This window comes from Pseudoalteromonas sp. SG45-1, assembly GCF_014164135.1.
Taxonomy (GTDB): domain Bacteria; phylum Pseudomonadota; class Gammaproteobacteria; order Enterobacterales; family Alteromonadaceae; genus Pseudoalteromonas; species Pseudoalteromonas distincta.
The window spans coordinates 1-57671 of the sequence record NZ_JACJEP010000010.1; the positions used below are offsets into that span (position 1 = coordinate 1).

Annotated in this window: 53 protein-coding genes and 1 riboswitch (1 of these 54 running past the window's edge); of the genes, 19 read left to right on the forward strand and 34 right to left on the reverse strand. The window is 39.0% G+C overall.

Annotated elements, in window-relative coordinates:
• Window positions 1–41 precede the first annotated feature (41 nt).
• The 6 genes from H5117_RS10260 to apbC all read right to left on the reverse strand — a co-directional run bounded on the left by H5117_RS10260 (window position 42) and on the right by apbC (window position 4992).
• Window positions 42–794, reverse strand: coding sequence for an immunity 49 family protein (locus H5117_RS10260; protein ID WP_182737595.1), 753 nt, complete (start codon window positions 792–794; stop codon window positions 42–44).
• Between the two features lie 32 nt (window positions 795–826).
• Window positions 827–1579 (reverse strand): Imm49 family immunity protein, encoded by a 753-nt coding sequence (locus H5117_RS10265; protein WP_182737597.1) that lies wholly within the window; start codon window positions 1577–1579, stop codon window positions 827–829.
• Between the two features lie 32 nt (window positions 1580–1611).
• On the reverse strand, window positions 1612–2364 hold the full coding sequence (locus tag H5117_RS10270) for an Imm49 family immunity protein (RefSeq protein ID WP_182737599.1): 753 nt from the start codon (window positions 2362–2364) through the stop codon (window positions 1612–1614).
• A 32-nt stretch (window positions 2365–2396) separates the two neighbouring features.
• Window positions 2397–3149 (reverse strand): hypothetical protein, encoded by a 753-nt coding sequence (locus tag H5117_RS10275; protein WP_182737601.1) that lies wholly within the window; start codon window positions 3147–3149, stop codon window positions 2397–2399.
• 172 nt (window positions 3150–3321) lie between these two features.
• Complete coding sequence (dcd, locus tag H5117_RS10280; RefSeq protein ID WP_182737603.1) at window positions 3322–3909, reverse strand: dCTP deaminase; 588 nt, start codon at window positions 3907–3909, stop codon at window positions 3322–3324.
• Window positions 3910–3915: 6 nt separating this feature from the next.
• Window positions 3916–4992 carry an iron-sulfur cluster carrier protein ApbC gene (gene apbC, locus H5117_RS10285; protein WP_182737605.1) on the reverse strand — a complete coding sequence of 359 codons (1077 nt, stop codon included), beginning with the start codon at window positions 4990–4992 and terminating at the stop codon, window positions 3916–3918.
• Window positions 4993–5179: 187 nt separating this feature from the next.
• Between apbC and metG the strand changes: the two genes are divergently transcribed.
• Entirely contained in the window at window positions 5180–7201 is a 2022-nt protein-coding gene (gene metG, locus H5117_RS10290) for a methionine--tRNA ligase (RefSeq protein WP_024597613.1), read from the forward strand.
• Between the two features lie 183 nt (window positions 7202–7384).
• On the opposite strand, the gene lepB is transcribed toward metG, so the two are convergent.
• Window positions 7385–8035, reverse strand: a complete 651-nt coding sequence (gene lepB / locus H5117_RS10295) for a signal peptidase I (protein ID WP_182737608.1) — start codon at window positions 8033–8035, stop codon at window positions 7385–7387.
• Window positions 8036–8219: 184 nt separating this feature from the next.
• Here lepB and H5117_RS10300 point away from each other — a divergent pair, with 184 nt between their 5' ends.
• Window positions 8220–8720, forward strand: coding sequence for a fasciclin domain-containing protein (locus H5117_RS10300; protein WP_007582534.1), 501 nt, complete (start codon window positions 8220–8222; stop codon window positions 8718–8720).
• Between the two features lie 81 nt (window positions 8721–8801).
• Here H5117_RS10300 and H5117_RS10305 read toward each other — a convergent pair whose 3' ends face one another.
• From H5117_RS10305 to aceK, 3 genes are all read right to left on the reverse strand, one after another.
• Window positions 8802–9053: a DUF2999 family protein gene (locus H5117_RS10305; RefSeq protein ID WP_182737610.1), complete on the reverse strand. Its 252-nt coding sequence runs from the start codon at window positions 9051–9053 to the stop codon at window positions 8802–8804.
• 62 nt (window positions 9054–9115) lie between these two features.
• Window positions 9116–10078, reverse strand: coding sequence for a zinc-binding dehydrogenase (locus H5117_RS10310; RefSeq protein WP_182737612.1), 963 nt, complete (start codon window positions 10076–10078; stop codon window positions 9116–9118).
• A 64-nt stretch (window positions 10079–10142) separates the two neighbouring features.
• On the reverse strand, window positions 10143–11915 hold the full coding sequence (aceK, locus tag H5117_RS10315) for a bifunctional isocitrate dehydrogenase kinase/phosphatase (RefSeq protein WP_182737615.1): 1773 nt from the start codon (window positions 11913–11915) through the stop codon (window positions 10143–10145).
• Between the two features lie 380 nt (window positions 11916–12295).
• Between aceK and H5117_RS10320 the strand changes: the two genes are divergently transcribed.
• From H5117_RS10320 to H5117_RS10335, 4 genes are all read left to right on the forward strand, one after another.
• Window positions 12296–13243: a LysR family transcriptional regulator gene (locus H5117_RS10320; protein WP_182737617.1), complete on the forward strand. Its 948-nt coding sequence runs from the start codon at window positions 12296–12298 to the stop codon at window positions 13241–13243.
• Window positions 13244–13325: 82 nt separating this feature from the next.
• Window positions 13326–13775 (forward strand): N-acetyltransferase, encoded by a 450-nt coding sequence (locus tag H5117_RS10325; RefSeq protein WP_182720381.1) that lies wholly within the window; start codon window positions 13326–13328, stop codon window positions 13773–13775.
• A gap of 29 nt (window positions 13776–13804) precedes the next feature.
• On the forward strand, window positions 13805–14011 hold the full coding sequence (locus H5117_RS10330; protein WP_007375422.1) for a hypothetical protein: 207 nt from the start codon (window positions 13805–13807) through the stop codon (window positions 14009–14011).
• Window positions 14012–14436: 425 nt separating this feature from the next.
• Window positions 14437–14868 carry a hypothetical protein gene (locus H5117_RS10335; RefSeq protein WP_002961558.1) on the forward strand — a complete coding sequence of 144 codons (432 nt, stop codon included), beginning with the start codon at window positions 14437–14439 and terminating at the stop codon, window positions 14866–14868.
• A gap of 12 nt (window positions 14869–14880) precedes the next feature.
• On the opposite strand, the gene icd is transcribed toward H5117_RS10335, so the two are convergent.
• The gene (icd, locus tag H5117_RS10340) at window positions 14881–16149 is read right to left on the reverse strand and encodes an NADP-dependent isocitrate dehydrogenase (protein ID WP_138488944.1); all 1269 of its coding nucleotides are present in this window, start codon (window positions 16147–16149) and stop codon (window positions 14881–14883) included.
• Between the two features lie 188 nt (window positions 16150–16337).
• Here icd and H5117_RS10345 point away from each other — a divergent pair, with 188 nt between their 5' ends.
• The gene (locus tag H5117_RS10345) at window positions 16338–17141 is read left to right on the forward strand and encodes a hypothetical protein (protein WP_182737619.1); all 804 of its coding nucleotides are present in this window, start codon (window positions 16338–16340) and stop codon (window positions 17139–17141) included.
• Here H5117_RS10345 and H5117_RS10350 read toward each other — a convergent pair.
• Window positions 17138–17689 carry a hypothetical protein gene (locus H5117_RS10350; protein WP_182695149.1) on the reverse strand — a complete coding sequence of 184 codons (552 nt, stop codon included), beginning with the start codon at window positions 17687–17689 and terminating at the stop codon, window positions 17138–17140. The two genes, H5117_RS10345 and H5117_RS10350, sit on opposite strands and share 4 nt — an antisense overlap.
• A gap of 371 nt (window positions 17690–18060) precedes the next feature.
• Between H5117_RS10350 and H5117_RS10355 the strand changes: the two genes are divergently transcribed.
• Complete coding sequence (locus H5117_RS10355) at window positions 18061–18228, forward strand: hypothetical protein (RefSeq protein WP_002961566.1); 168 nt, start codon at window positions 18061–18063, stop codon at window positions 18226–18228.
• Window positions 18229–18367: 139 nt separating this feature from the next.
• Entirely contained in the window at window positions 18368–19210 is an 843-nt protein-coding gene (locus H5117_RS10360) for a transporter substrate-binding domain-containing protein (protein WP_154903278.1), read from the forward strand.
• An 84-nt stretch (window positions 19211–19294) separates the two neighbouring features.
• Here H5117_RS10360 and H5117_RS10365 read toward each other — a convergent pair whose 3' ends face one another.
• The 5 genes from H5117_RS10365 to H5117_RS10385 all read right to left on the reverse strand — a co-directional run bounded on the left by H5117_RS10365 (window position 19295) and on the right by H5117_RS10385 (window position 22889).
• Window positions 19295–19876, reverse strand: coding sequence for a YceI family protein (locus H5117_RS10365; RefSeq protein ID WP_039489966.1), 582 nt, complete (start codon window positions 19874–19876; stop codon window positions 19295–19297).
• Window position 19877: 1 nt separating this feature from the next.
• The gene (locus H5117_RS10370; RefSeq protein WP_182720384.1) at window positions 19878–20429 is read right to left on the reverse strand and encodes a cytochrome b; all 552 of its coding nucleotides are present in this window, start codon (window positions 20427–20429) and stop codon (window positions 19878–19880) included.
• A 145-nt stretch (window positions 20430–20574) separates the two neighbouring features.
• Window positions 20575–21411 (reverse strand): ScpA family protein, encoded by an 837-nt coding sequence (locus H5117_RS10375; protein ID WP_039489969.1) that lies wholly within the window; start codon window positions 21409–21411, stop codon window positions 20575–20577.
• Window positions 21412–21417: 6 nt separating this feature from the next.
• The gene (locus H5117_RS10380; RefSeq protein WP_002961576.1) at window positions 21418–22038 is read right to left on the reverse strand and encodes an L-threonylcarbamoyladenylate synthase; all 621 of its coding nucleotides are present in this window, start codon (window positions 22036–22038) and stop codon (window positions 21418–21420) included.
• Complete coding sequence (locus tag H5117_RS10385; RefSeq protein ID WP_138488940.1) at window positions 22035–22889, reverse strand: RNase RNM; 855 nt, start codon at window positions 22887–22889, stop codon at window positions 22035–22037. The genes H5117_RS10380 and H5117_RS10385 overlap by 4 nt, the downstream gene beginning before the upstream one ends.
• 464 nt (window positions 22890–23353) lie before the next feature.
• Here H5117_RS10385 and H5117_RS10390 point away from each other — a divergent pair, with 464 nt between their 5' ends.
• The 6 genes from H5117_RS10390 to trpA are packed head-to-tail and all read left to right on the forward strand — an operon-like array spanning window position 23354 to window position 29942.
• Window positions 23354–24922: an anthranilate synthase component 1 gene (locus H5117_RS10390; RefSeq protein ID WP_165724016.1), complete on the forward strand. Its 1569-nt coding sequence runs from the start codon at window positions 23354–23356 to the stop codon at window positions 24920–24922.
• 1 nt (window position 24923) lies between these two features.
• On the forward strand, window positions 24924–25526 hold the full coding sequence (locus H5117_RS10395) for an aminodeoxychorismate/anthranilate synthase component II (protein WP_149592564.1): 603 nt from the start codon (window positions 24924–24926) through the stop codon (window positions 25524–25526).
• A gap of 11 nt (window positions 25527–25537) precedes the next feature.
• A complete protein-coding gene (gene trpD / locus H5117_RS10400; protein WP_182737621.1) occupies window positions 25538–26575 on the forward strand; it encodes an anthranilate phosphoribosyltransferase in 1038 nt (345 codons plus the stop codon).
• Window positions 26568–27932 carry a bifunctional indole-3-glycerol-phosphate synthase TrpC/phosphoribosylanthranilate isomerase TrpF gene (gene trpCF / locus H5117_RS10405; RefSeq protein ID WP_182737623.1) on the forward strand — a complete coding sequence of 455 codons (1365 nt, stop codon included), beginning with the start codon at window positions 26568–26570 and terminating at the stop codon, window positions 27930–27932. The genes trpD and trpCF overlap by 8 nt, the downstream gene beginning before the upstream one ends.
• Before the next feature lie 7 nt (window positions 27933–27939).
• Window positions 27940–29124: a tryptophan synthase subunit beta gene (gene trpB, locus H5117_RS10410; RefSeq protein WP_182720385.1), complete on the forward strand. Its 1185-nt coding sequence runs from the start codon at window positions 27940–27942 to the stop codon at window positions 29122–29124.
• On the forward strand, window positions 29121–29942 hold the full coding sequence (trpA, locus tag H5117_RS10415) for a tryptophan synthase subunit alpha (RefSeq protein ID WP_024595006.1): 822 nt from the start codon (window positions 29121–29123) through the stop codon (window positions 29940–29942). Before trpB ends, trpA begins: the two co-directional genes overlap by 4 nt.
• Before the next feature lie 64 nt (window positions 29943–30006).
• Here the strand turns inward: trpA and H5117_RS10420 are convergent, their stop codons facing one another.
• Window positions 30007–30585, reverse strand: a complete 579-nt coding sequence (locus H5117_RS10420) for a type 1 glutamine amidotransferase domain-containing protein (RefSeq protein ID WP_024595007.1) — start codon at window positions 30583–30585, stop codon at window positions 30007–30009.
• 364 nt (window positions 30586–30949) lie between these two features.
• Window positions 30950–31219: an HU family DNA-binding protein gene (locus H5117_RS10425; protein ID WP_182737625.1), complete on the reverse strand. Its 270-nt coding sequence runs from the start codon at window positions 31217–31219 to the stop codon at window positions 30950–30952.
• Window positions 31220–31410: 191 nt separating this feature from the next.
• Between H5117_RS10425 and H5117_RS10430 the strand changes: the two genes are divergently transcribed.
• The gene (locus H5117_RS10430) at window positions 31411–31986 is read left to right on the forward strand and encodes an inner membrane-spanning protein YciB (protein WP_033028426.1); all 576 of its coding nucleotides are present in this window, start codon (window positions 31411–31413) and stop codon (window positions 31984–31986) included.
• Window positions 31987–32052: 66 nt separating this feature from the next.
• Window positions 32053–32694 carry a CPBP family intramembrane glutamic endopeptidase gene (locus H5117_RS10435; protein WP_002961594.1) on the forward strand — a complete coding sequence of 214 codons (642 nt, stop codon included), beginning with the start codon at window positions 32053–32055 and terminating at the stop codon, window positions 32692–32694.
• 134 nt (window positions 32695–32828) lie between these two features.
• On the opposite strand, the gene H5117_RS10440 is transcribed toward H5117_RS10435, so the two are convergent.
• The 8 genes from H5117_RS10440 to H5117_RS10475 form a co-directional block, all read right to left on the reverse strand.
• Window positions 32829–34709, reverse strand: a complete 1881-nt coding sequence (locus tag H5117_RS10440) for a hypothetical protein (protein WP_182737627.1) — start codon at window positions 34707–34709, stop codon at window positions 32829–32831.
• 9 nt (window positions 34710–34718) lie between these two features.
• Entirely contained in the window at window positions 34719–35810 is a 1092-nt protein-coding gene (locus H5117_RS10445) for a hypothetical protein (protein ID WP_182737629.1), read from the reverse strand.
• Window positions 35811–35872: 62 nt separating this feature from the next.
• Window positions 35873–38908, reverse strand: a complete 3036-nt coding sequence (locus tag H5117_RS10450) for a hypothetical protein (RefSeq protein ID WP_182737631.1) — start codon at window positions 38906–38908, stop codon at window positions 35873–35875.
• A gap of 501 nt (window positions 38909–39409) precedes the next feature.
• Complete coding sequence (prpF, locus tag H5117_RS10455) at window positions 39410–40576, reverse strand: 2-methylaconitate cis-trans isomerase PrpF (protein WP_182736539.1); 1167 nt, start codon at window positions 40574–40576, stop codon at window positions 39410–39412.
• 11 nt (window positions 40577–40587) lie between these two features.
• Entirely contained in the window at window positions 40588–43197 is a 2610-nt protein-coding gene (gene acnD, locus H5117_RS10460; RefSeq protein ID WP_182720390.1) for a Fe/S-dependent 2-methylisocitrate dehydratase AcnD, read from the reverse strand.
• Window positions 43198–43326: 129 nt separating this feature from the next.
• On the reverse strand, window positions 43327–44451 hold the full coding sequence (gene prpC, locus H5117_RS10465) for a 2-methylcitrate synthase (RefSeq protein ID WP_182720391.1): 1125 nt from the start codon (window positions 44449–44451) through the stop codon (window positions 43327–43329).
• Between the two features lie 49 nt (window positions 44452–44500).
• A complete protein-coding gene (gene prpB, locus H5117_RS10470; RefSeq protein WP_182720392.1) occupies window positions 44501–45379 on the reverse strand; it encodes a methylisocitrate lyase in 879 nt (292 codons plus the stop codon).
• Between the two features lie 273 nt (window positions 45380–45652).
• A complete protein-coding gene (locus tag H5117_RS10475) occupies window positions 45653–46339 on the reverse strand; it encodes a GntR family transcriptional regulator (RefSeq protein ID WP_182737634.1) in 687 nt (228 codons plus the stop codon).
• 265 nt (window positions 46340–46604) lie between these two features.
• On the opposite strand from H5117_RS10475, the gene rsmF reads away from it, so the two are divergent.
• Entirely contained in the window at window positions 46605–48083 is a 1479-nt protein-coding gene (rsmF, locus tag H5117_RS10480) for a 16S rRNA (cytosine(1407)-C(5))-methyltransferase RsmF (RefSeq protein WP_182737636.1), read from the forward strand.
• 384 nt (window positions 48084–48467) lie between these two features.
• On the opposite strand, the gene H5117_RS10485 is transcribed toward rsmF, so the two are convergent.
• The 7 genes from H5117_RS10485 to H5117_RS10515 all read right to left on the reverse strand — a co-directional run bounded on the left by H5117_RS10485 (window position 48468) and on the right by H5117_RS10515 (window position 55744).
• Window positions 48468–49169, reverse strand: a complete 702-nt coding sequence (locus H5117_RS10485; protein WP_182737639.1) for a VpsP family polysaccharide biosynthesis protein — start codon at window positions 49167–49169, stop codon at window positions 48468–48470.
• Window positions 49162–49890, reverse strand: coding sequence for a tyrosine-protein phosphatase (locus H5117_RS10490; RefSeq protein WP_182737641.1), 729 nt, complete (start codon window positions 49888–49890; stop codon window positions 49162–49164). Before H5117_RS10490 ends, H5117_RS10485 begins: the two co-directional genes overlap by 8 nt.
• A 5-nt stretch (window positions 49891–49895) precedes the next feature.
• Complete coding sequence (locus tag H5117_RS10495) at window positions 49896–52103, reverse strand: polysaccharide biosynthesis tyrosine autokinase (RefSeq protein WP_182737644.1); 2208 nt, start codon at window positions 52101–52103, stop codon at window positions 49896–49898.
• A gap of 19 nt (window positions 52104–52122) precedes the next feature.
• Window positions 52123–52641 (reverse strand): polysaccharide biosynthesis/export family protein, encoded by a 519-nt coding sequence (locus H5117_RS10500; protein WP_182737648.1) that lies wholly within the window; start codon window positions 52639–52641, stop codon window positions 52123–52125.
• Window positions 52641–53855 carry an outer membrane beta-barrel protein gene (locus tag H5117_RS10505; protein WP_182737652.1) on the reverse strand — a complete coding sequence of 405 codons (1215 nt, stop codon included), beginning with the start codon at window positions 53853–53855 and terminating at the stop codon, window positions 52641–52643. The genes H5117_RS10500 and H5117_RS10505 overlap by 1 nt, the downstream gene beginning before the upstream one ends.
• Entirely contained in the window at window positions 53839–55242 is a 1404-nt protein-coding gene (locus tag H5117_RS10510; RefSeq protein ID WP_182737665.1) for an undecaprenyl-phosphate glucose phosphotransferase, read from the reverse strand. The genes H5117_RS10505 and H5117_RS10510 overlap by 17 nt, the downstream gene beginning before the upstream one ends.
• A 151-nt stretch (window positions 55243–55393) precedes the next feature.
• Entirely contained in the window at window positions 55394–55744 is a 351-nt protein-coding gene (locus H5117_RS10515) for a 3-phosphoshikimate 1-carboxyvinyltransferase (RefSeq protein WP_182737810.1), read from the reverse strand.
• 1482 nt (window positions 55745–57226) lie between these two features.
• A riboswitch (cyclic di-GMP riboswitch) is annotated at window positions 57227–57318 on the forward strand.
• 90 nt (window positions 57319–57408) lie between these two features.
• On the opposite strand from H5117_RS10515, the gene H5117_RS10520 reads away from it, so the two are divergent.
• Window positions 57409–57671 carry the 5' portion of a hypothetical protein gene (locus H5117_RS10520; protein WP_182737668.1) on the forward strand. The gene runs 862 nt beyond the window's last position, so the window shows 263 of its 1125 coding nt (coding positions 1–263); the start codon lies at window positions 57409–57411; its stop codon lies off the right edge, out of view.

Genomic DNA, 57671 nt, shown 5'->3' on the forward strand with positions numbered 1-57671 from the left:
ACACTACTCATCATTACCTCTTAAAATTAGTGGTGATAGATTTAATCATTAATTAAATATAACGGTAAATAAAGTGAATCAGTTTTACACTGCCAGCCATGCATATCTTTGCCCAATTTAGCCATGCTAAGCGCATTTAATGACATAACCGCATTTCCATCTTCTTTGAAGTCACCGTATTTACACTCATCAGCGTGCCATGCAATTACTTTGTCAATGCTTGATTGCCATAATAAATCATCACCAATAGTAAGACCTTTAATCGCCTCAATAAGCGGAGCAATGCATTGTTGCACATCCTTATCTTTAGTTGATTTAGCCTCAGTAAGCGCATTTTCAATTTCTTCTTCCGGCAGTACTTTACCTGTGCCTATTTTAATTAGTAAGTGATCATATAAAAAAATAGCTTTTTTAGTCACGCTGCTGGTTGTAAAACCATCTGCATATTCACGTAATTTACTTATTATTGAGTCATCACCAAACAACAAAGCAACATTTAACTCACCTTGAATTGTCCATTCGTTGTTGTGTCCTTTTAATTCAGGATCAAAGCCTGTTAAATACGCGAATTGCGCTGCTTTTTTTAAATAACACTTAGCTTCTTCATAATCTTCTAAAACGTAGTGTGCATATGCCAACTCTTGGTACTCTTCAGAAAGTATTTGTGCTGCTTCTTCTTTATCTTCTTGAGAAGCTAACGGATCGTTAATATCAGCAAGCCTGACCTCAATTACCATAGGTGAATCTTCAAAAAGCTCTTCAAATTCGAAATCATAATTATTAAGTTTTAACATTCTTATTCCTTGAACGTAAATCTAAAATGCATTTAGCAGTCTATTAAATATAACGGTAAATAGAGTGAATCAGTTTTACATTGCCAGCCATGCATATCTTTACCCAATTTAGCCATGCTAAGCGCATTTAATGACATGACTGCATTTCCATCTTCTTTGAAGTCACCGTATTTACACTCATCAGCGTGCCACGCAATAACTTTGTCTATGCTTGATTGCCATAAATAATCATCGCCATTGGTAAGGCCTTTAATGGCCTCAATAAGAGGAACAATGCATTGTTGTACATCTTTATCTTTAGTTAATTTAGCCTCAGTAAGCGCATTTTCAATTTCTTCTTCCGGCAGTACTTTACCTGTGCCAATTTTAATTAATAGATGATCATATAAAAAGATAGCTTTCTTTGTCACGCTGCTGGTTGTAAAGCCATCAGCATGTTCACGTAATTTGTTTATTATTGATTCATCTCCAAACAACAAAGCGACATTTAACTCTCCTTGAATAGTCCACTCATTGTTATACTCTTTAATTTCCGGGTCAAAACCTGTTAAATAAGAAAATGGCGCTGCTTTTTTTAAGTAAAGTTTTGCCTCGGTGTAATTTTCTAAAACATAATGCGCATATGCTAGATCTTGATATTTATAAGAAAGGATCCATGCCGCATCCTGCTTTTCTTCAAGAGGAGTCTGCCTGTTGTCCATATCAGCTAATCTAATTTCAATAGTTATAGGTGCTTTTCTAAAAAGCTTTTCAAATTCAAAGTTATAATTATTAAGTTTTAACATTCTTATTCCTTGAACTTAAATATAAAACGTCTTTATTGGTCTATTAAAAATAACGGTAAATAGAGTGAATCAGTTTTACACTGCCAACCATGCATATCTTTACCTAATTTAGCCATACTAAGCGCATTTAATGACATGACCGCATTTCCATCTTCTTTGAAATCACCGTATTTACACTCATCAGCGTGCCACGCAATGACTTTGTCTATGCTTGATTGCCATAAATAATCATCGCCATTGGTAAGGCCTTTAATGGCCTCAATAAGCGGAACAATGCATTGCTGTACATCTTTATCTTTAGTTGCTTTAGCCTCAGTAAGCGCATTTTCAATTTCTTCTACCGGCAGTACTTTACCTGTGCCTATTTTTATCAGTAAATGATCATATAAATAACAAGCCTGATGTATAATATTATCAGTAGGTAAACTCCAACCAACCGTTTTCAGTTTTTGTTTTGTCGCCACATCACCAAATAATATCACTAAGTTAATTCGATGCTGGATATTCCAATCACCAAATACATTTTTAAGCTCAGGGTCAAAGCTGCTTAAGTAAGTAAATGGTGCTGCTTTTTTTAAGTATAGTTTTGCTTCCTTATAGTTTTCTAAAACGTAGTATGCGTATGCAAGCTCTTGATATTCTCCGGAAAGTATTCTCGCAGCGTCTTTTTTATCTTTTTGAGGAGCTAAAGTATCGTTAATATCAGCAAGCCTAACATCAATAAACATAGGTGCATCTTCAAAAAGTTCTTCAAATTCGAAATCATAATTATTAAGTTTTAACATTCTTATTCCTTGAACGTAAATCTAAAATGCATTTAGCAGTCAATTAAATATAACGGTAAATAGAGTGAATCAGTTTTACACTGCCAACCATGCATATCTTTACCCAATTTAGCCATACTAAGCGCATTTAATGACATAACCGCATTTCCATCTTCTTTGAAGTCACCGTATTTACACTCATCAATGTGCCACGCAATTACTTTGTCAATGCTTGATTGCCATAATAAATCATCGCCAATGGAAAGACCTTTAATCGCCTCAATAAGCGGAACAATGCATTGTTGTACATCTTTATCTTTAGTTGATTTAGCCTCATTAAGTGCATTTTCAATTTCTTCTTCCGGCGGTACTTTACCTGTGCCTATTTTTATTAGTAAGTGATCATATAAAAAAATAGCTTTTTTAGTCACGCTGCTGGTTGTAAAGTCATCAGCATGAGCTCGTAACTTGCTTATTATTGAGTCATCACCGAACAACAGAGCGACATTTAACTCACCTTGGATTGTCCACTCATTGTTGTGTCCTTTTAGTTCTGAGTCAAAGCCTGTTAAATAAGCAAACGGCGCTGCTTTTTTTAAGTAAAGCTTTGCCTCGGCGTAGTTTTCTAAAACGTAGTATGCGCATGCAAGCTCTTGATATTGCTCAGAAAGAACCCAACAAGCCCTCTTTTTGATATCAACCTCAACAGATTGCTCACTCATATGCCTCAGTCTTATCTCTATTGTAATAGGCGATTCTTCAAAAAGTTCTTCAAATTCGAAATCATAATTATTAAGTTTTAGCATTTTCATCCCTGAACATAATGATAATAAAGTTTATTAATACAACCTAAATGCAAGTATTTAATTTAAATAAAACAATAAGGGAGTTAATTTTAAGAGTAAGAGTAGGTGTGAGCAAAGTTAAAGCATGTTAACTTTGCAATTTGAAATACTAGCCGAAAGCGCTTAAATTTTTTTAGCTATTATCATCACTAATACGACTTGCTACCGCACTACTTTGATCTTTGTATTTTGCATCTTTACGAATATTGTATGGGTTTTCACACGGGCCCGATAACATTTCAAAGCTCATAGCACCAATTTTCATCAGTGGGCGTAGTGCCAGTGGTAATTTACCTGAGTTGTAAAACTCTAAAACAATATTGCCGCTCCAGCCTGGGTCTATTCGATGCGCGGTTACATGCACCATTAAACCCAAACGCGCAAGCGATGAGCGTCCATCTAACCAACCTACTATATCTGCTGGTAGAGTTACTTTTTCATGGGTAATAGCTAGTGCAAGTTCACCTGGGTGTAAAAAGAATGCTTCACCTTCATCAAGCACTATTTCTTCACTCATGATCGATTCCATGGCCTTATTTAACTGATCTTTTGGACCACTTAAATCGACGTATGCCGCGTTATGCGCATTAAACGTTCTAAATTTATTACCCAAGCGTAAATCGGCCGTTACACCTGAAATCATCTCGCTCGTTGGTGCAGGCTCAATAACTATGCGGCCATCGCTTAAGTATTCTTTAATATGTGTGTCTGAAAGTCTCATTATTTATTAATCTTCCGTAATCACAATTTCAATTGCATTGTGATGCTGTTGATAATAAAGCGTGCTGGCTATTAACCTTGCTGCTGCGCTGTATGTTTTGCTTATTGCGGCATCGTTATCGCTTGCAATAAGTTTACCTTGCTCAGAATACTCGCGTATATCTATTGCAAGTGGAATATGGCTAAGTACAGGCACGCCGTGCTTATGCGCCAGTTTTTGTGCACCGTCTTTACCAAAAACGTGGTTAGCTTCACCACAGTGAGTACAAATGTAGTGGCTCATATTTTCTATTAAGCCAAGCACCGGTACGTTTACTTTATTAAACATAGCAATGCCTTTTTGCGCATCGGCTAGCGCTAAATCTTGCGGTGTAGTGACAATAACGGTGCCGCTAGCGGGTACTTTTTGGCTCATTGTAAGCTGAATATCACCGGTGCCCGGTGGCATATCAACAATTAAGTAGTCAAGCTCGCCCCAATCGGTTTCGTTAAGTAACTGGCTCAGCGCGCCTGACGCCATTGGCCCGCGCCACACCGTGGCATCATCGCTTGGAACTAAAAAGCCAATTGACTGCGCTTTAATGCCATTTGCATCAAAAGGCTGTAGCTGTTTGTTATCTTTAGTGACGGGCTCTGCGCCCACTAATCCTAAAAGCATTGGGATAGATGGGCCATAAATGTCAGCATCTAAAATACCCACCTTTGCGCCTTCATTTTTAAGCGCGCCTGCCAAGTTAACAGCAGTAGTCGACTTACCTACCCCACCTTTGCCTGAGGCAATAAGTACAATATGTTTAATCGCTTTAAACTTAGCCGCCTCTTTAATGATAACCTTGGCGCTAATTGTTACAGGCACATTTAAGCTTTCACTTACGTGTTGCTCAACTAAAGGCATTTCTGATTGCCCAGCAAATGGCAGAGTTAATTTGATTTGTAGTGATTTATCGTCATTTTGAGTAATAGTATCAATGAAGCTTTCGTCAATACCGACGGCAAAAGCCGCACTACGATATGCCGCTAAGGCAGTTATAATCGGTTGTTTTTGCACCGATTTAGAAGAGAATAGTTTCGACAGTCCAAACATAGCAATTAAATAGCGTTTCTTTGATGAAAAGTGCCACGGAATTATGTAACATTCAGGGCATTAACACCAGTCAATTAATAAAAATCCATAAGCTGTGCGCACTCTAAGCAGATAGCTTGTAGATAAATTAATGATAATTGCCGTTTGTATAATAAAAACGGCGTTTTATCCTCAATTCGGAATGATTATGACGCAGCGAAAGATCCTGATTACCAGCGCATTACCTTATGCAAATGGCCCTACTCACCTAGGTCATTTATTGGAATATATTCAAACTGATATTTGGTCACGTTTTCAAAAACTACAAGGCCACGAAGCTTATTATGTTTGCGCAGACGATGCCCACGGCACGCCAATTATGCTTAATGCGCAAAAGCAAGGGATCACGCCTGAAGAAATGGTAAAACAAGTGAGCATAGAGCGCCAACGCGACTTTGCTGACTTTAATATCAAATTTGATAACTACCACAGCACCCACAGCCAAGAAAACAAAGAATTAAGCGAACTTATTTATAACCGCCTAAACGATGCCGGTCATATTAAAAAGCACACTATTTCGCAATTATTTGATCCAGAAAAAGGTATTTTCTTACCAGACCGCTTTGTAACAGGTACTTGCCCGACGTGTAAGTCTGAAAACCAAAACGGCGATAGCTGTGATTCGTGTGGTGCTACATACAGCCCTACCGAACTTATTAACCCGCGTTCTGTAATGTCAGGTGCTGAGCCTGTACTTAAAGATTCTGAGCATTACTTTTTTGACCTGCCAGCATTTGAAGGCATGCTAAAAGAGTGGTTACACTCGGGAACTATTCAACAAGAAATGGCTAACAAGCTAGACGAATGGTTTACCGATGGCTTGCAACAGTGGGATATTAGCCGTGACGCACCTTATTTTGGTTTTGAAATCCCAAATGCACCAGGCAAATATTTTTACGTTTGGTTAGATGCACCTATTGGTTACATGGCGAGTTTTAAAAACCTATGTGACGAAAAAGGCCTCGACTTTGATGCGTTTTGGGCTGAAGGTTCAGACGCAGAGCTTTATCACTTTATTGGTAAAGACATTATCTACTTCCACAGCTTATTTTGGCCAGCAATGCTAGAAGGCGCTAATTTTAGAAAGCCAACTAACGTATTCGCTCATGGTTTTGTAACTGTGAATGGCGAAAAAATGTCTAAATCAAAGGGTACGTTTATTAAAGCGCGTACTTATTTAGATAACTTAAACCCAGAATACTTACGTTACTACTACGCAGCAAAATTAAGCAGCGGTATTGTTGATCTGGATTTAAACCTAGAAGACTTTGCACAGCGCGTAAATTCAGACCTAGTAGGTAAAGTAGTCAACATAGCGAGCCGTTGTGCTGGCTTTATTACTAAAAAGTTTGATGGCAAGCTAAGCAACACTATTATGCAACCAGAGCTGTTAGCAGAGTTTCAAGCTGCTGCACCTAGCATTACAACACACTACGAGAACCGCGATTACAGCCGCGCAATTCGCGAAATAATGGCGCTTGCCGACAAAGCAAACCAATTTATTGATGGCGCAGCACCTTGGGTATTAATTAAAGACGAAACTAAGCAACAAGAAGCACACGAAGTGTGTTCTCTTGGTCTTAACTTGTTCCGCGTTTTAATTACTTACTTAAAACCCGTGCTACCAGGAATGGCAGACAACGTACAAGCGTTTTTAAATGACGACCTTGCATGGGACGGCGTTCAAAATGCACTAGTAAGCCACCCTATCAATAAATTTAAACCGTTAATGCAACGTGTTGAAATGGATAAAGTGAACAAAATGGTTGAAGAATCTAAAGAAAGCTTAGCACCAAAAGTAACAATTGACCCTAACAGCCCACTTGCAAAAGAGCCAATTAGCGACGAGATTGAGTTCGATGATTTTGCAAAAGTAGACCTACGCGTAGCTAAAATTGCTAAAGCAGAGCACGTAGAAGGCGCAGATAAACTACTTAAGCTAACACTTGATTTAGGCGGCGAAACTCGCCAAGTGTTTGCGGGTATTAAATCAGCTTATGCACCTGAGGATATCGAAGGCAAGCTAACCGTTATGGTTGCTAACCTTAAGCCTCGTAAAATGCGCTTTGGTATGTCTGAAGGCATGGTATTGGCAGCAGGCCCTGGCGGAAAAGAAATTTATATTCTTAACCCAGATGACGGCTCAGAGCCTGGTATGCGCGTAATGTAATATTATTCATACAATAAAAAAACCGCTGATATGTCAGCGGTTTTTTTATGGGCTAAAGTAATGTTTAGTCGTATATTAAATACCGAACAAGAGCGTAGTGTTCTTACCAAGCTTGTAAAAAAATATATAAGTAAACTGCCTAAATAGGCAGTTATATTTTAACTCTAAAATTAATTATCTTATTTAATTGAGCTTTTTCAATACGCGGTCTTTTCTTGGTAAGTAATAGTTATCGTAATCAAGAGGCACTATAACGCGCTCTGCTTTTCCTAATAACTCATTACGCGGAATTAAACCTATTACACGCGAGTCAGCGCTATTGTCGCGGTTATCGCCCATTGCTAAATAATAATCATCAGGAATTGTAATTGCGTCAAAGCCCGATAAACGTGAAGGAATATTTGCCACTCTTATCGAATGCGCTAACCCGTTTAAATCTTCGATTTTATCAAGCGAGTCTATGTTGCTTTGCTGATCTGCATAATTAAGTTTTTTACCATTAATAATGAGCTCATTATTTTCAAGCGCAACGGTGTCTCCTGGCACACCAATTACACGTTTAATTAAACGGTTATCGGCAGCTTGTGAGTCAAAAACAATAATATCACCGGTTTGTGGGTCCGCTAGTTTAAGTAGTTTTATATGCGTAAATGGGACACGAATATCGTAGGCCATTTTATCGGTAAGTATTCTGTCACCTTCTTGAATTGTTGGCTTCATAGAGCCTGTTGGCACTTCGTACCAATCGGCTACAGCGCTTCTAAATACGCTCATTAGTGCAATAAATACGATAAGAGAGCGGTTGTTTTTCCAAAACTTATAAACTAATTTCATGCCTATTCCCTTCAATTGAACAAGTCTTTAATTAAGTAACTGTTTATATGACTTTGCTATTTAGCTGCAGTTCAATCAATGATGTAACAAAACATGTTGACTACTAATTTTAATTGATCGATTAAATTTAGAGCGTCGTAACATTTAACGAAACCAACGGGTATTAACTTAAAGGAAAAATAAAATGTTTAAGAAAATTACTACTGCATTATTGTTTACAACTGCAAGCCTTGGATTTACTACAATGGCTTATGCCGATCATCATGGTATGAAAAAAGACGTTGTTGAAGTAGCCGTTGAAAATGGTTCGTTCACTACTCTTGTTGCTGCTGTTAAAGCCGCAGGTTTAGTTGAAACACTGCAAGGTAAAGGACCCTTTACTATTTTTGCACCAACAGATGCTGCATTTTCTAAATTACCTGAAGGCACTGTAGAAATGTTACTCAAGCCTGAAAACAAAGATAAGCTAACGGCGGTATTAACTTATCACGTAGTGTCTGGAAAAGTGATGGCAGCCGATGTAATGAAGGTAGATAGTGCGAAAACACTACAAGGCCAATCAGTTATGGTTAAAGCCGACAGCATGGGCGTAATGATAAATGACGCTAAAGTTGTAAAAGCTGATGTAAAAGCAAGCAACGGCGTAATTCATGTTATCGACACCGTACTACTTCCAAAAGAGTAGTCATAAAAGAATAAGCCAACTAAAAAAGCATAAGTAAATACTTATGCTTTTTTTTTTATTTTTGTTTCATGACATAACAAATTATTGATTTAGTTTTTCTTTCGCTTCTTTTACTTTTTCAAAATCTAAACCAAGTTCGTCAGTCGCTTCTTTAATAAGATGCGGTTGAGTCATCACGACTGCCATTAGTTGCTGTAGCTTTTTTGGCGGAATACCAAGCTCTTGAACAAGCGCCATTGCCATCATTGGGTTTTGAGTAAACGCTTCAAACAATGCTTTTACTTTTTCGTCGCTTACATTGTGCTCTTTAAGTATTGCTAGTATTGGATTCATTATTAAACCTTAAGTGTTTTTTATAGGGCTTAGTATATGGGCTAAACCCTAAAATTAAAGAGTTACTCTACAAGTAAAACCACTTTTCCTGCGTTTTCATTACGCTCTAAAATAGCATGGGCTTCGTTTGCGTCGCTCCAAGGCAATGTTTTATACAAGTTAAAGTCGTACTTTTTAGTGGCAATATCATTGTAAAAACGCGCTACAAAGTCGTCGCGCACCTGACGTTTAAACTCAATACTACGATTTCTAAGCGTTGAGGCATGAAACGAAATACGCTTTTGTAAAAGCGCCGCAAAATCAACCTCTGCAAAACGTCCATCTAAAAATGCAAGCATCACAATTTGGCAATCCATGGCTGCAATAGCGGCATTTTTATTTAAGTAACTACCCGAAACAGGATCTACAATTGCATTTGCTGTTAACTCATTTGCTTTCATATATTCTACAAAGTCAGTGGTTTTGTAGTTAATTGCATGATCGGCACCGAGTTCTTTTGCGTGTTGGCATTTATCATCCGTACCGGCAGTAATAACTACGGTAGCACCTGCGCTTTTAGCCATTTGAATTGCTGCACCGCCCACACCACTAGCACCTGCATGAATAAGCGCTGTTTGCCCTTTTTGTAATTTACCAAGCTCAAATAACGCGCCAAATGCCGTTAAATACACTTCGCTTATTGCAGCGCCTTCAGCCATTGTTACATCATCGGGTAATTCCATAAGCTGTTTTGCATCAACTGCTACATATTCGCTATAAGCACCACCAGAGCACAATGTAAAAATACGCTTGTTTAGCCAGCTTTTATCTACATCTTTTCCAAGCTCAGTAACTGTACCCGCACATTCTAAACCTAAAATAGGGCTATCTCCCGCAGGGGCCGGGTATTTACCTTGGCGCTGCATACTGTCTGCACGGTTTACACCTATTGCTGCAACTTTAACAAGTACTTCATGGCTCTTTAAAACCGGCTTTTCGGTTTCACTAAATGCAAGGTTGCCATCTTTATGAGAAATATATTTCATTGTTGCTCCAAGTTTAAAAACTGTAATAACATATAGATGGGGATGAACACAGATTCAAACAACCTCAAAAGCGCCAACTTTGTTTATAAGGATAAACATCGGGTAGATAACCATTATGTACTTGTTGCTGACAATCCTGCCAGAACGTCGCTAAAAACAAGTTACTGTGCTCATTATTAAAATAATTAAACGCAACCTCGTTGGCACTAAAAAACACCTTAAATTGGCTCGGAAATATATCGTTTTCAGCTATATCAAAATACGAGTTACTACTTAGCTCTTCAAGTGCATTTTGGGTTTGTGGAACCTCTCTAAAGTTGCAATCGGTAAGCGGGCAAATTTCGTCAAAATCGTAAAACACCACTCGTCCCCATCGCGTTACGCCAAAGTTTTTCATTAGCATGTCGCCCGGAAATATATTAGCGCCCGCTAACTCTTTAATTGCTTTACCGTAGTCATGCATCACGCTCTCTAAGGTTTTGTTATCGCATTGGTTAATATATAAATTAAGCGGGGTCATTTTACGCTCAACATAAACGTGCTTTAAAATGAGTGCCTTACCCGATATAACCATACTGCTACCAATTTGGTTTTTCATCTGCTCAAGCAATTCATCACTAAAACGGCTTAAATCGAACGCTAAATATCTAAACTCGTGCGTATCTACCAAACGACCAACCCTATCGGCTTGTTTTACAAAGTTATACTTGTCTATCACTTGTGCTTTGGTGGCTGTTTTTGGCGCACTAAATTTGTCTTTAATTACTTTATAAACGTAATCTAGCCCTTCAATAGTAAATACCAGCATTACCATACCTGGCGTCCCTGGCGCTTTAACATACTTGAAGTTGGCTGGGCTATTTTTAGTCGTATCGACCTTATACCGATAAAACTCAGTTTTGGCGTGCTTTATAAAACCAATGGCGTTAAATAACTCAAAGCGTTGTTTGTGTGGCATTAATACACTTAGGTAATCTACATAACGTGCGGGCTTATCGGTATCAACCATAAAATAGGTGCGTGCAAAGCCAAATAATAAACTTAATTGATCGGCGCCCATCATTACAGCATCAAGCTTTAGTCCCTCATCGGTATTTAAAATAGCGATAGCAAAAGGCATATTGTCGCCATTTTTAGCAATGCAGCGCCCAATTAAATAACAGGCTTTGTTTCTAAAAAATAATGAGTTGGCGTATTCAATATAACCGTCGTTTAAATTTATAAGTTCGTACACCTGTTTGCATTGCTGCTTAGCGCCTTGCATTAACGTACTTTGTAATGTGGCTACATCAAGTTCTAAATGACTAAACGGCACTCTAAATACTTGATTAGTGATAAGCGTTTTAACGGCGTTATTAAACCCATTATGTAGCGATACCCTGCTCACTAAGCTTTCATAAGAGCGCGGCTCACTACGATACTTTGCTTTTAATACAAACAAATGCACAGTACGAATTTTTTTATCGTCCCAAATTGCGCCAAACGTTGAATTAAAAAAAGTATGCGCAATAGGTTTGTTTTCGTGATTTTCTACCATATCGCCGTAAATATTTTTAGCTAACTGCCACGTTTGCGGGCAAGTAAGCTCAGCATAAGCAATAACTCTCACGGCTTCACTCACGTTTTTCACTTCGCGCTCATACACTTGTAAACGTTCACGCATAGCACTTTGCACACTATGGTACTGTCGTTGTTCAAAACGGCTTTGTGCACCCAGTGTAATATTTAAAAATTGCGAAAACATCGCCTCAAATCCAGCAAAAACAGATCGTGCAAGCTTACTGGCAATAACGTTTTGCAGCGTATTATTAGATTTATGTGTTAGCCTATTTTGCATAAATACAGCACTTATATTGATGCCAGTTATGGCGGTTATTTTTATTAATTGTTTACACCTTAGCAAGCAGGCTTTAATTTAGATAATTAATAAACCATATAAATAGAATTTATTGGGCGTATTGACCTTTCGAGGTTAATTTTGCAGCCGTGTATTTGGTTTATAAGCAAGGCAAAGTACATGTAGTGTGGTGGCTCCCCATAAATGTACTTTAACGCTGCATAAAGGCCAAATACACACTGCCCATAGGGTTCTTTCTAGGGACGATTAACTCTTTGTTGCTCGATTTTTACTTAGCCCACTAGGTGGCAAACCTCGCGCCGCGATTAAATCGCCCCTAGATTGAACAAATTTCAACCCTGAAAGGCCAACACGCCCATATGAATATAAGAAATGTCGATCTTAACCTTCTCGTTTATTTAAATGTGTTAATAGACGAAAAAAGTGTGTCGAAAGCTGCAAATAAACTCGCGCTTACGCAACCGGCTATGAGTAACGCATTAAAACGTTTGCGCGATTTATTTGACGACCCGCTACTTGTGCGTGCCGCAGGCTCTATGACGCCAACGGCAAAGGCACTTGCGTTAAAGCCTGAAGTTGAGGCGCTCTTAAAAATGGCCGAAGCTATTACGCAGCCTAGTGAGCAATTTAACCCTGCAACCGCTGAAGTTACCTTTAGAATAATGGCAAATGACTACATAGAGTCGACCTTAATAGCCCCTTTTATAACTGCGCAGCTTAATAAAAATCCCGGTATTAATTTTGATGTATTAAGTCCAAGCGACATAAACCTGCAAGACATGGAAAAAGGCACTATAGATTTAGCAATAAACCGCTTTAATGGCCTGCCACGCTCGTTTCATCAAGCCAGTGTTTGGCGCGATAATTACTGTTGTTTAACCCATCCTAAAAATACATTTTTACAACAATCAGGGTTAGACGACTACTTAAAAAAAGAGCATATTTGGGTAAATCGTGCCGGCTGGGGGCCTGAAGCCGCTGTTACTAATAAATCAGGAAAGCAAAAATTAGGCTGGGTAGATGAAGCGCTTTGGCAACTAGAACAAACCCGTAAAATACGAGTTTTCACTCGCCACTATATGGTTGCAAGCCTGCTTTGCCAATCAGAGCAACTTATTGCCACCCTACCGCGCAGGCAAGCTAAGTTATTAACCTCTCATACTGATTTGGTAATCAGCCCGGTGCCATTCCAAATAGTGCCTATTGAGGTAAAAATGATATGGAGCCCACTGCTACACCATGCGCCAGCGCACCAATGGTTAAGGCGTGAGTTATTAGCGTTTGCTAAAACGATTGTAGATAGATAAATTATTATTTTCATCACATCAAACACCAGGTATTTTACTATCGCGCATACTGTCCAAGCTTTACTTTCATTAGAAGAATATAATGATAAACAAACTTAATAATAAGAATAACGATACTGCAAATATAATTTTTGCTGTCTTTCAAAAGTCCTATGCTATAGAGGCTAAACTGATCGGCGCGCATAACTTTCCTCCTTTAGCGCGTAATATTAGAGGTATAAAAAAATCAGAAACAACCTTTTATGGCTACAGCGAAAATGAATGTTTAGCAGCCGTTATTGAAGTAGATACAAACAACGAGTGTTTAGATATTTGTAGTTTAACCGTTGATCCTAGTCATTTTAAAAAAGGTATCGCAAGTAAGCTAATAAGTTATGTTTTAGCGATGGATGATTTTTCTCATGCAATAGTGGAGACTGCGGTTGCTAATACTCCTGCAATAAATTTATATAAAAAGCATGGCTTCGTGGAATTTAAAAGATGGACTCCTTCACATGGTATTGAAAAGCTGGCTATGTCGGTCGTAATTTAAATCAGTATTTCAAAATAGGTAATTTACAAATGGATAGTGCATCAATAATTGCGTGGAGTGTTTTGTTTGGCGGCATTGGTATTGGCTACCTTACTTACGGGCGAAGAAAAAAAGCCGTAGTGCCACTTTGCATTGGTTTATCGCTATTGGTATTTCCGTATTTTATGAGCAGTGTGAGCATGCTGTTGATTGTAGGCGCTATTTTAGTGGCTATTCCCTACTTTATTAAAATTTAACATTACTATTGTTATTGCTACTGTAACGACTAAATAAAATAAATGCTCAAAATAAAAAAGCGCCGTGGTATTCAACTTTGGGAAAATACCATGGCGCTTTTGGAAATCGTCGATATAGGAGTCTACCTACAGTGTATGATTAGCAAGCTTAGTACCAACTTCATAAAACAATTAAAACTCAATAAAAACAATTAACTAAGCATCCACCTTAACTCATCAACTAATCCCCTTGTTCCAGTTTTGTGCACGTTTTTACCGCTCTGCACCAAATTAATTAGTATAATTTAGGTATGTTTTCTATTTTTTTATTTAGTTTTAAAACTTACTATTGATGAAATCAATGTCAGTTATTGAAAACAACAATTTCATTAATAATACACTTAGCGCTAGAGTGAAGTTAAGCCAACAAACTAAGAGTAATAATTATGACAACATCAAGCTTCACACAACAAGACGGGTTATTTATTGATGCTAACTTACATCAGTTTATTGAAGAGCAGTTATGCGCAAAAACTAACACCACTGAAACTTACCAAGCATTAGCTACTTTAGTTGATGAGTTTGGTTGTAAATGCCGTAAAACAAAGCACCAACCAAATGATGTATTAGAAGTGGATACATTGCTAAACGCATACCAACTTAAAAACCACCCACTTTGCCATGTTGATGCACAAACGACAGAAGCCGTTTTAGACGAATATTGCTGCCAGGTTCCTGCAATTATTGTTGTTGCGTTAATGGATACGCTTAGTGGTACGCAGTGCGATGAACCTCAAGCACATGAGATTTACCATCGTGCAGCGCAGTTAACCAACCGCCCTTGCATGCACAGAGTAAAAACTGCCTCAGCAGCTTAATAATGAATGTGTTTAAAAGTGCTCGATAACCTTCTTTGCAAAGCCAGTACAAGTTAAGGTTGTCGAGTTATGAATACTTGAGTTATCGCTCTGCTCTTGCGCTAAATCAAAGGTTACTTCACCGCTTTTAAATGTTTGCTCTAACGCATTTTCTATTAGTAATGCGGCCTCGTCCCATCCCATAAATTTAAGCATTAATACCGCACTTAAAATACTACTGCTGGGGTTTGCTTTATTTTGCCCTGCTATACGTTCAAACGTGCCGTGTGTAGGCTCAAAAAATGCGACATCGTTATTTAAATTTGCAGCAGGCATTATGCCAACACCGCCAACTTGTGCGCTCAGCATATCCGCTAAAAAGTCACCATTTTGATTAGTCGTCACCACTACATCAAATTGCTCTGGGTGCATTAAACATTGCTGCAGCATGTTGTCGGCTATAACTTCTTTAATAATTAGAGGTGCTTGATTTACTCGCTCTATTTGCAGCCAACGCCCATTTTCATGTGCAGTGGCATTAAATTCGCTTTGTGCAAGTGCATACCCCCAACGCTTAAATGCCCCATCGGTAAATTTAAGTACATTGCCTTTATGCACTAGCGTTAATGATTCACTATCGTTTTTAAGTGCATAGTTAATGGCAAAGCGCATTAGTCGCTCAGAGCCTTCTTTAGATATATTTTTAATACCAATACCGCATTCTTGTGAAAACCTTAAGCGGGTTACGCCCATTTCCTCACATAAAAAATCGAGCATTTTTTCACTTTCTACACTGCCTGCTTGCCACTCAATACCTGAGTACACGTCTTCGCTGCTATCACGAAGCACTGTTATGTTTGTTAAAAAAGGATTTTTTAAAGGAGAAGGAAGTGCGCTAAAGCCTTTTATAGTGCGCATATTTACAAACAAATCCATTTCTTGCCTGAGTGCAACATTAAGCGATCGAAAGCCACCACCCAGTGGTGTGGTTAACGGCCCTTTTATGGCAATTTTGCAGGCACGTACCGCGTTAATTGTTTCTTGCGGGAACCAGTCACCGTCATACAGCTTTGCGGCCTGCTCGCCATTATAAACTTGCATCCAATGAATTTTCCGTGCACTTTTATAACAATGCTCAATTGCACTATCAACAACGTGGCGCATCACCGGCATAACATCCAGCCCCACGCCATCGCCATCAATAAAAGCAATGATAGGTTCTAACGGTATTTGCCAATGTCCTTGTGCATCAATAGTGATATTTTGGCCGTGCTCAGGAACTTGAATATGCTGATACGTCATGGCTAAAACCTAACTTAAAATAACGATTAATTGATTAAACCATGCTTAGCTAGAGGTGTCTGTATTTGTACTTTTATAGTTACTATCATTTTAAAAAATAAAGAATTAGGCGTGATTATTTATCCATTTAGTTGGTCTTGTATATTAAGCCTGGCGTACCAGTTATTAAATTACAGTGGAGCATTTTAATGAAATACTTTTTTGTACTGCTACTATCAATCAGCTCTTTTAACGTATTAGCCGCTGAAGTAGTCATACATAACCTTAGCTCGCTCTCAAGTAATGCTCAAAATACGGTGTCTACATGGATTAATCAAAGTGTTGAAAAAACACAAAATACACTGGGGCCTTTAAAGCAAACCACTTTGCCTATTTATTTAAAACCGCAATACTTTGCTTTTGAGCCTGTACCTTGGGCTACAGTTAAGCGCAATAACCCCGATGGGATTGAACTACATATAGATCGCTACGCCAGTTTAAATGCATTCACTAAAGATTGGACGCTATACCATGAACTTTCGCATTTATATTTGCCGCTACTTCCCTACTCCGGTTTTTGGCTAAGCGAAGGTTTTGCCAGTTATATGCAAAACGTAATAATGCGTGACAGCGGTATAATCACCCAGCCACAGTTTGTACAACGTTTAAATGCAGGATTTGATCGTGCCCGCCTGCAAACCAAAACTAAAACACAGCCACTTAATAAGCTCTCTGCCGATATGTGGAAACAACGCGCCCAGCAACGTGTTTATTGGACGGGTGCGGCTTTTTTTGCACAGGCCGACCTTAAGCTACAAAAACAAGGTTTATCTGTCGCGGGTATAATAAAACAGTATCAAACATGCTGTAGACCCGCTCGTTCTAGTGCTAAAACCTTTATAAAAGAGTTAGATAAGTTATCCGGCAGCAGCATTTTTACAACGCTGTATGCAAAATATAATACCCGTACTGATTTTCCTGATATTAATAAAAAGCAGCTAAACACGCTTTAACGGCTGCTCTGTTTTATATAGCTACTATATTCAACCAGCCCTTGCGCATTAAAATTGGTTGAGTACTCGTTCATAAAACCATGCAAAAAATTGGTTTTATAGCACTTAACACCCGCTTTGGTGCTTAAAGCTTTAATAACTTCATCAACATTAAAGTGACTCTCACTTTCTGGGAATATGAATTCACAGGGTACATTTGCATCTAACGCTAAATAATTACGAATTTGCGACGGATAAAAGCCAATTAACTTTTTAAGGTGTGTATTGCCTGTTAATAACTGTGCCCGCCATGCTGCACTTGCCCCTGCGCTAAACGCAATACATGTGGTCGGCACTTTTAAACTCTCAAAGCATTCTAGAAGTTTGTCCGTGTATTTGTCATGGCCACACTGCTGTATAAAATTATTATAACTATCTTGTTCACTTTCAATAGCTTGAATCTTGTTATTGTATGGGTCAACAATCACTAAATTTGAACTAATTGCCTGTGATAACTTACTTAAAGCAGGGGTTAAACCATAAATATCACTCACTATTAGGTAATTCATACTTATCCTTTGGTAACTAAAAATGGGCTTTGTAAGCAGTTGATAAGATTTATTATAAATATTTTTATAATAAATAGCTTGCACACAATTTATATATAAGTTACCTTCCCTCTCTGGTTTAAAGAAACCGCCGCGGTTAACCATTTACCCTGATCCAGTAAGCCCCGCAAAACGTATATTTGAAAGCTAAGTTATTGTACGGCGAGAACCCCTTGAATAATACCGAGATGATTTTTTACTATCATCGCAAAAGTGTCATAAAGATCGTCAACACTGTAATGAAGCTAAACACAACATCGTTAATTTATTGACTGCAATTTGCTATACAAATATAGCGCAGAATAAATAACAAGAATAAAGTGAGTTTTATTATGTCTTATAAATATAACGGGTCTATGATCCAAATAGCACATCCAGTGCAATCAATTTCAGTAAACAAACATCGTGTAATCTTCAGTGATACACAAGGTTTAAAAAATGCATTATTTCAAAAAGCGAGTGATGCACGCCAGTTTGTTAAGTGGCTAAAAGCTAACTAAGCAACATATAACTTTAATTGCCATTCTATTATTGCAATTATTGATAAGATATTATGCCAGCCTTGTTGCTGGCATTTTACTTTTTAGCCCTTTATTGGTTACAATAGTTTTACAATAATAATTACTGGTAGCTGTTGTAATGCTCCGTATATTTTTAACTTTCTTACTTTTTTTCTGTCTGAGCTCAATAAGCAATGCTAGAACCATAAACTGGCTAGCGCACGATTTTGCACCCTATTATATTTTAAATGGTCAATATCAACACCAAGGCCGTGACGAAAGCATAATTTCTTTACTTGAAAAACAACTTCCTAATATTACCTTTAACCGCATGCTTATCCCCTCAGGTAAAGTAATTCAAGAGCTGTCTAATACTTCAAATAATGTTTGTGCGTTATCGCTTTATAAAAATGATTACAGAAAAGAGCATATTTATTTCACAGACGAAAGCTCAACAACGGGCCTCTCGCCTTCAATAGCAATGCATAAAAAGCTCGCCAAAGCGCTAAATATAGCGGAATCTAAAGAAGTATCACTACTCAATTTAATACAAGATAAAAAACTAACTCTTGGAGTTTCTATGAGCCGCTCTTACGGCCAAGAGATAGATACTTTAATAAACAGTACACCCAACATTGATTTAGTAATTAGACCCACTCGCGATAGCCTAGCGAGCCTTACATATATGCTTAACCTAAAACGAATTGATATTTTGTTGGGTTACCCAAGCGAGCATTACTATTTAGCTAAATCAATGCACTTTGAAGAAAACTTAACGCAGCGTCCATTAACCGAATCCCCAGCGCTCAGCTATGGCTTTATTGGTTGTACTAAAAACGAGCAAGGCGCAAAAGACATCGCTATTCTTAATGAGCAGCTTAAAGTTATTAAAAAAACGCAGGCTTATAACGATTTACTTATGCGCTGGTTGCCTGAGGATTTAAGGCCTCTATTAAAGTCACGTATTAATAGCACAAAATAAACAAATTCAAAGTCGCTTAATTTGAGTTTTTGTTAAGCAAAAAAAACGCCACAGTAAGTGGCGTTTTTATATTCAATAACTGTATTACTTACGAACGCCTTCTATTGATAAAATAATATCAACATGAGTAGATGCAGGCCCTAAGTTGTAATCAATACCATAATCTGTAAGTTTAAGGCTGGTTTCGCCTTCAAAACCTACGCGGTATCCACCCCACGGATCTTTACCTTCACCCACTTTATCTATTTCAAAGGTAATAGTTTTAGTTACGCCATGCAGCGTAAATTCGCCGGTTACGTCGGCCTCTTCACCATCTTCATCAAATTTAATGCTGGTGCTTTTAAATGTCGCTTTTGGGTATTTATCCACATTTAAAAAATCTTTACCATGTAGGTGCTTATCACGCTCTGCATGGTTAGAATCAAGGCTTGTGGTGTCAATATTTACCATAATTTTTGATGCATCAGGATTTTTAGCATCGTAACTAAATGTGCCGTCAAAAGTATTAAAACGACCATATAACCAGCTGTAACCTAAGTGTTTAATTTTAAAGTTAACAGATGCGTGCCCGCCTTTCGTATCAATTACATAATCAGCTGCATTAGCGGCTGTTGCCGATAACATCATTGCAGCCGAAACGGCTGTGCTTACTAATAATTTTTTCATTTTAATCATCCTTTAATGGTTTGATCATTCTGATTAAGGTTTTATCTTTATCGATAAAGTGATGTTTTAACGCCCCTAGTGCATGAAGTACTGCAAACCCTATTAATGTGCATGCACCATAATAATGTACTTTTCCTGCAATATCGGCTTGGTCATCAAAAGCAAAATCAAGGGCTGATACGTTAAATAAGGTAAACACTTCTATTGGACGTCCGTCTGCGGTTGATATCAAATACCCTGCAACAACAATAACGCCCAAAATAATATACATAACAATATGCGCCGTATGCGCTAATTGGTTCATGCCTTTACTTTCAGCTAATGGTTTAGGTTGTGTAGATAAAGCACGCCATAAAATTCTAAATAAAAATACGGCCACCAGCGTAATACCTATGCTTTTATGTAAATCGAGCGAGCCTTTATACCAGCTATCGTAATAAGTAAGCTCAACCATATATAAACCTAAACCAAACAGACCAAAAATAGTCAACGCCATGAGCCAATGTAAAATAATGGCGACAAGTCCGTAAGATGAAGGTGTATTTTTAAACATGTGTAAAGTCCTATAATGCTATGACGTTACAATATAGTGCATAGCCGTAAATGAAAATAACATTTACAAACACTTTACGTGCGTATACGCACAGAACTTTGATAATTAAAGTCAGTTTTAGAAGTTGAGGATTAAACAGATAAGTTTATAGGGTTGATTGCTCGCTCAAGCTGACATAAATTAAGCTCTCTGGGCTTACTTGCAAACAAGTAACAAGTCCTTCTTTAATGAGCTCTAGCATGGCTATAAAACTAACCACAACACCACTACGCCCTTCATCAGGCGTAAAAAGCGCATTAAATACCACTGCTGAATTTGCTTTCGATAGCTGTTGTAATATTTGGCTCATTCTCTCTCGGGTTGAGAGTACTTCAGCAGTAATTTGATGATGTTCAAACGTTTTTGCTCGCGCCATAACATCACTCAACGCCAGCATTAAGTCTTTAAGTTCAATATCAGGGAGGTTATGACTTGTGTCTTCATTTATTGGCATAGCGGCATGCGCTATAAAAATATCACGCCCAACACGGGGGATATCATCGAGGTTTTCGGCGGCTTTTTTAAATAACTCATATTCTTGCAGGCGTTTAATAAGCTCAGCGCGAGGGTCTTCTTCCTCTTCAAGTTCTTCGTGAACAGGGAGTAATAAGCGCGACTTAATTTGTGCAAGTAACGCAGCCATTACTAAATATTCACCGGCAAGTTCGAGTTGAAACTCGGTCATCATTTCAACATAACTTACATACTGCTCTGTAATACTAAAAATAGAAAGATCGAGCACATCAAGCTTATGCTTTTTAATTAAATAAAGCAGTAAATCGAGCGGGCCTTCAAAGGTTTCTAATATTATTTCGAGCGCATCGGGCGGGATATATAAGTCTTCTGGTTTATCTACAACCGCTTTACCATGCAAAAAAGCCAGTGGCAGCTTCTGCTGCACTGGCTTTTCACTACTTTTTGTATCAGCAGTACTTTCGCTCACTTGTTATTACTCAAACGGGCTTGTATCACCACAGCCAACACGCAATATTTTAACTTCATCTTCCGACAAGTCGATTACTGTGGTTGCTTGCTCGGCTAAATGGCCACCGTGAATAATTAAATCAACGTGTTTATCTAATCGCTCTAATATTTCATCCGGATCAGATTCAGTAAACTGCTGCCCGGGTAAAATTAAAGAACACGACATTAATGGCTCGCCAAGTTCGGCAAGTAACGCACAAGCAATTGGGTGTTCAATTACACGCATGCCAATGGTTTTTTTCTTGTCGTTTAATAAACGCTTAGGGACTTCTTTTGTGCCTTTAAAAATAAAGGTATAAGGCCCTGGCGTATTATTTTTAATTAATCTAAATAGCTGGTTATCTACACGTGCATAAGTAGATAGCTCCGATAAATCACGGCAAACTAGCGTAAAATTATCGTTTTTTTCAATACCACGAATACGCTCTATGCGCTCTTTGGCTTGCTTATTACCAATGTTACAGCCAATGGCATAGCCCGAATCTGTTGGGTAAACAACAACACCGCCTTGTTTAATAATATCAACGGCTTGACTAATCAGTCTTGGTTGCGGGTTATCAGGATGAATATGGAATAATTGACTCATGTTAATGCCCCTTCTTGTCCTTCCCAAACTTGCCAAACACCTTGGCAGTCTTTCGGTAAGTATAAATTTTTGCCAAGCTCTAAATAGCTTGTCGGAAAATGAAAATCAGACCCTTGCGAGCAAAGTAGTTCGTACTCACGGCTGAGTTCACCTAAAAATTGACGTTCGCTTGGCGCCTGTTGAGGTTGTGCAACTTCCATTGCGTCTCCTCCTACACTTTTAAATTCTACTAATAATTTGCGTAGCCACTTGTTTGACATTTGATAGCTACTTGGGTGAGCAAGCACAGCAACACCACCAGCGGCATGTATTGCCTCTACAGCGGTTTGCATGGTGCACCAGCAACTAGGTACGTAGCCTGTTTTGCCGCGCCCTAAGTACTTTTTAAAAACACCCGGGAAATTTTTAGCTACACCGCGCTCAATAAGGGCACGTGCAAAATGTGCGCGCGTAATTTGCGCGTCTTTTGCCAGCTCTTTAGCTTGCTCGTAAATGCCATCAAAACCATTTTTTGCAAGGCGTGCGCCAATTTCTAGTGCACGCTCTTCTCGCTTTTGCTGCTGAGCCGTTAATAAAGAAGTAAGGTCAATATTATTAATATCAATATTTAAACCTACAATATGAATTTCAAAGCTTTCCCATTTGGTAGACACTTCGGTACCCGTTATTAATGAAAGCGGTAAGTTTTCTGCTTCAATAAATTGCTGAGCAGGCTTAATAGCCGCCACAGTGTCATGATCGGTAATAGCAAACACATCAATATTTTTATCAACAGCGCGATGCAATAATTCTTCAACCGTCAAACGCCCGTCTGAATGTGTAGTATGGCTATGTAAATCGTATTTTATCAAAAGAAAACTGCTTAAAATTAAGGGTTACTGGTGTTTATGTAAGTATAACAACTTTTTTGACTAAATTGTTTTAAATAAACACTTGACACAAAAGCATAAGATACGTTTTACTGTAGCCACTTTCAGACACATTAAGAATTAACAATAATGATCAATTCAAACTTAAACACTATTTGGTGGTGGCACTCGTAATTTTCGGGTGATGAATTGTCGTGTCTAGCAAAAATTCAAAACCCGCAACTATGCGGGTTTTTTTATAACTAAATTTTACGAAACATATACGTTAACAATATTTAATAAATTTTGAGGCAGAAAAACATGAATAACGGTCTTACTCTTACACATCGTTGGTGGTGGCGCCTGATATAGCGGGACGGTAATGATCTGTTTGTAATTTAGATATCGTTATTCAAACCCCGCATTGCAAAAGCACTGCGGGGTTTAATTTTTTGAGGGAATGAGGTTTGATTTTTAGTCATATAACTACCACACCAGGCGAAGTAACAAGCATTACGCAAGTACGCGACTATATTAGTAGCCCTCTTGCATTATACGCGGCACTTGATAAGCCTAACTCACTACTGCTTGAATCGGCTGAGATTGATTCTAAAGACAGTGTAAAAAGCTTAATTTTAGTTGATAGCGCCCTGCGCATTGTATGTAAGGGTAAAACGGTAACTGTTAGCGCACAATCTAATAACGGCAAGCAATTATTAAGCTACTTACAAGCAAATGTTAAGAGCTGTGATTCACAATTAAACGACACAACGCTTACACTTAACTACCAAGACACCAGCAGCGATATAGACGAAGCAAGTAAGCTTGTTGCCGATAACGCTTTCAGCGCTCTTCGTACCTGTATTAACAGTATTCAAAGCACTACCGAAAATCCGTTTTCGGTATTTTTAGGCGGTGTGTTTGCCTACGACATGGTGGCAAACTTTGAGCAATTAAGTGATGTACCTGATGGCGAAAACACCTGCCCAGATTACGTATTTTATTTAGCTGAAACGTTAGTTGTTATTGATCATCAAAAGCAAACAACCGAACTCATTGGTAATGTATTTAACGGCCCAGACGTACACGCTAACTGTTTTGAAGTAGGTAAAGAGCTTGAGCGGTTAAATACGCTGTGCGATAACGCAGCAGAATTTAGTGCGGATATGCAAAGTGGCGAATGTGAAGTAAGCGTTGATATAAGCGACGAAACGTATTGCGAGCAAGTTGTTAAGCTTAAAAAGAACATTGTAGATGGTGATATTTTTCAGGTAGTGCCGTCGCGTACATTTTCACTACCTTGCCCTGATTCTTTACATGCGTATAGTCAGCTTAAAAAGCAAAACCCAAGCCCTTACATGTTTTATATGCGCGATGAAGACTTTGCATTATTTGGCGCGTCTCCTGAGTCGGCCCTTAAGTACGACGTAAGTAATCAGCAAGTAGAAGTTTACCCAATTGCTGGCACTCGCCCACGTGGCAAATTTGCTAATGGGCAAATAAACCCCGACTTAGACAGCCGCATTGAGCTGGAACTAAGAAACGATCAAAAAGAGCGCGCCGAGCATTTAATGCTTGTCGATTTAGCCCGTAACGACGTAGCCCGCATTAGTGTTGCAGGTACTCGTTTTGCCAAAGAGTTATTAAAAGTAGACCGCTATTCACAGGTAATGCATTTAGTTTCACGCGTTGTTGGCACACTAAAACCAGAACTTGATGCACTGCACGCTTACCAAGCGTGTATGAACATGGGCACCCTTGTTGGTGCACCAAAAGTACGTGCTGCTGAGCTTGTTCGTCAAACTGAAGGTAAGCGCCGTGGCAGTTATGGCGGCGCTGTAGGTTACTTAACCGGTGATGGCGCAATGGATAGTTGTATTGTTATTCGCTCTGCTTTTGTTAAAAATAACATAGCCTACGTGCAAGCAGGTGCAGGTGTAGTGTTTGACTCAGATCCTATTTCAGAAGCAAACGAAACTCGCGCTAAAGCACAAGCGGTTATCACCGCCATAAAATCTACGTATAAGGCGGTATAAAATGAGTAAAGCGAATCCTATTAAAATCTATTTTTTAGATAACTTTGACTCATTTACATATAACTTAGTTGATGAGCTTACGATGCTTGGCTGCGAACTTGTTGTTTACAGAAACAACATTAGCGCTGAGGTTATTTTTAATAAAATGCGCCAAGAGCAAGGCCAAGTACTATTAGTACTTTCCCCAGGCCCTGGAACACCAAGCGATGCAGGCTGTTTAATGGAGCTTATTGAGCTCTCTAAAGGCCACTTCCCAATGCTAGGCATTTGTTTAGGCCAACAAGCATTAACACAAAGCTATGGCGGAGTAATCGGTCACGCGGGTGAAACCGTACATGGTAAGTCTTCAATTATTAATTTAGGCGAACATCCTGTATTTGATGGTATGGGCAATACAATGCCTGTAGCACGTTACCATTCATTAATGGCAACAAAAGTGCCTGATAATATAAAGGTTATTGCCCAGTACGAAGATATCCCAATGGCTATTTATCATCATGATGACAACGCATTGGGTTATCAATTTCATCCAGAATCAATACTGACGCCAAACGGCGCAATGCTACTTCAGCAAAGTGTCGCTTACTTAACACGTGCCAAATAATAGAGGACATTATGAGTACACAACCAGAACAACCCATAAATGTTCAACACGCTATTGAACAACTAATTACAGGGCAATCATTAAGCTACGCAGACGCCAAAGCACTGTTTGATGAAATAATGCAAGGTAACATGAGCGAGATTGAGCTAACCGCCCTACTAATAAGCCTTAAAATTAAAGGCGAAGTAAGCGATGAAATAGCAGGTGCTGCAGCCTCAATGCGCGAAAACGCTGTTGCTTTTACTACCAGCAGTACACAACTTGCCGATAGCTGTGGCACTGGCGGCGATGGTTCAAACACAATAAATATAAGCACAACAGCAGCCATAGTTGCCGCTGCTGCCGACATTAACATGGTAAAACATGGTAATCGCAGTGTATCGAGTAATTCAGGCTCTGCCGACTTACTAAAAGCGCTGGGCATTAATATAGATATGAGCCCAGAGCAGGCAGCAAAATGCCTTGAGCAAACCAATTTTACCTTTTTGTTTGCACCGCACTATCACAGTGGCGTACGCCATGCGATGGGCGTGCGTACAGCGCTTAAAACACGCACTATTTTTAATATTTTAGGCCCGCTTGCTAACCCAGCAGCACCTGATGTGCAATTGTTAGGTGTGTACAACGAAGCGTTATGTATGCCAATGGCACAAACACTTAAAACCCTTGGCACAAAGCGCGCTATGATTGTTCACGGCTCGGGCACTGACGAAATAGCTCTACACGGTCCAACAACGGTAGTTGAGCTGAATAATGGCGAGCTTACACAGTACACGCTAAACCCAAGCGACTTTGACCTTGCAAACTATTCACTTGAACAACTCGCTGGTGAAGGCCCACAATACAACGCAAATGCTAGCCTTGCCATCTTACAAGGCAAAGGCACAGATGCACATAATGCTGCCATTGTGGTTAACGTAGCTGCCCTTTTATACCTAACAGGTAAAGCAGAAACGTTAAAAGAAGGGGCAAAGCAAGTACAAACATTATTAAGTTCAGGGCAAGCCATGAACACACTAAATGCAATTATTGAGGTAAGTAATGGCTAATGTATTAGACAAAATTGTTGCTGATAAAAAATTAGAACTAATTGAGCGTAAAGCCGCACGCCCGCTTGAAAGCTTTAAACACCTTGCAGTGCCTACAAGCCGTAGTTTTTACAAAGCATTAGCCGCCCCAGGCACACAGTTTATTTTAGAGTGTAAAAAAGCATCGCCTTCAAAAGGGCTAATTAGAGAGCCATTTGATTTAACCGAAATCACATCGGTTTATAAAAAATACGCTACCTGCATGAGCGTGTTAACTGATGCTAAATATTTTCAAGGCAGTTTTGACTATCTTGAATTTGTGCGCAGCCAAGTAGTACAACCGCTTATCTGTAAAGACTTTTTTATAGATGAGTACCAAGTGTATATGGCGCGTATTTATGGCGGTGACGCTATATTACTGATGCTTTCAGTACTCGATGACGAAAGCTATAAAGCACTGCACGCAGTTGCCGATTCTCTGAATATGTCGGTATTAACCGAAGTAAGTAATGAAGAAGAAGTACACCGTGCACTTGCGCTTGATGCACAAATTATTGGTATTAATAACCGTGATTTACGCGATTTAAGCACCGATTTAGCCACTACCGAAAAGCTACGCAAACTTATTCCGGCTGATAAAGTGGTTATTTCGGAATCGGGTATTTACACCCATCAAGACGTAAAACGTTTAGCTCCATTATGCGATGGTTTTTTAATTGGCAGCTCACTTATGGGCGAGCGTGATTTAGAGCAAGCATGTCGCCGCGTTATTTTAGGTGACAATAAGGTATGTGGTTTAACACGTACCAAAGATGCACAAGCGGCATATCAAAACGGTGCTATTTACGGGGGTTTAATTTTTCATCCTAAATCGCCACGCTATGTTGATTTAGATTGCGCAAAAGAGCTTAGCCAAAGTGCCCCGCTTAATTTTGTGGGTGTGTTTGTAGATGCCCCAATTGATCAAGTTGCTCAATACGCAAGTGTGCTAAAATTGGCGGCAGTTCAATTACATGGTCAAGAAAGTGACGATTACATCGCTCAGTTGCGTACACAGTTACCTACCGGCTGCGAGATTTGGAAAGCCCAAGCAATAAAAGATGCATTGCCAACGCCTGTAAATGGCGTTGACCGACACCTTTACGATACACACAGCGATACACAAGCTGGCGGTACTGGTAAAGCATTTGATTGGTCGGTGCTTCATGATGCAACCACTCCGTTTATGCTCGCTGGAGGCTTAAATCCAGACAATATTAAAGATGCGCTTTTTAAAGGTGCCTTAGGCCTTGATTTAAACTCAGGCGTTGAAGAATCCGCGGGTAAAAAGTGCCCTAACAAATTACATAATGCTTTTACAAGCATCAGAAATTATTGAGGTTAAAATGCAAAATCCAGCTTATTTTGGCGAGTTTGGCGGTATGTTTGTACCCGAGTTACTTGTCCCTGCGCTTAAGCAGTTAGAAAACGAATTTAACAAAGCACAAAAAGATCCTGAGTTTCAGGCTGAGCTAAGTAAATTATTAAACGAGTATGCGGGTCGTCCTACCCCACTTACTTTAACGCGCAATTTAGTTAAAAACCCAAAAGTAAAACTGTATCTAAAGCGTGAAGACTTATTACACGGCGGCGCACATAAAACCAACCAAGTACTTGGCCAAGCGTTACTTACTAAGCGCATGGGTAAAATACAAGTAATAGCTGAAACAGGTGCTGGTCAACACGGTGTTGCAACCGCGCTTGCATGTGCACTACTGGGTTTAAAATGTCGAATTTATATGGGCGCAAAAGACGTTGAACGTCAGCAACCAAACGTATTTAGAATGAAGTTAATGGGCGCAGAGGTTATTCCGGTAACAGCGGGTTCTGGCACATTAAAAGATGCAGTAAATGAAGCCCTGCGTGACTGGTCAGCTAATTATCAAGACGCGCACTACCTACTAGGCACAGCTGCTGGTCCTCACCCATTCCCAACAATTGTACGTGAGTATCAAAAAGTTATTGGTGAAGAAGCTAAACAACAAGTACTTAAAGCCGAAGGTCGTTTACCTGACGCTGTAATTGCCTGTGTTGGTGGTGGTTCAAACGCAATTGGTATGTTCACCGACTTTATTGACGAGCCAGGCGTTAAATTAATTGGTGTTGAGCCTGCTGGGAAAGGGCTTGATACAAATGAGCACGGTGCAACAATTTGTAAAGGCACTAAAGGTATATTACACGGTACTTACACGTACATTATGCAAAACGACGATGGCCAAATTGAAGAGTCTTACTCTGTATCAGCGGGTCTTGATTACCCTGCGGTTGGTCCTCAGCACGCATTTTTACACGAAACCGGTCGAGCGCAATACGTGGGTATCACAGATACAGAAGCGCTTGATGCGTTTCAATCACTTGCTAAAAACGAAGGGATCATTCCGGCGCTTGAATCAAGCCATGCGCTTGCTTATGCACTTAAGTATGCAGAAGAGCAAACCGAGGAAAGCGTTTTAGTTATTAATTTAAGTGGTCGTGGCGATAAAGATTTAGCACACGTTCACAATGTACTATCTGAAAGAGGTCAGCTATGAGCCAAGTAAAAACGGATCGTTACGGCAAAATGTTTGCAGCGCTTAACGAGAAAAAACAAGGTGCATTTGTACCATTTGTAACAATTGGCGACCCAGGTAAAGAGCAAAGTGTTGCGATTATAAAAAGCCTAATTGACGGCGGCGCTGATGCACTTGAGCTTGGTATTCCGTTTTCTGATCCGATTGCGGATGGTCCTGTAATTCAAAAAGCCAATATTCGCGCACTTGATGTGCACATTAACACGCAAGATTGCTTTGATGTTATTAAAGAGATACGCGAGTATAACGCCGATATTCCAATTGGATTATTGCTTTACTCAAACCTTGTTTTTAAGCGCGGCATAGAAGCATTTTATAAAGATGCAAAAGCGGTAGGTGTAGACTCTATTTTAGTGGCTGACGTGCCTCTGCATGAATCTAAAATATTTAGAAAGTCAGCAATGGATAACGGTGTAGACCCAATTTTTATTGCCACACCTAATGCAGATGACGACACTCTTCGCCAATGCGCCTCTTACGGTCGTGGTTATACGTATTTACTATCGCGCGCTGGTGTTACCGGTACCGATACAAAAGCACAAATGCCAGCGGGTAATATTGTTACTAAATTAAAAGAATACCATGCAGCTCCTGCTCTTTTAGGATTTGGTATTTCAACACCAGATGATGTAAAAGCGGCACTTAATGCAGGCGCAGCAGGTGCTATTTCAGGCTCTGCTGTAGTTAAAATTATTGAAGCTAACCTTAACGATTTAGACGCAATGACAACGCAGTTAAAAGCATTTGTTAGTGAAATGAAAGCGGCAACCGCATTATAAAAAGTGTAAATTTAGGCATTAAAAAAGGGCATTTAAATGCCCTTTTTTGTTTTTGAAAAGCAAATTAGTGAGCTTGGTGTTTACCCTCTAAAATCTCTTCAATAAACTTAGCATTAAATGCTTCTAAATCAGCTGGGCTTCGGCTTGTTACCAAACCTTGGTCTACACATACTTCTTGATCAACCCAATTAGCACCTGCATTAATTAAATCGCTTTTAATACTAGGAAAAGAAGTAATGGTACGGTCGCGCAATTTATTAATTTCAGCTAACAACCACGGTGCGTGGCAAATAGCAGCAACGGGTTTGTTTTTTTCTGCACCAAAAAATCCATCAATAAATGCTTTAGCATCTTTATCTTGGCGTAAACTGTCTGGATTAAATAAACCACCAGGAAGCATAAGCGCGTCGTAATCAGCAGGATCCGCGTTTGTAACTAGTTTATCTACTGTTACTTTATCGCCCCACTTGTCTTCATCCCAGCCAGTAATTTGGCCTTCTTTAATTGATACTATTTCGATGTTCGCACCAGCATCAAGTAATGCGCTGCGTGGAGATAAAAGCTCACTTTGCTCAAACCCATCAGTGGCTAAAATTGCGATTTTTTTGCCTTGTAAACGTGTGCTTGTTTGTAATGTACTCATTGAGATCTCCTTATTTTCTTAAAAGGTATATTTAAAATACACAATCAAAAAAGCACGATGCGTGCCGATAACAAGCAATTGAAAATAAAGGATTTAATTTAAGTAGGATTTATAATGCCATGTAAATTATTTAGAGATTATGAATAATGTACATAGAGGAGATATAAACACGGCTTTGATACTCGGTGATTTAAATACAGAAGCTTCGCTTCTCGCGTAAGCAAGCTCAACGCCTACAACTAACGCTCGGCATTATGTTTATTTTGTAGACGCACAACTTGTTGGCGTGATGGGCAAAGCCCATAATTTTATGTTTAATAACTCCACGCAAAGCTCAATCAACGACCAAGCTAAGTAATGCTATTTAAAGCAGATCTTTTAACGCCTTAGCTGGTTTAAAAACCGCTTTATTTGCGCCTTCTATTTCAATTGCATCCCCTGTTTGTGGGTTACGCCCAGTACGCGCTGGGTAATAACTTAGCGCAAAGGTACCAAAGCCATTAATTTGAACTTGATCGCCCTCAGAAAGCGATTTAGTAATGACTTTTTGCAAGCTTGAAAGTGCCGCTTGAGAATCTTTTTTTGTTAATTCACTTTTGTGTGCAATGGCAGCAACGAGTTCTGCTTTATTCATTTTAGGCTCCTAAATACACGCCAAATCAGTGTTGGTTAAGCGTGGGAATATGATGATATGAAAAATACCAAACCAAATTGGTAATAAAGCCACGCAGGCTAAGGGTTACAGGGCAACAAGTCAACCTTGTAGTTGCTAAGCTTTATGTGGTAAAAAGCCTTTGACTCTTTTTTGTATAATTTAGGTAGTATATGCACGCATTAATTGAATACATTCCACTCATACTGTTTTTTGCAGTGTTTAAACTCGTCGATATTTATTGGGCTACCGGTTTATTGATGGCCACTACGCTTATTCAGGTTGCTTATAGCTACTTTAAACATGGCAATGTACCTACTCGTCATTGGATATTTTTTGGCATTGCTGCCGTGTTTGGTACGCTAACGCTGGTACTTCATGATGAGCAATACATTAAATGGAAAGCAACACTGATATATGCAGGTTTAAGTTTAACGTTACTTGTTAGCCGTTATGTACTTAATAAAAATCTCGTTAAAAAAGCGCTTAGCTCAATCCTCGAAAACGCTAATGATACAAAGCAAGCCATTGTTGTCCCAGAACCATTATGGGATAAGCTTAACCTAATGTGGGTTGTTATAACTGCTGGTATAGCGGCACTAAACATTTATATTGCATACAATTTTTCGCTCGATTTTTGGGTTAACTTTAAAGTGTTTGGTTTAATGGGTATTACTTTTGTAAGCATTTTTGCCACCATTATTGCCTTGTACAAATACCTCCCTGATGAAGAGGAAACAGCAAAGTAAGCCCCCTCGTCATAAAAGTGTCGTCTTAGCTTGTTAGCTTATTAAAAAAAGCAAGTTGAGACGACCTTGAACGCTAACCAATACCGCTGGTTTGAATTTACCCTCATTTTTATATTACTGCCCTTGTTGGGTTTTGGATTACGCGAGCATTTAGCTAATTGGCTTATCCCTGCGCTTATTATACTTATGAGTGTGTGTTGTATGTTGCTACTAGGCGATCCCCATTTTAAACGGTTTAGACTCACAAGCCTTGGGCAATTTTCTGCTGTTAAAAGGCGTGTGTTTAGCTTCTTTTTTTTAGGTGCGCTGTTCTCAGGCATGTTTTACGGGATTATTCATCAAGGCAACTGGTTTACCCTTCCCCGTAACTCGTTTAATGATTGGCTTTTACTGTTGGTGCTGTATCCAATACTGTCGGTTATTCCTCAAGAATTAATATTCCGAACGTATTTTTTTCATCGTTATAAACGCATCATGCCAAAAAAAGCAGTGCGTATTGTAGTCAGTGCGAGTGTATTTGCGCTGGCGCATATTGTGTATGCAAATTGGATTGCAGTAGCCTTAGCCTTTTTGGGCGGTTTACTGTTTGCGTATACCTACGCACAAAGCCGCTCAACGGTCGTGTGTGTTATTGAACACAGCTTATGGGGGCTATGGATGTTTACACTTGGGATTGGCAGCTACCTCGATTCAGGCGCATTTAACTAATATAACAAACATTAAAAAATCCGATACTAGAAAACTAATACCGGATTTCGAATAGTTATAAAAACACTTCACTCATCGCAAAAAGCGCTGAGCTGTAAGGCATATGCTGAGTTTTTAATTATTTAATCTAATGGTTAAAATAACGACTCAAACTCACCATTTGGAAATAAAACACCAGGAATACCACGTACCGCAGTAACATCAGCTAGTTTAGTATCACCAAAATATAAACCGCCACTGTAATTACGGCCCTTTTGCTTTACATCTAACCAACGTCCATTTTCGCCTTTCGCTATTAGATTAATGTTGCCACTAACATCACGAATACGTAAATCTAACGCGCGATTTTGTATGCTAACAAATATATCTGTAGAGGTAAGTTCTGATAGGTTTTCCACATCGCCTACGTACGCAAATTTAAAATCGCTTGCACCACTCAATGGAAAATCTAATTCAAAAGTAAATGCTAAATCGTCATTATCTTCACCAACAAAAGGCGAAGCCTCTACTGCTGTGATATGAAATGCAGTGTTTTGAATGTCGCTTACGTAATCACCATTAAAATCAAAAGTAGATAACGTGGTTGACTCCTCACCTAGAGAATTAACAAAACGGTTTAAATTTACTGATAAATCACCTTCGAGTTTACCCGCTGCTTTATTGATAATTACGTTGGTGGTTACCTGTGTAATACCCGTATCGGCTTCTGGGTTTAATTCACTTTGAGCATCTATGCCATCAAACTCAATCAGCAACTCACTTACATCCACACTTAATACCGTAGTACCATTTGTGACCGTTGCGCTCATTACACCTTCGATTTTATTACCTAATACACCACTTACTCTGAAAGTTGGAATTGATAAATCAATGGTTATCGGTAACTCATCATATGTGCCAGTAATAGCCCAAGTATAAGGTGATTGGTTGTAATCAATATCTAAATCACGAAGCTTATATTGCCCTGATGGTGTAGAGCCATCAGCTAGTGGTGAATAATTTGTGATAACTTCGTTTAAAGCATTACTAAGTGCATCAAGGGTTCTTTGTGTATCTTCATCAAACGCACCTTCAAGCTCAGTAAATTTTGCGTCTAATTCATCTGAATAACTTTTTTCTTGAAGTCTTGCAACACCAATTATATTTCGCGTATCAACAAGTAACTCTCTTGAGTCTAAGCTTTGCACTTCTGCTGAGCGAGCCTGCCAATTTGTAAATGTAGTTACACTTGCAATCGTTTGCTTAACTTGACCAGCTACATTTTTCAACAAAGCATTACCTTGGTCGCTAAATAAGTTGTCTGTAACATACTGCGCTGCTAAGTCGCTGTAATCTTGCCAAGCTTGCTGGTCAGTCTCCAAGTTAGTAAATGCATTAAAAGCACTTTCAACACTAAACGAACTATCAGCAACACCAGCTAAAATTGCCGCGTAGGTGAAGGCATTTGTCACCATTTCTGCTTCAACACTTGCATTTAAATTACTGTGCGTTAAATGATAAAAAGGCGTGGCTGATAAACTCGCCTGTGTAGCACTAAAGCCTTCTTCTGTAATTGCTTTACTCAATGGCGATAAATAAACCTTATTTACACCCGGTGCACTAAATGCATCCGCTTTGTAATTAAGGGTAACGGTTGTCAATTCTTGGTAGTCAATTAACCGGTTTGCGTTTAAGTCATTTACATCACCACGCACAGTTCTGCCACACCCTGTAAATCGCGGACAAGGTAGAGCTGTATCGCTAGGTATAAACTCAAAGCTATTAAAAGTAAGTGGAGTTACACTTACACTCGCAGTATTGATGTTTTCGACTTCAATTGATTCTTGCACCACCCCATCGCTATCTAAAACATTAAGCGTGCCCTGTGGTGATTGCCAATTAGATACATAAAAACTCACAGAAGAAGATGTAGCAATTTCACTCACTGCAACAGATTCTGAACTGTCACTGTCTGATGAAGAGCCACAACCTGCCAATGCAATAGCGACCCCTAAAGGTATAATTTGTTTTAACATCTTCATTCCTTAAAACTTAATGTTCACGTACCAATTCACATTCGCATAATAGGCTTTATCTAAATCTAGGCTATCAGTTTGTAAATTAAGACCAAAATATTCGTTTTCTATACCAACTAAAAATGCTTCGCTTTTTGTTTCGTAGCCTGCTTGTACTCGCCAATGATCCCAAAAGTGAATACGGCCTTTTAATTGGCTAAACGTGTCTTTATCGTAACGTTTTAAAGTTAACTGAGTCGAAAATCGGTCGCTTATTCTGTAATCGGCAAATGCTTGTAGTCGCATTTCCATTTCGAAATCATGAGATACCGTATTTCCAAATGCAGATGTTTTTAATGAAACTGTTGGCTGAGTAATAATATCGCCGTTATCATCTTCGCTAAATGGAATTTCAGTCGTTTGACCCTTTACAGAGCCGCTGTCTTCGTACTCTGTTTTATACAGCAAATCTTTTACGCTAAAACCAACTTTAAGCTCATCATTTACTTGCCAATCGGCAAAAATATCTAGGCTATAGCCTAGCCCTTCAGGCTTTTGTGAAGGTGTAAATTCTTTAAATAAAATATCTTTTGAAAAGTTGTAATCGACAGTTACAGCACCTTCAACTTCATCACTAAAAATCTCACCATTTACAGTGGCATCTTGATAGTGTGAGCTGGCAAAAACAGAAAGCTTAGGTGTTATTGTTAATGCATTTTTATCTAAAAATTTAAAATCATAAGATACGAATACACCATTAGACGTTGCTTGTTTAGCATCGAGGTAATAGGTATAAAATCTATCTTCAAACTCTAAGTCATTCTTTTCGGTATGAGTATATTTAGCTGTATCAGGATCAAAGTTAAGAACATAGTCATAACGACTTTGTAAACCCACTTTAAAATTACCGTAGCCAACACCCACTTCAAAAATATTATAGGTAAATGCACTGTCACCCGACTTTAATGGTGCATCAAAATCATCTACAAAGGCTTGTACTGGTTGTGCTTCAGTATAAATTTCTGCGTCAAAATGAGTAAATATTTGAAATTGGTTATCTGCGGAAGCAAGAGGAGAAATAAAAGCTGTTGAAAATCCTAACAAGAGAATTTTTTTTTTCATAATTTAATCGCTTTCTATAAAAAAAGGGAAAAGCGCTGCTTTCCCCTTTTATAGTTTAAATATTACTTAGATGAATCAATTAAATCAACATCAGTGTAAGGCACTACATCACCATCGATGTAAGTGATAGATACACCGTTAGTAACTTTAGAAGCAGTACCAAATGACATCATTTCGCCATTGTACATAGCTTTAACATCACCAGTGTAACCTGTAGATTCCATACCAGTTAGAGATAATGTGTAACCCATTGCTGCGTCACCTTTAACCATAACTTCTAATGTACTTTCATCTTCATCACCACTACTGTCAACCATACCCATTACTTTAAAGTCTAAGTCGCCAGACATACCTTCAAGTGTAATACTTGAAGAATCTGATTCTTCAGTTGCAGTAAGGTTTAGCATACCAGTGAAACCAGAATCACCGTCCATAATTTCAACGTGGTTCCAAGCTTGCGTATCGATAATTTCAGCATCATCAATTGTGTCAGCATTTACTGCACCGTCAAATGTGAATATTAAACATGAATCAATTTGAGTAGCATCAATTGTACCTGCAGCAAAATCAACACAATCTTCAAGTGCTTGTGCTTGTGTATCAGCAGTAACAAGTGAAACAGTTGCGTCATTTTCACCCATTAATGTAGCGCCCCAAGCAACAACTAATTGCTCGCCTTGGTAAGAAGCTGAAGCACTGATCATTTCACCGGTAGTTTCGTTCTCTAATTCTAAAACTAACGCATCTAAGTCATAGTTATATGACCAATCAGGTTGACGAGTAGAAGTACCTTCACCTGAGTTACCCATTTCAGCTAGTTCATCAATTACGTCAGCAAGAACGTCTGCTGCATCGATAACCGCTTGACCGCCAGTGTTAGTAAGCACAGTCATAGTCGATAATGACTCTGATGTAGCTTTAACAGAAGTTAGTACTTCAAGTTTAGCAACCGCCGCTTCAGCAACAAGTTGTAGGTTATAAGCTGTTACAAATTGCTCGCTAGCTAGGTCACCTTGAGCTACAGCAGCTGTTTGCATAGCTGTAAGCGCATCAATCATTGCTTGTGCGCCTTCGCCTTCAAGGTCTAGGTAAGCATTAGCAGCAACAAGTGCTTGCTCAATAGCAATTTCAAGTGCATCAACAGCAGCAGCAAAATCAGACGCAGCAGTAACAGCAGTCATAGCAAGCTCAAGAGCTTCAGTTGCGTTTGCGGCTGTATCTACCATTGCACCTTCTGCGTTAGCAAGTGCGCTTGTAGAAACTGCTTCAGCTGTGTCTGCTGCTGATTTTTTCTCATCAGCAACGTCTGCAGTGTCTTCAGCAACTAGTTTTGCAGCAGCAAGAGCAATATCAAACGTTTCAATCGCTGCTTCTGCTTCCGCTACTAGTGCAGCTAATGCAGCGTCGTATGCAACGGTGTCAGTTACAGCAACACCTGCATCTGTTTGTAAAGACGTTGCAGAATCAAGAATCTGTTGGTAATCAGAGCTTTGAGTAACTAACGCTTTTGCAGCAGTTACATAACCTTGTGATTTAACAAAAATAGAACCCGCTTTAGCTGTTAAACCAGCAGTAGCAGCTTCATTTTTCAGTAATGTTACAGCGCTTACAAATGCAGCTGCGTTATCAGCCGTAAGAGCATCGCCACCCATTGCTTGAACATCAGCAAGTGAACTTTGAGCTGTTTCAATATCCATTTCTAATGCAGTAAGTGCAGTTTGTGAAGCTGTAACTTCTACTGTTAAAGCAGCTGCTAGAGCTGTATAAAAATCGTCTCCAACTGTACACTCTGCACCAGTACAACCAATTACTTCTAGTGCTTTTTTAACTTTTACTGCAGCGGCTGCAAGGCCGGCATCAGTTGCTGCACCATTTTTAACAGCTTTGTCTTTAGCTGCTTTTGCTTTTTTAGCAATACCTACTGAATTAGCGGCAAACGCATCAATTTGTGCTTGTGTTGCATTAGGGTTGTTAATAGAGAATGCCGCTTTTAAAGCGTTTTCAATTGCAGTTTCATCACCCGTTGCTACAGCAACAAAAATGTTTGCAGTATTTGTAATTGCTGTTTGTAACATTGTAGCTATTGCAGCAATGCCAGCGTCAGTATTACCTTTAAACTGGCCTGATTTAATACCAGCTTTAATGCTGCTCATTACATCACCAATTGAAGGTAAACCTTGAATTGAAGATGAAAGCTGTGCAATTGCTAAAATACCGTCAGTAAGTTCTTCTTCGCCATCAACATTGCTTAAATCTACAGCGCCGCCGTTAGATAAATCGCCAATAATAGCAGAAAGTAAAAGTGCTGCGTCTTGACCCATTACTTGTACAACAGTGTTTAAGCTAGCTGTAGCAATAGCGTCTTCATCTACACTTGAACCTGAGTCAAGAAGAAGACCTGCCACTAACGATGTTAAAAAAGTAACATTAGCTTTATAAGAACCTATAACATTATCGTCGCCAGCTGCACCGCTCGCTCCAGATGTATCTGCTTCAACAGCTGGAATAAACTTAACAACAGAAAGCTCTAGGTCAGTTTTGTACCATTCGCCAAACTCAATATCAGTATCGCCATCATTTTCGTCGTCAACTTCTGGCGCTTCATCGTAAGTGCCACAACCTACGTAAGCATCACAACGTAAAAAGCTATCATCGCCTTCTTCAGACGTTTTAACACTAATGTAAACAGGTCCAGTAAAATCATCATCTAGGTAGATGCTGTAACGACCGTTTTCATCAGTTAGCACTTCAGGGTTAGCGGCAATTTTACTTGCTTCTACCGCTGCATCTGCAGCATCTTGTGATAGTGCTTCTTCAGAAAAAGACTCAGCCTCTGCTGAAGCGGCTGAGCGAAATGCAACAGGAACGCTTTGACCAGATGCATCTAAAGTCATTACAGTTACTACTGCACTTTTCATTGAACCTTTAACTGCTTTACCTGTTACTTCAATGTTAAATTGTGCATCGCCCGTTGCAGTGAAAGATTCTACAGGTGTAACAGGAATATTTCTGTCGTTATCAGAACCACATGCTGTTAAGCCTAATGTTAGTGCAACTGAAGCTGCAATAGGTGTAAATTTGATCGTACGCTTTACCATTTATTTCTCCTTGATAGCCTGGAATGAGTATCAGAAATTAGTTTAGTTGATAGTGATTTATGTAAGCTTTTATATTCAAAAAGCATCAAAAAAGTACACAATCATAACTTTTGTTACTAGAACATTAAAAATACCATTAAGCTATATAGTTATGCTACATATTTATACGTTTTATAGAAGTATTTATCTTTATTCTATGAGCTACTTCTTTATCAGCATCTCTATTATTCAATAACCTATAGACACTCATAAAGAACCAGCACATATTGATACAATATATTCACTTTATTAAATGAATATTACATATAATCTAGTTTGTTAATTATATTCTTCAAGTAAATGCGGTGGATGAGAGCTAAAAAAGACGATAATTCGGAAAATTAATGAAAAAGGATTATTTCTAACGAGTGTGAGTAGGTTTTACTTTAGCTAAGCAAACGTTTATAAAATTTGTTTGCTTAACTAAAATAAATGTTTAGTTGCGCTTAACTTCACCAGTGATTAGTAAGGGACTCTTACAACCCCTTCCATTAATACACGTGCACTTCGGCTCATACTTGCTTTGGTAACTAGCCAGTTGCCAGCATTATTTTTAGCCTCAGCACCTACTTTTAGCGTGCCCGACGGATGACCAAAGTTAACTTCACTCAATGCACCGCCACCAGCGGCTATATTTACGAGTGTGCCTTCAATTGCTGCGGCAGTGCCAATAGCTACAGCGGCTGTGCCCATCATGGCATGATGCAGTTTACCCATCGACATTGCGCGCACGAGTAAGTTAATGTTGGCAGCCTCAATAAATTTACCGCTAGATGCAGCGTAATCTAAAGGCGCTGCAACAAACGCAACCTTTGGTGTATGTTGGCGAGCTTGCGCTTCACTAATATTAGTGATTAAGCCCATTTTAACGGCGCCATAAGCGCGAATGGTTTCAAGCTTTTCAAGCGCTGCAACATCGTTATTTATATCGTCTTGCAGCTCTGTGCCGGTATAATTAATATCAGCGGCGTTAATAAATACAGTAGGAATACCTGCATTTATCATGGTTGCTTTTAGAGTACCAACACCTGGAACCTCTAAGTCATCAACTACATTACCTGTTGGAAATAACGCGCCATCGCCATCAGCGGGGTCCATAAATTCAAGTTTTACTTCAGCTGCAGCAAATGTAACGCCATCGAGCTCAAAGTCGCCGGTTTCTTGTACTTCGCCATTGGTCATAGGGACATGCACTAATATGCTTTTATTAATATTAGCCTGCCACACACGCACAATAGCAACACCGTTATTAGGTACTCTGCTTTTATCGACCAAACCATTACTAATAGCAAAAGCCCCCACTGCTGACGTTAAGTTGCCGCAGTTACCGCTCCAATCTACAAAAGGTTTATCTATCGCCACTTGACCAAACAAGTAATCAACATCGTGGTCTGCTTGCTCACTTTTACTTAGGATTACGGTTTTACTGGTGCTTGATGTAGCGCCGCCCATTCCATCCGTTTGTTTGCCGTACGGATCTGGGCTGCCAATAACACGCAGTAATAAATTGTCGCGCGCCTCGCCTGCTACTTGAGCAGGCTTTGGCAAATCAGTTAAATTAAAAAACACACCTTTACTGGTGCCGCCACGCATATAGGTTGCAGGCACTTTAATTTGCGGTTTAAACATAGTGTTTGCCCTTATGCAGATTGCGTTGCTTCTAAAAAGTCTTGAGCAAAGCGTTGTAACACACCACCAGCTGCGTAAATAGAAAGCTCTTCTTGGGTATCTATACGACATTTCATAGGCACAGTAAGTACTTCACCGTCTTTGCGGGTAATGCTTAAATTAACTGTAGCGCCTGGTTTTAAATCGCCCGTTACATCGTACGTTTCACTGCCATCCAGCTTTAGGGTTTTACGCGTTGTGCCAGCTTTAAATTCAAGCGGTAAAACCCCCATACCAATTAAGTTAGTACGGTGAATACGCTCAAAGCCCTCAGCTGCGATTACTTCAACGCCTGCAAGTCTTACGCCTTTTGCAGCCCAATCGCGCGACGAACCTTGACCGTAATCGGCACCGGCTACGATAATAAGCGGCTGTTTACGCTCCATGTAGGCTTCGATTGCTTCCCACATACGGGTATTAGTGCCTTGTGGCTCTAGGCGAGCGTAAGAACCTTGCTTAACGTCGCCGTTTTCATCAAGCACCATTTCATTAAGTAGTTTTGGGTTTGCAAAGGTTGCGCGCTGCGCTGTTAAATGATCGCCCCGGTGCGTTGCGTACGAGTTGTAATCTTCTTCTGGCACATTCATTTTGGTCAGGTATTCGCCAGCAGCACTACTTGCCATAATTGCGTTTGATGGCGATAAATGATCCGTTGTAATATTATCGCCAAGTACAGCAAGCGCGCGCATACCGGTCATAGTGCGCTCACCCGCAAGTGCACCTTCCCAATAAGGAGGGCGACGAATGTAGGTGCTTTCTGGGCGCCAATCGTAAAGAGGATCGTTATCTTCACCGTAATCTACGGTTAAATTAAACATAGGCTCGTATACTTTTCTAAATTGCTCAGGCTTAACACTTTGCTTAATAACCGCATCAATCTCTTCATCTGATGGCCATAAATCTTTAAGCGTAATATCGTTGCCTTGTTGATCTTGTCCAAGTATCCCTTTTTCAATATCAAAGCGAATAGTACCTGCAATAGCGTATGCAACAACCAAAGGAGGTGACGCTAAAAATGCTTGCTTAGCATAAGGATGAATGCGCCCATCAAAGTTACGATTACCTGAAAGTACAGCCGTTGCGTATAAATCACGTTCAATTACTTCTTTTTGAATCACAGGGTCAAGCGCTCCGCTCATACCGTTACACGTTGTACACGCAAAACCAACAATGCCAAAGCCAAGTTGCTCAAGCTCTGTTAGTAGGTTTGCATCTTCAAGGTATGATTGCACTGCTTTTGAGCCCGGTGCTAATGAAGTTTTAACCCAAGGTTTGCGCATTAAACCCTTAGCATTTGCATTACGGGCAAGGAGTGCTGCAGCAATTACATTGCGTGGATTACTGGTATTGGTACAACTAGTAATAGCGGCAATAATACATGCGCCGTCTGGCATTAAGCCTTCTTCATTTTCAACAACGCCCGAAATACCTTCTTTAGCTAAATCGCTTGTCGATACACGGCGGTGCGGATTAGATGGACCTGCAATATTGCGCCCCACGCTTGATAAATCAAACTTAAGTACACGTTCGTATTTTGCGGTTTTTAAGCTATCGCTCCAAAGGCCTGCTGTTTTTGCGTAGTTTTCTACAAGGGCAATTTGTTCTTCTTCACGCCCTGTTAAACGCAAATAATCTATTGTTTTATCATCGATATAAAACATGGCGGCAGTTGCGCCAAATTCAGGCGTCATGTTTGAAATGGTTGCTCTGTCGCCAAGTGTAAGCGCGTCGGCACCTTCACCGTAAAACTCTAAATAAGTAGATACAACACGTTGTTCGCGTAAAAATTCAGTAATGGCCAACACAATATCGGTAGCGGTAATACCGGGTTGGCGCTTACCTGTTAGCTCAACACCAACAATATCAGGCAAGCGAATATATGAAGCACGGCCAAGCATAACGCTTTCAGCTTCAAGCCCGCCTACACCCACAGCAATAACACCCAGCGCATCAACATGAGGCGTGTGGCTGTCGGTACCAACTAGTGTATCTGGAAATGCAATGCCATCTCGGTTTTGAATAACCGGCGACATTTTTTCAAGATTAATTTGATGCATAATGCCGTTACCCGGTGGAATAACATCAATATTTTTAAACGCAGTTTTAGTCCAGTTTATAAAATGAAAACGGTCATCATTGCGTCTGTCTTCGATGGCGCGGTTTTTTTCAAATGCGTCAGGATCAAAACCGGCATGCTCTACCGCCAGTGAATGATCCACTATTAACTGCGTAGGTACTACCGGATTCACTTTAGCCGGATCGCCGCCTTTAGCTGCAATTGCATCACGAAGCCCAGCTAAATCAACAAGTGCTGTTTGGCCTAAAATATCGTGGCACACTACGCGCGCCGGATACCACGGAAAATCCAAGTCTTGCTTTCGCTCAATTAGCTGGTTAAGTGCATCGGTTAACATAGCAGGGTCGCATCGGCGTACTAGGTTTTCGGCAAATACACGCGATGTATAAGGTAGTGTGGCGTATGCATCTGGCTTAATTGCATCTACGGCTTCTTGCGTATCGTAATAGTCGACGTTTGAGCCAGGTAAAGGTTTACGGTATTGCGTGTTATTAATTATGGTCATGGTAAGGGTTCGCTAATTTGGTGACGGTGTTTGCTCACAGCTAGCGTGTTTAATAAAAAGTTTGAGAAAAACTGCTCGCTAGTGGCTATGTGCAATAAAAAAGTGAGCACATGCGTGCTCACCCATTTTTTAACGTGACTCTATTGGTGTGTAACTGCGTGCGTCAGGCCCTGTGTAATCGGCACTTGGGCGAATAATACGGTTGTTAGCGCGCTGCTCTTTTACATGGGCAGTCCAGCCCGTAACACGGCTCATTACAAATATTGGCGTAAATAATTTAGTTGGAATATCCATAAAGTGATAAGCAGATGCATGGAAAAAATCGGCATTACAAAACAGTTTTTTCTCGCGCCACATAATCTCTTCACAACGAACAGACACAGGGTAAAGCACCGTATCGCCTACCTCAGCCGCTAGTTTTTCAGACCACTTTTTAATAATTACATTACGCGGATCAGACTCGCGATAAATAGCATGACCAAAACCCATAATTTTGTCTTTACGTTCAAGCATGCCCATAATTTCTTTCTCAGCATGTTCAGGACTTGTAAAACCTTGAATCATATCCATTGCCGCTTCGTTAGCACCACCATGTAATGGACCACGTAGCGTACCAATCGCACCAGTTACACAAGAGTGAATATCAGATAAAGTTGAAGCACATACACGGCCTGTAAAGGTAGAGGCGTTAAACTCGTGCTCTGCGTATAAAATTAGTGATACATTCATTACCTGTGCAAACAATTCACTAGGTGCTTTGTCGTGTAATAAATTTAAAAAATGTGCGCCAACTGAGTCGTCATCAGTTTGTGTTTCAATGCGTACGCCATCGTGTGTAAAGCGGTACCAGTAACAAATAATACTTGGGAACACAGCAACCATACGGTCGATTGCATCATTGGCTTGGCTAAAATCAAGCTCCATTTCAAGGTTACCCAACATTGAGCAACCCGTGCGCATTACATCCATTGGGTGCGCGTCTTTAGGAATGTTTTCAAGCACGGTTTTAAGCGCATCAGGTAAGCCGCGTAAACTTTTTAGTTTTGCTTTATACTCAGCCAATTCGCTTGTGGTTGGTAACTCACCACGTGAAAGTAAAAAAGACACTTCTTCAAACTGCGCTTTTTCGGCAAGTTCGCTAATATCGTAACCACAATACGTTAAACCAGAACCACTTTGTCCAACAGTACACAATGCTGTTTGACCAGCCACTTGTCCGCGTAAACCCGCGCCGCCTAATGCTTTATCTACCATGATCTTCTCCTATCTTAAATTTGTGTGTGATTTTATTTTTTAATAATTATTATTTGTCAGATTTTGATGAAAAAAGGTTATCGAGTGTGTTCTCGTACGTGTGGTAATCTAAAAAGTCGTAAAGCTCAGAGCGCGTTTGCATATTTTCAATTTGGCTTTGTTGCGAGCCTTCATTTAAAATTGCTGAATACACGTTTAATGCTGCTTTGTTCATGGCTCTAAATGCACTGAGTGGGTAAAGCACCATTTCAACACCTACATCGCTTAACTGCTCTTTTGTGTAAATAGGTGTTTGGCCAAACTCAGTAATGTTTGCCAAAATTGGAACGTTAATCGCTTTTGCAAATGCTTGGTAATCAGCAAGGTCGTGTACGGCTTCTGCAAAAATAGCGTCAGCACCCGCTTCAACACAGGCTGCTGCACGGTCTATCGCGGCGTTTAAACCTTCTTTTTGAAATGCATCGGTACGCGCCATAATATAAAAATCGCTATCGGTTTTTGCATCAACCGCCGCTTTAATGCGGTCAACCATTTCACCTTGGCTTACAATTTCTTTATTAGGGCGATGACCACAGCGTTTTTGCGCTACTTGGTCTTCTATATGAAAACCCGCCGCACCCGCTTTAGTCATTTCTTTTACTGTTCGTGCAATGTTAAACGCCCCACCCCAACCGGTATCGGCATCAACAAGTAGTGGTAAATCGCTAGCACCAGTAATACGGCGAATATCTTCAAGCACGTTATCAAGGCTCGTCATACCTAAGTCAGGCATACCAAACGAGGCGTTTGCAACACCGGCACCTGAGAGGTAAATAGCTTGGTGACCCATTTTTTCTGCCATCATCGCTGTGTAGGCGTTAATAGTACCTACCACTTGTAACGGGCTGTTATTGGCAATAGCGTGTTTAAATTTTAATCCTGCTGACATTACTTTCTCCTCACTTTGAACGGTTGCTACGTGGAGTAACTTATAGTTTTAATATGTAATTGTGACTGTTTAACTGCTCTTGCTAGCTTTTAGCTTTTAGCTATTAGCAGCTTCTTTTTTTGCGACTAATATCAATCTGTATGGGTATGAGGTCTATTTAACGATAAGAAAATCGTTCTGTAACTAGGCAATAATTTTTATGTTTAGTGGTTCTAAATAAAAAATTTTTAACGACGTTACGGAGCGATTTAATCCGTTAAATTGTTCGAATACTCATATTGATTGGTATACATCAAATTTGGTTTGGATATTTGCTTGCGATGCACTGATGTGGCGCTTCATTAACATTTCGGCCAGTTCGCCGTCGTGGTTTTCAATGGCGTTAATAATAGCTAAATGTTCATCAAACGCTTTTGATACACGCGGCCCCACCATGCCCATTTGTACACGGTACATGCGTATTAATTGATAAAGCTCATTACACAGTAAATGAATTAAATGCGCGTTTTTACTGCCTTGAATAATACGATAATGAAAATCTAAATCGCCGGCTTCTTGATAGTAAGACTCGCCTTCTTTAACACGTTGTGTTTGTAGGTGCTGATTAAGTAATTGCTTTAAGCCTTTTACTTCTTCGGGTTCCATATTGTCGGCAGCAAGCCTACATGCCAAACCTTCAAGTGAGCTGCGAACTTGGTACACTTCAATCAAACGCTCAGCAGTAAGGGCAACTACTCGGCAACCTACGTTAGCTTTACGCTCAACAAGGTAGCAACTTTCTAGGCGATTTAACGCCTCTCTAAGCGTTGCACGGCTTACACCATAACGTTTGGCAAGCTCAGGCTCTGATATTTTACTGTCTTGAACTATACTACCTTCAACAATCTCACGGCGCATATCTACAAATACTTGATCTGATGCGGTAGTTATAGGCGCTTCGTTTAAAAATGTGTGTGTCATAAGTTATTTTTTAGATTGTCGACAATTAATGTGGTTACTATGGGCTTATTAAAAAATCATGTCAACCCTTAAACCTATCAAAATGGCTAAAAAACACACTCATTGTCGACACTATTAACCTGAAGTCGCATAAAAATGGTTTTAAAATGGACTAAAACAATGAAGTGTCGACAGCATAATAAATCAGATGTTACGTCTTTAAGCGCTGAAAATGCATTATATAAATGCTATTATCACGCTTTATTTTTATAGTATGAGCTAACGCGTGAACGCCAACACTTTTATTCCTGAGCACTTTATTGATGACGTAAAAACCTATTTACCAGCGCATCTAAACTTAGATGACTTTTTAAATGCGTGTCGCAGGCCCCTCAGAAAATCTATCCGCGTTAATACATTAAAAATTAGCATTGAAGAATTTGTAAAACGTGCCACTGAAAAAAATTGGCTGCTAACCCCAATCCCATGGTGCAGTGAAGGCTTTTGGTTAGAACGCCCATGCGATGAAGAGCAAAACCTAGCCCTAGGTAATACCGACTTACATCTAAGCGGTGCTATGTACGTGCAAGAGGCAAGTTCAATGCTGCCGCCTATTGCCTTAAAACAAAGTATTGAACTCGCTGACTCTCAAAATAACACCGTGCTTGATATGGCATCAGCACCAGGCTCTAAAACATCGCAACTTGCAGCACTTATGGATAACCAAGGCGTGCTTGTTGCAAACGAGCTTTCGTCATCGCGCCTAAAAGTACTTAGCGCAACGCTCAAACGCATGGGAGTAGGCAACTGTGCGCTCTCGCATTTTGATGGCGTTATATTTGGCAACTACATGTTTGAATGCTTTGATAGCATATTGCTAGACGCGCCCTGCTCTGGCGAAGGCACGGTACGTAAAGACGCCGACGCACTAAAAAATTGGTCAATAGAATCAAACATACAAATAGCCCAAGTACAAAAAGACTTAATTAAAAGCGCATTTTACGCATTAAAGCCAGGTGGCACCTTAGTGTATTCAACCTGCACACTCACCCCGCTCGAAAATCAACAAGTGTGCGGTTATTTACTCAGTGAATTTGGCGACTATATAGCACCTGAGTCACTCAGTGATTTATTTGAAGGTTCAAGCAAAGCCACAACTAATGAGGGCTATTTACATGTATGGCCGCAAACCTTCGATAGCGAAGGCTTTTTTATTGCTAAATTTAAAAAGCACGCAAGTTGCGATAACCCAAATCAAACAGTTAAAAAAGGCGCGTTTCCGTTCAACGAGTTTGATAAAAAGCAAAGCGTCGCGTTTATGCAATCGCTTAAAAAGCATTTTGGGTTAACTAACCTGCCTGGCAGCCTAATGCAGCGTGACAAAGAACTGTGGTTATTTCCTGAGGGGTTTGAAGCCGTCCAAAATAAAATTAAATACGCACGTTTAGGCATTCAAATTGGAATTATTCATAAAAACGGCGTAAGGCTAACGCACGAGTTTGCAACCGTATTTGGCAATGAGTGTAAAACCAATGTATTTGCTTTAAATAACGAGCAAGCCAATGATTATTTTCAAGGTAAAGATATATGCTTAACTGAGGCAACTCAAACAATAGGTGAAGTGGTATTAACGCTGTGTGGTTGCCCTATTGGGCTGGGGAAATGGCAAAAAAATAAGATCAAAAACTCACTACCACGCGATCTAGTGCAAAATACGCAGTTAATAAGCTGGGGTGAAACTAAAGTACAAATTACGCATAATTAATCTAATCCTTTGTTATCAAATGTAACCAGATGGCGAAATTAGTTATGCTTTATTGAACAGCTTTACTATAGTTTTAAGTACTTTCTTCTTCTCCCTAACGAACCAGAAAGTTTTTAGTTAACGCTAGGCTCAATTTAGAGTCAATTTATAGCCCAGAGGTTTTTAACCTCTGGGCAATTTTTTACGCCCTATAATAACAGTTCAGCTTTTACCAATAAAACAAATATTCACAAAGAGGTTATGAGACGCTGCGCTTTTAGAGAAGTGATAAGTCAGTTCGTTGAATAGATCACTTGGTGTCTTCTCATTTACTCCTCATTCACTTCTCTTTGTGCAATTGGTTTTCACTTTAACGTAAACAGGCTAAACACTTTCAAAACCTACCTAGTTACAATGTTTTTTAAACATCCAGCTAGTTCTTAGCGGTTCAAAGTGAGAGCCAAACTTAAGCGATAGACATAAAATAGGCAAAGCATCAACTTGCTTAGCAACATCAAAAACTTGATAAAATTTATAACCATATTTAACGGCTAAATTTAATTCAGCAACATACAATGCTTTATACTTTGGAGGGAGTTGCTGCCAGTTCATTAGCGCTATTTGAATAATACCAAGCTGCACATCAAGCTTGTACGGCCCGAATTTTTTAGCCTGCTGAATATACTCGTATACGCGCTCTGTCGGCCCTTCTTGATAACTAACTACTTGTGCCAGTGCAATCCACGTTTCTGACCATGTTTGCCTTAACTCTAATGACTTTAATAGATCTTTTTCTGCTTGTTGATAAACCAAAAGATTATTCTTATTTTGCTCGCTAGTTACAGCTAGATTGGACATTTTTATATAAGCACTTAACTGCCAGTAATGAGGCTGTGAAGGGTCTTGGCTTGTTGCATATGTAATTGCCCTGTCTGCAAGCTCTAGCTCTTCAGGAGTAATTGTGCTTACAGGCTGCTTTAAAATATTGACTGCATTAAAATACCATGTATTTGCACGCATACTTTGTGAGCTTTGATAACCTATAACTAATGTAATAACTGCAAGTATTGCAATTTGTGTGAGGCGGTTTGTATTTAAATTACTCATTAAACAACGACTCTGTTAGACGCTTAGGGTTGGTAAAAAACAAATTATGTGCATCATTTTTACCTATCAACTCGCTCACTATTTGCTTAGCTTTACTCAAAATAGGCGGCCTGCGCTTAACTGAATGAGCATCAGATGCAACATAGGTTACTAAACCCTTTTTTAGCATATCTATACTAATATTTTTTGCAGTTTCGCCCCATGCACCTTCAATGCTTGACGCTGTTAACTGAAACTCACACCCTAATTGCTTTAAACGATTAATATAAAAAGGATTTACTTGAATATCACGATTACGCTCAGGATGAGGAATAATCACTTTTATATTTTGTTTAGCTAGCCAATTTATAAACTTATCGTAGCCTTGGGGGACATGCGAATGCGGGAGTTCTAATAATAAATAATTTACTGAATTAAGCGTACCAATATACGGGAGTTTATTACTAAGCACTAAACTCATTAGCTCTACATCTAACCTAACCTCTGCTGCAACAGCTAGTTTAATACCAATATTATTTACTAATGCCTGTGCTTTTAAATTAGCTAGATCGTCATAAATATGCGAAGCAGCGTTATTAAAGCGGCCTAAATGAATGTGCGGAGTAGCTACCATGTGAGTTATACCATCGGCTTGTGCCATTTTTAATAGCGCTAAAGACTCCGTTAAGTCTTTAGCGCCATCGTCAAGCCCAGGTAGTATATGAGAATGTATATCTATCATTCGTTTTAAGCTGTTGATTGCTCAGGTTTTTGTGAGTAATCATGGTAATCGTAGTAGCCGTAGCTGTGTTCATCGTTTGACTTACTCATATCAACTTGATTAAGCACTATGCCAGCAACATGTGCTTTAGACTCAAACAAACGCTCAATACCCGCTTTTATTGGTTTAATACGAGTTACATCAGATTTAACCACATAAATAACCGAATCTGCACTTTGTGCTATAACTAGTGCGTCACTCACTGCCTGAGTGGGCGGCGTATCAATAATAATATGATCATACTTAGCTTTAAGTAGCTCAAGCAGTTCACTAAAACGAATATTAGACAAAAGCTCTAAAGGGTTACCTGGTATTTGCCCACTTGGCATAATAGCAACACCCGACTGCTCGTCTATATGCACACACTCAGTAAGCTCCTCGGTACCTACAATTAAGTTACTTAAACCTGGGTGAAATACCGGAATATCAAAACGTTTTGCAATACTTGGTTTACGTAAATCGCCATCTATAATTAGCACTTTACCCATTTGTGCAAGCGACATAGCTAAATTAGCAGAGGTAGTGGTTTTACCCTCACCTGGGGAGCTCGAGGTAACCGCAATAACTTTAAGGTCGCGCTCTAACTGGGTTAACAATAGACTAGTTCGGAACGTGCGTACCGACTCGGCAAAACGCCTGTAGTTGTCATCAAGGTAAGCATGTATCGGAAACACACTATTTTTTGGCAATTTAACATGCGGCAACAAACCAAGCATACGTTGTGCTAATTTACCCTCAACATCATTTTTTGTTTTAACTGTATCGTTAAGCGCATCAAAAATAAAACTCATTACTACCGCAAAACCAAAACTTGCCACAAAAGCTAAAATAATAATAAGCTTTTTATTTGGCTTTGCAGGTTTATTTGGTGCATAAGCGCGGTCAGTAAAACGTGCGGCAGCCGAGCTAAAATCACTGGTTACTTCGGTTTCTTTAGATCTCGATAAAAAGGTATTAAATATACTGCGGTTTGTTTCAACTTCACGTTTTAACTGGTTATAGGCAGTTTCTTTACGGGTGATCTCTTGGTATTCTGCACGTATTTTAGCTAAGTCAGCCTCAAGCGCGCTTACGGTACGAGTAATTCGGTTTAGCTCTTTTTCAATGCCGGTAATTAGGCTTTTAATTTGCTTATCTAGGTTAGTTTTTACCGTAGCAAGCTCAGCCTTTGCCGATATAATTTTAGGGTGCTTAGGGCCGTAAACCTCGCTTAATTCACTTACCTTACGCTCTACTAAAATAACCTCGCGTTTTACATCTTGTACCACTTTATGTGATGTAATTTCAGGCATGCTACCTAATAGCTCTAAATTATTATTACCGTATTCGCTTATTACACGGTTAATACTTTGCAGGTTGTTTTTTTCGTTACGGGCCACTAGTAATTGTTGCGACATTTGCTCAAGCTCTTGCGTTACAAGTCCTGCAATACCTTCAATATCTACCAGTTTTTGTGCTTCACGGTAAGCTTGTAGTTTTTGTTCAGAGGTATCAAGCTGAATACGTAGTGCCGATAAACGCGTATTTAACCAATTAGATGCCTGCTGGGTAATACCCATTTTAGCGCGCATTTGGCTTTCTATATATACTTCACCCACTGTATTCGCCACTAAAGCAGCTAATTTAGGATCGCTTGACTCAAAACTAATTTTTACTAATTGAGTATTTTGTATTGGAGAAACACTCAAATTGCTTTTAAATTCGTTTAAAAGATATAACATTTCTAGGTGAGATTTATCTTCCTGAGATAATTCAAGCTCCTTCGCCTGTAGAAAAGGTATAAAAGCTATAATAATATTTGCGAACTCTTTAGAAACTGAAGATTTTGGAATAAAGTCCACATGTGACTTTAGGTCTAGCTTAGTGATGACCTCACGAGCAATACTGTCCGACTTAATAACCTCAAACTGAGTTAGGTAATATTCTTTTTTAGATGAGTCGAGGCCGTAAACTTCATCAAAACTTACAGCCTTGCTTTGCTCTGACTCTATTAACAAAGTTGCAGTGGCGCTGTAGCGTGGTGTCATAGTCAAAACTAACATTATAACTAAAATTGTAATAACTACAGCGAAACAAAAAACACGCCATAAATTCCTTTTAATAATATTTAAATAAACACCTAAATCAATAAGCTCACCAGAACTGTCCAAAATTTCATTTACGTCATTCTTCATGTTTAATACTCTTTACAACTTAAAATAAGCGCTGTTCGATTTTTATTGTATCGCCCGCTGCAATTAGGCTGTTTAAACCACCTTTTTGTTGCTGCTGTTTAGTTTGCTCTTTAAATATGTATATTTTATCAACAGATGCACGCTCAGTTAAACCACCAGCAAGTGCTATAGCTTGGTTTACTGTCATAGAAGGTTGATAAGGGTAGGCACCAGGGTCTTTAACTTCACCATGAATATAAAAAGGCCTATATTCAACAACTTGAACGTATACATTAGGGTTTATTAAATAATCAGGTTGTAAGCCTTGTGTTATAACCTGTTCAACTTCAGAAATGCTAAGCCCCGCTAATTTCACTTTACCTAAAAACGGGTAATTAACCTCACCACTATTACCTAAAAGTGCAGTAACCTCTAAATCAGGCTGGCCAAAAACTTTTATTTCAACCATATCTCCTGCACCTAATACATAATTTTGCTCAGACTGTGCAAAACAAACGCTGCTTAAAAATAGCAGCGTTAAACTAAAAATAAACTTCATTAATTAGCCTTTAAAGCGAATGTAAAATTAACACCTACAATAACGCGGTCAAACTCTATTGCGCTTTGAGTAGAATCTTTATCAATAAAGTCTACATAGGTAGACACCATACCAAACTTACTCGCAATATAGTTCAAACCTAAACGTGCACTTTTGGATTTATCTTTACGGCCTACATCACCAGTATATTGCTCATTAGTGTAATTAACACCAGCAAGTGAGCTTAAATAGTCGCTCCAATTATGTGCCCAATTAATACCATATGTACTTTCTTTTATGTAATCGCCTTCAACTAATGGATCTTTTGCTGCACGACTAGTGCTTAACTGCACGGTCGAATAACTTAATGGCTGCCAATTAACCGCAGCTTCCCAACTTAAACCGCTAAAATCTTCACGCTGAGCCGATATAAAGCTCTTTTTTTGATAACCTAACTTAAACGAGCCTGAGGTAACTGCCGTTGCCTCCCATTCCATACCGGCTAGTAATTTAGTATCGTCAGAATCGCGGCTAATACCATTAGCCTGTATCACATCATAACGATAATCTTCGCGCTTTAACTCTATAAAGGTTCTGCTTGAAGCTTGTGTATTGTAGTAAGCAGTAATACCCATTAACGTTTTATCGTAATCACGAAATTGTGAAACAGCTCTAAAATTTTGGTATTTTTTGTTAAAAAAACCAGCCTGCAGTGCAACTTGGGCTTTTGAGCTTACGGCACCATATTCGTATCGAGCATTAAAATTGTGTTGTTGGTATTCTACCAGCTCGTTAATTGCATCACCTAAGCCTTCAGTTAAACCGCTACCACGTGGCTCATACAACCAATCGGCGCTGGCATTAATATCTAACCTATGTTGGCTGGTAAATTCGTTATGCGTTGCAGCACTTAAATTAACTTGGGTAAAATTATCTGCGCTGTCTTTGTTATGCAAGCTTGTACTCGTAGCTGCATTAATACTGTAATAATTTACGCCATCTTCTATCAGTGCATCAATGTTTGGGGTAATAGTCCATATTAAACGCGACTCTTCATCATTCGGGGTGCTAAAAAAGTTATCATTACTGCTAACTCCTGTAGTTAAAGTAGGCGTAATTTCTGCGCCGTCTTTAGTTATAACACTGCCTGGCTTAAGCGCCGCAAATGCTGGGGATGTAACCCCCATACTTACAATTAAAAGTAAGCCTTTAACCGGATTAGTAAGCGTTTGCATTTTTAAATCCCTTAAATATTGTTAAAAAAATAATTTTTATATCAAACCATAACGACCAATGCTTAATATAGTGCAAGTCAAATTCTACCCGTTTTTCCATTTTATTAAGGGTATCGGTTTCGCCTCGCCAACCATTGATTTGAGCCCAACCTGTTATACCGGGCTTTGCTTTATGGCGTAGCATATAAAACTCTACTTTTTTACGGTACTCCTCGTTATGTGCAACAGCATGTGGCCGAGGCCCCACAATCGACATATCGCCTTTTAAAACATTTATAAATTGCGGCAGTTCGTCTAGGCTGGTGCGGCGTAAAAAACCACCTAATGGTGTTATACGGGAATCGTTTTTAGTGGCTTGAGTTACCACTGTGCTGTTTTCGGTCACGCTCATTGAGCGAAACTTCCACACTTTAATTTTACGTCCGTCAAGCCCGTAGCGGTCTTGCTTAAAAATTACAGGTCCTTTTGAAGTAAATTTAACAGCGAACGCTATAGCAATAAGTATGGGTGAAATAAGCATTAATATAATCGACGACACTACTATGTCTTCGGTGCGTTTTATAAACTCACGCGCACCAATAAAAGGCGATTCAAATACGCTTAGTGTGTCTACGTTACCAACATGCTCTACACGTGCATGTATTAAGTTTGATAGTAAAAAGTCGGGTATAAAATGTACATCTACAGTGGTATCACCCAGTTGCAATAATAGATCTGCTATGCGCTTATCAGCTTTCATTGGCAGTGCAATGTAGAGTATGTCTATTTTTCCCTCGCGTGCTGCACAAATAGCGTTTTGTATTGTGCCTGTTACTTCGTAAGTAGTTACATTATTAAATAATCGTTCTGGCTTACGGTCGTCATAAAAGCCTAAAAACTTAAAACCTAACTCATCGTTTTTTTCAATCTCGTCATATAAATATACCGCCGACTCAGTAGCCCCTACTATGGCAACATTACGTAAGTTCATACCGAGCTTACGGCGATTTCGTTTATATAAATTAACGGCATAGCGCCACGTGTATAAAAATATAATACTAAACAGTAACCATAAACCTAAACCAACTCGTGAAAGTGACTCAGTCAACTTAAAAACAAACATAACAAAAAACAAAGTGGCAAATGCTAAAAACAATGCACTCCAGGCTGTAAAAATCATGTCTCTAAATTTACCTGCACGCCACGAACGATAAGCCGAAAATATTTCAGCGCAGTATAAGTAACTTAAGGCAACAGTTAATATTGCAATCATGTAGTGGGTAGTTAGCTCAAAATGATAAAGAAAACTCGAGCATTGAAAGGCCAAAAATAGCGAAAAAATGTCGAACAATCTATAAAAACTAGCATCTGAGGAGCCGTTAGGCTTAAAAGTCCTTGAAGAGGTCATGCGATTCCATTCCTTTATAGCAAATACTTAGAAGTAGATTTAATAATAATTTTACAATATTTTTGCGAGCTTAGCCATACATTACTATTAAGTTCGAATAACAGAAAAATTTACATTCTAACGAAAAAAGAACAATTAGGATAAGGTGAGTTTAATTAAATAGGCTCTTAAACCGAGACCAAACACCAAATGAATATCCTTCAAACAAATCAATTCCCAACGCAGATTTAATCAAATAAGCTATTAATGTAAATGATAATAGTAGTAGAAGTGCAAGCACACTGGTAAAAAAAACTTTTAATAATAGAGAGATTTTTTTACTCCCCTCACTAAGCACTCGCCTATTACGACCACCTAAAAAAACTATATAATAACGATATCTAAAAAAGCTGAGTACGCCGCGAAAGTCAACACTATGTTTCCCCCACTGACGAGCACCTATCGCAACTTTTAGATACATTAGCTGCTCATCAGTAAAGGTTTCTTGAATGTTTTTTGGCATTCTTTGTAAAAAACTATTTACTGCGGGATCATTTTTTATGTTCAAGTTAAAGCTCGCTGAAAGTTTAGTTTATTTATCTTATAAAACATCGAATTAAGGAGTTACTAATATTAAATATAAGGTTAAACCTAACCGTTATTTGAACATTAACTTAATGTACAACTTAATAAAAGCATTTTGAAGCGTAAACCTCAACCTCAATGTAAACTCGATTGGATACAAATATTCGATACACTACTCCAACACCCTGCACATTTAGAATACATAACAGCTTTTATAAATATTAATTATAGATCTATAATAAAAATATTGTTTATCATGGCGTTTAATAAAATATCTTTTAGGTTTAATTCCTTTTGTGTCTAAAATATTATCTAAAATTCCATGTTGCTATTCCGCTAGAAATTTAATTTATTAGCTGAGTCCCGGGCATATACGGCATTACTTGGTAAATCTTTACTTATCAGGGCTCCGGCTCCAACAATTAAGCTCGAACCAATTGTTACTCTAAGTATAATAATACAGTTACTTCGATGAAACGTTACCCTTTAGTACTGTAGGTTTTACATCATCAATAGCCGGATATTCATTACAATACCATCATGATTTACAAAACCATTTAAGGTAATGCTGACATTGTTTTCGACACTTATTAAATATGGCTCTTAATCAAAATCGAGATGACCAACGTACCGTCAACCTTTCGCTACTGCCCCACCAAACTTTCGCAGAAGTGCTACTTGACTAAGAACTTTGCGCGTGTAGTCTATTTATGACTCAAGTATAGCAAGTATTTTTTATGGGTTACGTTTAATTTTTGACATTTTTGAATTAGGGATTATTTCGCTTCAGATTAATTAAACAATTGAGTACAACTTTAAAGCTTTGGAATTTTAGATTTTTGTAAATTCATCATAGTAGTTATTAATGATTAGCATTTGATAATATGTGAAATAAAAGACCTTACATTCGAGACGTTAAAGCACATAGTCACTTCATTCTTATATAAAGTCGTCTTTATTAAAAATACAGATTATAGGGGCAATGAAAGAGTACATCCATTTTCTTTACAACTGTGTCACATCCTTGAAATAAATAAAATTATATACCTGTAGCAATACTTAATAGAAATTTATATAGTTTATTAACTATATAATATGCAATTAAAAAACTCAAGCAATCAACTTAGAAATATTTTTTAGATAAATGGATTATAGCAAAGAAGAATAAAGCTATTAGTAGAGTATGTTTGTTAGAATAATATTTTTATAATTTGGCTCTTAAAAGCCATACATTAATAATCATTAAATAATAAAACTTCCAGTTTTTGATTAGATAATTTCAATGATTACGTATGAATCTCATGCCCACCGTTCCTCAAATAGGTAATCTAGTTAACTTTAGCTTAATTAATTCAGTGAGTTATAATTAAATAAAGTTTAAGCTTTCAATTGAGTCAAACTTTACTATAATAAAAGCAGAAAGTGATAATGGCAAACTTGGTGAAAATCAAGGACGCAAAGCTTCCGGCCTAAAGTAAATACTTCATTTACTATGGTAGCGGGGTTACCGCATAGACACTAGTTGAAATTCATAACTATACCTTTGTTTACCTATTCATTTTTCAAACCTATTTGAATATTAATTTACTAAAGGTATAAATCATGAAAAAATTTATTATACTATCATCGTTCTTCTTATTTTCATTTACATTACAAGCAAATACAGCCTTTATTAGTCCTGATGGATCTGGTAATGGTTATACAGCGAATTCTCCAGCGTCCATTAGTAATCTAAACAATTTATTATCTGACACATCATTAAATAAAATCAATTTGCTTCCTGGAACTTACTCACAAACTGATGCTCTAGTACTTAATCAAGGTAGTCATCCAATGGAAGTTGTTGGGCTTAATAATGTGACATT

Coding starts and splice junctions, on each gene's coding strand:
- H5117_RS10260 (WP_182737595.1), bottom strand. CDS start 794: ATGTTAAAACTTAATAATTATGATTTCGAATTTGAAGAGCTTTTTGAA.
- H5117_RS10265 (WP_182737597.1), bottom strand. CDS start 1,579: ATGTTAAAACTTAATAATTATAACTTTGAATTTGAAAAGCTTTTTAGA.
- H5117_RS10270 (WP_182737599.1), bottom strand. CDS start 2,364: ATGTTAAAACTTAATAATTATGATTTCGAATTTGAAGAACTTTTTGAA.
- H5117_RS10275 (WP_182737601.1), bottom strand. CDS start 3,149: ATGCTAAAACTTAATAATTATGATTTCGAATTTGAAGAACTTTTTGAA.
- dcd (WP_182737603.1), bottom strand. CDS start 3,909: ATGAGACTTTCAGACACACATATTAAAGAATACTTAAGCGATGGCCGC.
- apbC (WP_182737605.1), bottom strand. CDS start 4,992: ATGTTTGGACTGTCGAAACTATTCTCTTCTAAATCGGTGCAAAAACAA.
- metG (WP_024597613.1), top strand. CDS start 5,180: ATGACGCAGCGAAAGATCCTGATTACCAGCGCATTACCTTATGCAAAT.
- lepB (WP_182737608.1), bottom strand. CDS start 8,035: ATGAAATTAGTTTATAAGTTTTGGAAAAACAACCGCTCTCTTATCGTA.
- H5117_RS10300 (WP_007582534.1), top strand. CDS start 8,220: ATGTTTAAGAAAATTACTACTGCATTATTGTTTACAACTGCAAGCCTT.
- H5117_RS10305 (WP_182737610.1), bottom strand. CDS start 9,053: ATGAATCCAATACTAGCAATACTTAAAGAGCACAATGTAAGCGACGAA.
- H5117_RS10310 (WP_182737612.1), bottom strand. CDS start 10,078: ATGAAATATATTTCTCATAAAGATGGCAACCTTGCATTTAGTGAAACC.
- aceK (WP_182737615.1), bottom strand. CDS start 11,915: ATGCAAAATAGGCTAACACATAAATCTAATAATACGCTGCAAAACGTT.
- H5117_RS10320 (WP_182737617.1), top strand. CDS start 12,296: ATGAATATAAGAAATGTCGATCTTAACCTTCTCGTTTATTTAAATGTG.
- H5117_RS10325 (WP_182720381.1), top strand. CDS start 13,326: ATGATAAACAAACTTAATAATAAGAATAACGATACTGCAAATATAATT.
- H5117_RS10330 (WP_007375422.1), top strand. CDS start 13,805: ATGGATAGTGCATCAATAATTGCGTGGAGTGTTTTGTTTGGCGGCATT.
- H5117_RS10335 (WP_002961558.1), top strand. CDS start 14,437: ATGACAACATCAAGCTTCACACAACAAGACGGGTTATTTATTGATGCT.
- icd (WP_138488944.1), bottom strand. CDS start 16,149: ATGACGTATCAGCATATTCAAGTTCCTGAGCACGGCCAAAATATCACT.
- H5117_RS10345 (WP_182737619.1), top strand. CDS start 16,338: ATGAAATACTTTTTTGTACTGCTACTATCAATCAGCTCTTTTAACGTA.
- H5117_RS10350 (WP_182695149.1), bottom strand. CDS start 17,689: ATGAATTACCTAATAGTGAGTGATATTTATGGTTTAACCCCTGCTTTA.
- H5117_RS10355 (WP_002961566.1), top strand. CDS start 18,061: ATGTCTTATAAATATAACGGGTCTATGATCCAAATAGCACATCCAGTG.
- H5117_RS10360 (WP_154903278.1), top strand. CDS start 18,368: ATGCTCCGTATATTTTTAACTTTCTTACTTTTTTTCTGTCTGAGCTCA.
- H5117_RS10365 (WP_039489966.1), bottom strand. CDS start 19,876: ATGAAAAAATTATTAGTAAGCACAGCCGTTTCGGCTGCAATGATGTTA.
- H5117_RS10370 (WP_182720384.1), bottom strand. CDS start 20,429: ATGTTTAAAAATACACCTTCATCTTACGGACTTGTCGCCATTATTTTA.
- H5117_RS10380 (WP_002961576.1), bottom strand. CDS start 22,038: ATGAGTCAATTATTCCATATTCATCCTGATAACCCGCAACCAAGACTG.
- H5117_RS10395 (WP_149592564.1), top strand. CDS start 24,924: ATGAGTAAAGCGAATCCTATTAAAATCTATTTTTTAGATAACTTTGAC.
- trpD (WP_182737621.1), top strand. CDS start 25,538: ATGAGTACACAACCAGAACAACCCATAAATGTTCAACACGCTATTGAA.
- trpCF (WP_182737623.1), top strand. CDS start 26,568: ATGGCTAATGTATTAGACAAAATTGTTGCTGATAAAAAATTAGAACTA.
- trpB (WP_182720385.1), top strand. CDS start 27,940: ATGCAAAATCCAGCTTATTTTGGCGAGTTTGGCGGTATGTTTGTACCC.
- trpA (WP_024595006.1), top strand. CDS start 29,121: ATGAGCCAAGTAAAAACGGATCGTTACGGCAAAATGTTTGCAGCGCTT.
- H5117_RS10420 (WP_024595007.1), bottom strand. CDS start 30,585: ATGAGTACATTACAAACAAGCACACGTTTACAAGGCAAAAAAATCGCA.
- H5117_RS10425 (WP_182737625.1), bottom strand. CDS start 31,219: ATGAATAAAGCAGAACTCGTTGCTGCCATTGCACACAAAAGTGAATTA.
- H5117_RS10430 (WP_033028426.1), top strand. CDS start 31,411: ATGCACGCATTAATTGAATACATTCCACTCATACTGTTTTTTGCAGTG.
- H5117_RS10440 (WP_182737627.1), bottom strand. CDS start 34,709: ATGTTAAAACAAATTATACCTTTAGGGGTCGCTATTGCATTGGCAGGT.
- H5117_RS10445 (WP_182737629.1), bottom strand. CDS start 35,810: ATGAAAAAAAAAATTCTCTTGTTAGGATTTTCAACAGCTTTTATTTCT.
- H5117_RS10450 (WP_182737631.1), bottom strand. CDS start 38,908: ATGGTAAAGCGTACGATCAAATTTACACCTATTGCAGCTTCAGTTGCA.
- prpF (WP_182736539.1), bottom strand. CDS start 40,576: ATGTTTAAACCGCAAATTAAAGTGCCTGCAACCTATATGCGTGGCGGC.
- acnD (WP_182720390.1), bottom strand. CDS start 43,197: ATGACCATAATTAATAACACGCAATACCGTAAACCTTTACCTGGCTCA.
- prpC (WP_182720391.1), bottom strand. CDS start 44,451: ATGGTAGATAAAGCATTAGGCGGCGCGGGTTTACGCGGACAAGTGGCT.
- prpB (WP_182720392.1), bottom strand. CDS start 45,379: ATGTCAGCAGGATTAAAATTTAAACACGCTATTGCCAATAACAGCCCG.
- H5117_RS10475 (WP_182737634.1), bottom strand. CDS start 46,339: ATGACACACACATTTTTAAACGAAGCGCCTATAACTACCGCATCAGAT.
- H5117_RS10485 (WP_182737639.1), bottom strand. CDS start 49,169: ATGAGTAATTTAAATACAAACCGCCTCACACAAATTGCAATACTTGCA.
- H5117_RS10490 (WP_182737641.1), bottom strand. CDS start 49,890: ATGATAGATATACATTCTCATATACTACCTGGGCTTGACGATGGCGCT.
- H5117_RS10495 (WP_182737644.1), bottom strand. CDS start 52,103: ATGAAGAATGACGTAAATGAAATTTTGGACAGTTCTGGTGAGCTTATT.
- H5117_RS10500 (WP_182737648.1), bottom strand. CDS start 52,641: ATGAAGTTTATTTTTAGTTTAACGCTGCTATTTTTAAGCAGCGTTTGT.
- H5117_RS10505 (WP_182737652.1), bottom strand. CDS start 53,855: ATGCAAACGCTTACTAATCCGGTTAAAGGCTTACTTTTAATTGTAAGT.
- H5117_RS10510 (WP_182737665.1), bottom strand. CDS start 55,242: ATGACCTCTTCAAGGACTTTTAAGCCTAACGGCTCCTCAGATGCTAGT.
- H5117_RS10515 (WP_182737810.1), bottom strand. CDS start 55,744: ATGCCAAAAAACATTCAAGAAACCTTTACTGATGAGCAGCTAATGTAT.